Origin of the sequence: Ensifer adhaerens, assembly GCF_013283195.1 — a bacterium.
Classification (GTDB): domain Bacteria; phylum Pseudomonadota; class Alphaproteobacteria; order Rhizobiales; family Rhizobiaceae; genus Ensifer; species Ensifer adhaerens_G.
In genome coordinates, this window is record NZ_JABEKT010000001.1 from 3028087 (window position 1) to 3084902 (window position 56816).

The 56816-nt window shown below is 62.8% G+C and carries 50 protein-coding genes and 1 other RNA gene (2 of these 51 only partly in view); 19 read left to right on the plus strand and 32 right to left on the minus strand.

Annotated features, from left to right (window positions below):
• The 7 genes from LPJGGPFB_RS14510 to LPJGGPFB_RS14540 form a co-directional block, all read right to left on the minus strand.
• Positions 1-224, minus strand: partial view of an NADP-dependent oxidoreductase gene (locus LPJGGPFB_RS14510; RefSeq protein WP_234902817.1) — the beginning only. 811 nt of this gene lie to the left of the window's left edge; only the first 224 of its 1035 coding nucleotides appear in the window; its start codon is at positions 222-224; its stop codon lies beyond the left edge, outside the window.
• Between the two features lie 419 nt (positions 225-643).
• Positions 644-1216, minus strand: coding sequence for an acetolactate synthase small subunit (gene ilvN / locus LPJGGPFB_RS14515; RefSeq protein WP_065786853.1), 573 nt, complete (start codon positions 1214-1216; stop codon positions 644-646).
• 22 nt (positions 1217-1238) lie between these two features.
• On the minus strand, positions 1239-3017 hold the full coding sequence (locus LPJGGPFB_RS14520; RefSeq protein ID WP_173420543.1) for an acetolactate synthase 3 large subunit: 1779 nt from the start codon (positions 3015-3017) through the stop codon (positions 1239-1241).
• A 721-nt stretch (positions 3018-3738) separates the two neighbouring features.
• The gene (locus LPJGGPFB_RS14525; RefSeq protein ID WP_173420544.1) at positions 3739-4956 is read right to left on the minus strand and encodes an MFS transporter; all 1218 of its coding nucleotides are present in this window, start codon (positions 4954-4956) and stop codon (positions 3739-3741) included.
• Positions 4957-5171: 215 nt separating this feature from the next.
• Positions 5172-5705, minus strand: a complete 534-nt coding sequence (locus tag LPJGGPFB_RS14530) for an SRPBCC family protein (protein ID WP_173421052.1) — start codon at positions 5703-5705, stop codon at positions 5172-5174.
• A 492-nt stretch (positions 5706-6197) separates the two neighbouring features.
• Complete coding sequence (locus LPJGGPFB_RS14535) at positions 6198-6545, minus strand: hypothetical protein (RefSeq protein ID WP_173420545.1); 348 nt, start codon at positions 6543-6545, stop codon at positions 6198-6200.
• Between the two features lie 76 nt (positions 6546-6621).
• Positions 6622-9045, minus strand: coding sequence for an arylsulfatase (locus LPJGGPFB_RS14540; protein WP_173420546.1), 2424 nt, complete (start codon positions 9043-9045; stop codon positions 6622-6624).
• Between the two features lie 170 nt (positions 9046-9215).
• On the opposite strand from LPJGGPFB_RS14540, the gene LPJGGPFB_RS14545 reads away from it, so the two are divergent.
• Positions 9216-11264, plus strand: coding sequence for an ATP-binding protein (locus LPJGGPFB_RS14545; protein WP_173420547.1), 2049 nt, complete (start codon positions 9216-9218; stop codon positions 11262-11264).
• Between the two features lie 297 nt (positions 11265-11561).
• Positions 11562-12368, plus strand: coding sequence for a transporter (locus LPJGGPFB_RS14550; RefSeq protein WP_173420548.1), 807 nt, complete (start codon positions 11562-11564; stop codon positions 12366-12368).
• Positions 12369-12432: 64 nt separating this feature from the next.
• On the opposite strand, the gene cax is transcribed toward LPJGGPFB_RS14550, so the two are convergent.
• Together cax and LPJGGPFB_RS14560 are read right to left on the minus strand one after the other, a co-directional pair.
• Positions 12433-13530, minus strand: a complete 1098-nt coding sequence (cax, locus tag LPJGGPFB_RS14555; RefSeq protein ID WP_173420549.1) for a calcium/proton exchanger — start codon at positions 13528-13530, stop codon at positions 12433-12435.
• Between the two features lie 79 nt (positions 13531-13609).
• The gene (locus LPJGGPFB_RS14560; RefSeq protein WP_173420550.1) at positions 13610-13936 is read right to left on the minus strand and encodes a potassium channel family protein; all 327 of its coding nucleotides are present in this window, start codon (positions 13934-13936) and stop codon (positions 13610-13612) included.
• A gap of 608 nt (positions 13937-14544) precedes the next feature.
• On the opposite strand from LPJGGPFB_RS14560, the gene LPJGGPFB_RS14565 reads away from it, so the two are divergent.
• The gene (locus tag LPJGGPFB_RS14565; protein ID WP_234902905.1) at positions 14545-16098 is read left to right on the plus strand and encodes an arylsulfatase; all 1554 of its coding nucleotides are present in this window, start codon (positions 14545-14547) and stop codon (positions 16096-16098) included.
• Between the two features lie 180 nt (positions 16099-16278).
• Here LPJGGPFB_RS14565 and miaA read toward each other — a convergent pair whose 3' ends face one another.
• Positions 16279-17190, minus strand: a complete 912-nt coding sequence (gene miaA / locus LPJGGPFB_RS14570) for a tRNA (adenosine(37)-N6)-dimethylallyltransferase MiaA (RefSeq protein WP_173420552.1) — start codon at positions 17188-17190, stop codon at positions 16279-16281.
• Between miaA and serB the strand changes: the two genes are divergently transcribed.
• Both serB and LPJGGPFB_RS14580 read left to right on the plus strand, forming a co-directional pair.
• Positions 17189-18076: a phosphoserine phosphatase SerB gene (serB, locus tag LPJGGPFB_RS14575; RefSeq protein WP_173420553.1), complete on the plus strand. Its 888-nt coding sequence runs from the start codon at positions 17189-17191 to the stop codon at positions 18074-18076. The genes miaA and serB overlap by 2 nt on opposite strands.
• Complete coding sequence (locus tag LPJGGPFB_RS14580) at positions 18073-18648, plus strand: GNAT family N-acetyltransferase (protein ID WP_173420554.1); 576 nt, start codon at positions 18073-18075, stop codon at positions 18646-18648. Before serB ends, LPJGGPFB_RS14580 begins: the two co-directional genes overlap by 4 nt.
• A gap of 367 nt (positions 18649-19015) precedes the next feature.
• Here the strand turns inward: LPJGGPFB_RS14580 and LPJGGPFB_RS14585 are convergent, their stop codons facing one another.
• The 10 genes from LPJGGPFB_RS14585 to LPJGGPFB_RS14630 form a co-directional block, all read right to left on the minus strand.
• Positions 19016-19918, minus strand: a complete 903-nt coding sequence (locus LPJGGPFB_RS14585) for a LysR substrate-binding domain-containing protein (RefSeq protein ID WP_173420555.1) — start codon at positions 19916-19918, stop codon at positions 19016-19018.
• Between the two features lie 619 nt (positions 19919-20537).
• Complete coding sequence (locus LPJGGPFB_RS14590) at positions 20538-21977, minus strand: DegQ family serine endoprotease (protein ID WP_173421053.1); 1440 nt, start codon at positions 21975-21977, stop codon at positions 20538-20540.
• Between the two features lie 362 nt (positions 21978-22339).
• Positions 22340-22726 carry an ACT domain-containing protein gene (locus LPJGGPFB_RS14595; protein ID WP_025427669.1) on the minus strand — a complete coding sequence of 129 codons (387 nt, stop codon included), beginning with the start codon at positions 22724-22726 and terminating at the stop codon, positions 22340-22342.
• Positions 22727-22732: 6 nt separating this feature from the next.
• The gene (locus LPJGGPFB_RS14600; RefSeq protein ID WP_025427670.1) at positions 22733-22918 is read right to left on the minus strand and encodes a DUF2065 domain-containing protein; all 186 of its coding nucleotides are present in this window, start codon (positions 22916-22918) and stop codon (positions 22733-22735) included.
• A gap of 7 nt (positions 22919-22925) precedes the next feature.
• Complete coding sequence (gene hflC / locus LPJGGPFB_RS14605) at positions 22926-23849, minus strand: protease modulator HflC (protein ID WP_173420556.1); 924 nt, start codon at positions 23847-23849, stop codon at positions 22926-22928.
• Positions 23846-24949, minus strand: a complete 1104-nt coding sequence (hflK, locus tag LPJGGPFB_RS14610) for an FtsH protease activity modulator HflK (RefSeq protein ID WP_173420557.1) — start codon at positions 24947-24949, stop codon at positions 23846-23848. Before hflK ends, hflC begins: the two co-directional genes overlap by 4 nt.
• Positions 24950-25205: 256 nt before the next feature.
• Entirely contained in the window at positions 25206-25742 is a 537-nt protein-coding gene (locus tag LPJGGPFB_RS14615) for a dihydrofolate reductase (protein WP_173420558.1), read from the minus strand.
• Entirely contained in the window at positions 25735-26340 is a 606-nt protein-coding gene (locus LPJGGPFB_RS14620; RefSeq protein ID WP_173420559.1) for a glutathione S-transferase, read from the minus strand. Before LPJGGPFB_RS14620 ends, LPJGGPFB_RS14615 begins: the two co-directional genes overlap by 8 nt.
• Positions 26341-26492: 152 nt before the next feature.
• On the minus strand, positions 26493-27287 hold the full coding sequence (locus LPJGGPFB_RS14625; RefSeq protein WP_173420560.1) for a thymidylate synthase: 795 nt from the start codon (positions 27285-27287) through the stop codon (positions 26493-26495).
• 203 nt (positions 27288-27490) lie between these two features.
• Positions 27491-27799 (minus strand): DUF2853 family protein, encoded by a 309-nt coding sequence (locus tag LPJGGPFB_RS14630; protein ID WP_077500214.1) that lies wholly within the window; start codon positions 27797-27799, stop codon positions 27491-27493.
• Between the two features lie 139 nt (positions 27800-27938).
• Here LPJGGPFB_RS14630 and ssrA point away from each other — a divergent pair.
• The 4 genes from ssrA to LPJGGPFB_RS14650 all read left to right on the plus strand — a co-directional run bounded on the left by ssrA (position 27939) and on the right by LPJGGPFB_RS14650 (position 29594).
• Positions 27939-28302: a transfer-messenger RNA gene (gene ssrA / locus LPJGGPFB_RS14635) on the plus strand.
• Between the two features lie 111 nt (positions 28303-28413).
• Positions 28414-28929, plus strand: a complete 516-nt coding sequence (locus LPJGGPFB_RS14640) for an SspB family protein (protein ID WP_173420561.1) — start codon at positions 28414-28416, stop codon at positions 28927-28929.
• 20 nt (positions 28930-28949) lie between these two features.
• Positions 28950-29159, plus strand: coding sequence for a DUF4169 family protein (locus tag LPJGGPFB_RS14645; RefSeq protein WP_173420562.1), 210 nt, complete (start codon positions 28950-28952; stop codon positions 29157-29159).
• Positions 29160-29357: 198 nt separating this feature from the next.
• The gene (locus LPJGGPFB_RS14650) at positions 29358-29594 is read left to right on the plus strand and encodes a ribbon-helix-helix domain-containing protein (RefSeq protein WP_173420563.1); all 237 of its coding nucleotides are present in this window, start codon (positions 29358-29360) and stop codon (positions 29592-29594) included.
• Here LPJGGPFB_RS14650 and LPJGGPFB_RS14655 read toward each other — a convergent pair.
• Positions 29574-30446, minus strand: coding sequence for a GGDEF domain-containing protein (locus LPJGGPFB_RS14655; protein ID WP_173420564.1), 873 nt, complete (start codon positions 30444-30446; stop codon positions 29574-29576). The genes LPJGGPFB_RS14650 and LPJGGPFB_RS14655 overlap by 21 nt on opposite strands.
• Before the next feature lie 383 nt (positions 30447-30829).
• On the opposite strand from LPJGGPFB_RS14655, the gene LPJGGPFB_RS14660 reads away from it, so the two are divergent.
• On the plus strand, positions 30830-31621 hold the full coding sequence (locus tag LPJGGPFB_RS14660; protein ID WP_173420565.1) for a hypothetical protein: 792 nt from the start codon (positions 30830-30832) through the stop codon (positions 31619-31621).
• A 402-nt stretch (positions 31622-32023) separates the two neighbouring features.
• Here LPJGGPFB_RS14660 and LPJGGPFB_RS14665 read toward each other — a convergent pair whose 3' ends face one another.
• Together LPJGGPFB_RS14665 and LPJGGPFB_RS14670 are read right to left on the minus strand one after the other, a co-directional pair.
• Positions 32024-35779, minus strand: a complete 3756-nt coding sequence (locus LPJGGPFB_RS14665; protein WP_173420566.1) for an AsmA family protein — start codon at positions 35777-35779, stop codon at positions 32024-32026.
• Positions 35780-35962: 183 nt separating this feature from the next.
• On the minus strand, positions 35963-37369 hold the full coding sequence (locus LPJGGPFB_RS14670; protein ID WP_173420567.1) for an FAD-linked oxidase C-terminal domain-containing protein: 1407 nt from the start codon (positions 37367-37369) through the stop codon (positions 35963-35965).
• Positions 37370-37723: 354 nt separating this feature from the next.
• Between LPJGGPFB_RS14670 and LPJGGPFB_RS14675 the strand changes: the two genes are divergently transcribed.
• A complete protein-coding gene (locus LPJGGPFB_RS14675) occupies positions 37724-38164 on the plus strand; it encodes an anthrone oxygenase family protein (RefSeq protein ID WP_173420568.1) in 441 nt (146 codons plus the stop codon).
• Between the two features lie 99 nt (positions 38165-38263).
• On the opposite strand, the gene LPJGGPFB_RS14680 is transcribed toward LPJGGPFB_RS14675, so the two are convergent.
• Positions 38264-41401: an efflux RND transporter permease subunit gene (locus LPJGGPFB_RS14680; RefSeq protein WP_173420569.1), complete on the minus strand. Its 3138-nt coding sequence runs from the start codon at positions 41399-41401 to the stop codon at positions 38264-38266.
• Positions 41398-42582: an efflux RND transporter periplasmic adaptor subunit gene (locus LPJGGPFB_RS14685; protein ID WP_173420570.1), complete on the minus strand. Its 1185-nt coding sequence runs from the start codon at positions 42580-42582 to the stop codon at positions 41398-41400. Before LPJGGPFB_RS14685 ends, LPJGGPFB_RS14680 begins: the two co-directional genes overlap by 4 nt.
• 316 nt (positions 42583-42898) lie before the next feature.
• Between LPJGGPFB_RS14685 and LPJGGPFB_RS14690 the strand changes: the two genes are divergently transcribed.
• The 3 genes from LPJGGPFB_RS14690 to LPJGGPFB_RS14700 all read left to right on the plus strand — a co-directional run bounded on the left by LPJGGPFB_RS14690 (position 42899) and on the right by LPJGGPFB_RS14700 (position 46777).
• The gene (locus LPJGGPFB_RS14690; RefSeq protein WP_173420571.1) at positions 42899-43720 is read left to right on the plus strand and encodes a cyclase family protein; all 822 of its coding nucleotides are present in this window, start codon (positions 42899-42901) and stop codon (positions 43718-43720) included.
• A 57-nt stretch (positions 43721-43777) separates the two neighbouring features.
• Positions 43778-44182, plus strand: coding sequence for a carboxymuconolactone decarboxylase family protein (locus tag LPJGGPFB_RS14695; protein ID WP_173420572.1), 405 nt, complete (start codon positions 43778-43780; stop codon positions 44180-44182).
• 147 nt (positions 44183-44329) lie between these two features.
• Positions 44330-46777, plus strand: coding sequence for an ATP-dependent helicase (locus tag LPJGGPFB_RS14700; RefSeq protein ID WP_173421054.1), 2448 nt, complete (start codon positions 44330-44332; stop codon positions 46775-46777).
• 28 nt (positions 46778-46805) lie between these two features.
• On the opposite strand, the gene LPJGGPFB_RS14705 is transcribed toward LPJGGPFB_RS14700, so the two are convergent.
• The 4 genes from LPJGGPFB_RS14705 to LPJGGPFB_RS14720 form a co-directional block, all read right to left on the minus strand.
• Positions 46806-47252 (minus strand): DUF488 domain-containing protein, encoded by a 447-nt coding sequence (locus tag LPJGGPFB_RS14705; protein ID WP_173420573.1) that lies wholly within the window; start codon positions 47250-47252, stop codon positions 46806-46808.
• Positions 47253-47290: 38 nt separating this feature from the next.
• Entirely contained in the window at positions 47291-47752 is a 462-nt protein-coding gene (locus LPJGGPFB_RS14710) for a GNAT family N-acetyltransferase (protein ID WP_173420574.1), read from the minus strand.
• Between the two features lie 292 nt (positions 47753-48044).
• On the minus strand, positions 48045-48704 hold the full coding sequence (locus tag LPJGGPFB_RS14715) for a cysteine hydrolase family protein (protein WP_173420575.1): 660 nt from the start codon (positions 48702-48704) through the stop codon (positions 48045-48047).
• Positions 48705-48834: 130 nt separating this feature from the next.
• The gene (locus tag LPJGGPFB_RS14720; protein ID WP_173420576.1) at positions 48835-49509 is read right to left on the minus strand and encodes a phosphoribosyltransferase; all 675 of its coding nucleotides are present in this window, start codon (positions 49507-49509) and stop codon (positions 48835-48837) included.
• A gap of 247 nt (positions 49510-49756) precedes the next feature.
• On the opposite strand from LPJGGPFB_RS14720, the gene LPJGGPFB_RS14725 reads away from it, so the two are divergent.
• Together LPJGGPFB_RS14725 and LPJGGPFB_RS14730 are read left to right on the plus strand one after the other, a co-directional pair.
• Positions 49757-51001, plus strand: coding sequence for a GGDEF domain-containing protein (locus LPJGGPFB_RS14725; protein WP_173420577.1), 1245 nt, complete (start codon positions 49757-49759; stop codon positions 50999-51001).
• A 107-nt stretch (positions 51002-51108) separates the two neighbouring features.
• Positions 51109-51603, plus strand: a complete 495-nt coding sequence (locus tag LPJGGPFB_RS14730; protein WP_173420578.1) for a CreA family protein — start codon at positions 51109-51111, stop codon at positions 51601-51603.
• 118 nt (positions 51604-51721) lie between these two features.
• On the opposite strand, the gene LPJGGPFB_RS14735 is transcribed toward LPJGGPFB_RS14730, so the two are convergent.
• From LPJGGPFB_RS14735 to LPJGGPFB_RS14745, 3 genes are all read right to left on the minus strand, one after another.
• Positions 51722-52024: a hypothetical protein gene (locus LPJGGPFB_RS14735; protein ID WP_173420579.1), complete on the minus strand. Its 303-nt coding sequence runs from the start codon at positions 52022-52024 to the stop codon at positions 51722-51724.
• Positions 52025-52418: 394 nt separating this feature from the next.
• Positions 52419-52883 carry a chemotaxis protein CheW gene (locus LPJGGPFB_RS14740; RefSeq protein WP_034792537.1) on the minus strand — a complete coding sequence of 155 codons (465 nt, stop codon included), beginning with the start codon at positions 52881-52883 and terminating at the stop codon, positions 52419-52421.
• 2 nt (positions 52884-52885) lie between these two features.
• A complete protein-coding gene (locus LPJGGPFB_RS14745) occupies positions 52886-55003 on the minus strand; it encodes a methyl-accepting chemotaxis protein (protein WP_234902818.1) in 2118 nt (705 codons plus the stop codon).
• Positions 55004-55246: 243 nt separating this feature from the next.
• Between LPJGGPFB_RS14745 and LPJGGPFB_RS14750 the strand changes: the two genes are divergently transcribed.
• The 3 genes from LPJGGPFB_RS14750 to LPJGGPFB_RS14760 all read left to right on the plus strand — a co-directional run.
• Complete coding sequence (locus tag LPJGGPFB_RS14750) at positions 55247-55405, plus strand: hypothetical protein (RefSeq protein ID WP_173420581.1); 159 nt, start codon at positions 55247-55249, stop codon at positions 55403-55405.
• A 175-nt stretch (positions 55406-55580) separates the two neighbouring features.
• On the plus strand, positions 55581-56180 hold the full coding sequence (locus LPJGGPFB_RS14755) for an SCO family protein (protein ID WP_173420582.1): 600 nt from the start codon (positions 55581-55583) through the stop codon (positions 56178-56180).
• A 155-nt stretch (positions 56181-56335) separates the two neighbouring features.
• Positions 56336-56816, plus strand: partial view of a 50S ribosomal protein L11 methyltransferase gene (locus LPJGGPFB_RS14760; protein WP_173420583.1) — the 5' portion only. 395 nt of this gene lie beyond the right edge of the window; 481 of the gene's 876 nt are visible here — the first part of the coding sequence; it begins with the start codon at positions 56336-56338; its stop codon lies beyond the right edge, outside the window.

Here is a 56816-nt window from a genome sequence, read left to right on the forward strand (position 1 = left end):
ACGCCCGCAATCTCGTTGCCCATGACAACAGGCAACGGATAGCGCTGGACGACCTTGAGCATGCCTTCACGGGTCTTGTAGTCGACGGGATTGAGACCGGCAGCATGCACACGGACGAGCACTTCGCCTCGTGCAGGTCGCGGACGCGGCACCGCGCGCAACTGCGCAGCCTCGGGACCACCGTATCGCGTCAGAACAAACGCCTGCATCGTCGTCGAGCTCATCCGGCACCTGATATCTCCGGGGTTTCTGTCCACGATTAGTCGGCGAGAAATGCCGGCGAAGTCAACAGCGGGTCGGTGCGTGGGCTTCGCCTGCCCCTCATCCGGCCTGCCGGCCACCTTCTCCCCGCCTGCGGGGAGAAGGACACGCGTGGCTAGCCCGCGATGCAAACGCACCGTTTGCGACTGAGTTCGCGTGGGCCGTGACGGTGGATCGCAACGCACCATGCGTCACAGATTTTGAAGATTTTTTCGCGAGAGGGGAGAAGATGAGGCTGGCTCAGAGCCATCGCCCCCTCTCCCCGCCTGCGGGGAGAGGGCTGGGGTGAGGGGCAGCTCGGGCGCTAAAGCGTAAGCCGACGATCCCGCTAGCGGCACCTCGCGCACGCAGCGCGAGGCTAGCCACCCTCACCGCGCGAAAATCACATGCCCTGCGGGCCGCGGTTCATCGCGGCGATGCCGGTGCGGCAGACTTCGATGAGGCCGAGCGGCTTCATGATGGCGATGAACTGTTCGATCTTCGATGGCTTGCCGGTGATCTCGAACACGAAGTGATCGATGTTGGCGTCGATGACCGAGGCGCGGAAGGCGTCAGCCAGCCGCAGGGCCTCGACGCGATGGTCGCCCGAGCCATGCACCTTGACCAGCGCCAGTTCGCGCTCGACCGGGCGGTCGTGGCCGAGCGTGCCGGCGCGCACCGTCAGATCGACGACGCGGTGGACTGGAACCAGCCTTTCCAGCTGGTTCTTGATCTGGTCGAGCACGTGCGGCGTTCCGCGGGTGACGATGGTGATGCGCGACAGATGCGCTTCGTGTTCCGTTTCCGAAACGGTCAGGCTCTCGATGTTGTAGCCGCGGCCGGAGAACAGGCCGATGACCCGGGCAAGAACGCCCGGCTCGTTGTCGACGAGAACCGAAAGCGTGTGCGTTTCGGCGACTTCGGTTTCCTTGGCGATGAAATAGGCGGAACCGGTCGGTTGAAGGTGTGCGCTCATTTTGTTGTTTCCTGTCCCTATCTCAAACCAGCTGGCGGCCCTTGGCGTCGATCGCGTTGGCGACCGCTTCGTCCGTGGCCTCATCCGGCAGCAGCATCTCGTTGTGCGCCTTGCCCGATGGGATCATCGGGAAGCAGTTGGCGAGGTTGGCGACGCGGCAATCGAAGATGACGGGTGCCGGCGTATCGATCATCTTGCGGATCGCAGCGTCGAGCTCGCCCGGCTTGTCGCAGCGGATGCCGACGCCGCCGTAGGCTTCCGCCAGCTTGACGAAATCAGGCATCGCCTCGGTGTAGGAGTGCGACAGGCGGTTGCCGTGCAGCAGCTGCTGCCACTGGCGCACCATGCCCATGTACTGGTTGTTGAGGATGAAGATCTTGACCGGCAGGCCGTACTGGACGGCGCAGGACATTTCCTGGATGCACATCTGGATCGAGGCATCGCCGGCGATATCGATGACGAGGCTGTTTGGATGCGCGACCTGGACGCCGATGGCGGCCGGGAAGCCGTAGCCCATGGTGCCGAGACCGCCCGAGGTCATCCAGCGGTTCGGCTGTTCGAAGCCGAAGAACTGGGCGGCCCACATCTGGTGCTGGCCGACCTCGGTGGTGATGTAGGTGTCGCGGCCCTTGCTCAGCTCATAGAGGCGCTGGATGGCGTATTGCGGCATGATGACATCGTCGTTGGCGGCATAGGCCAGCGAGTTGCGCGCCCGCCACTTGACGATACCTTCCCACCATTCGGCGAGCCGCGTCTTGTCGTCGGCCTTCTTGGCCGCGCGCCACAGGCGAACCATGTCTTCCAGAACCGAGCCTACATCGCCGAGGATCGGCACGTCGACGCGCACGTTCTTGTTGATCGACGACGGGTCGATGTCGATATGGATCTTCTTGGAGTTGGGCGAAAACGCGTTGAGGCGGCCGGTGATACGGTCGTCGAAGCGCGCGCCGATGCAGACCATGACGTCGCAGTCATGCATCGCCATATTGGCTTCGTAGGTGCCGTGCATGCCCAGCATGCCGAGCCAGTTCTTGCCCGAAGCCGGATAGGCGCCGAGGCCCATCAGCGTCGAGGTGATCGGGAAGTTTGTCAGCTCGACCAGTTCGCGCAGGAGCGTCGAGGCCTGCGGGCCGGAATTGACGACGCCACCGCCGGAATAGATGATCGGACGGCGGGCCGTCCGCATCAGTTCGACGGCTTCCTCGATCTTCTTCAGGTCGCCCTGCGTCTTCGGCTGGTAGCTCTTCTGGGCCGGGACGGCCGACGGCGACGTGTAGGTGCCGGTCGCAAACTGCACGTCCTTCGGGATGTCGACGACGACTGGACCCGGACGGCCGGATTGCGCGATGCGGAAGGCCTCATGGATGATGCGGGCGAGATCGTTGACGTCGCGAACCAGCCAGTTGTGCTTCGTACACGGCCGAGTGATGCCGATCGTGTCGCATTCCTGGAAGGCGTCGGAACCGATCAGCGAGGTCGGGACCTGGCCGGAAATGCAGACCAGCGGGATGGAATCCATCAGCGCGTCCTGCAGCGGCGTGACCGCATTGGTAGCACCCGGACCCGAGGTGACCAGCATGACGCCGACCTTGCCGGTGGAGCGGGCATAGCCTTCGGCCATGTGGCCGGCGCCCTGCTCGTGGCGAACGAGGATGTGCTGGATATCCTCCTGCTGGTGGATTTCGTCGTAGATCGGAAGCACGGCGCCACCGGGATAGCCGAAGATATGCTCGACGCCATTGTCCTTCAGTGCCTGGAGAACGATCTCCGCGCCTGTCATCTGGTTTTCTGTACCGCTCATTGACTTGCTTCCGTCCCTTTTCCCAGTTGGGTGCTTAGCTTGTTTGAAGGCATAAAAAAAGGCCCCGTCAGGAGCCTCGTTCAGCGCATGGGTGGCTACCGCCGGATGGTTACACCATCCTGCCCATGCGCCGTCCCACCACAAGAATAATCGCAAAATTTATCATGGGACGATTTGATAAACACAAAGCGCTAAAGCGTCAACGCTTTTTCCGGAGGATATCCGATCGTCCTGAAGCGGGCCGGCACTGCCGCGGCCAGCACTGGTGACGCCGCTGCGCGCCGCCGCCATCAATCAATTCCGTTTACCATATTGTTCCACTTAAATTTAAGGGGGCTGAGGAAAGATGGCTCCACTGCATGATGCAGTTCTAAAAAACAAGGCAATGATATGCTTGATCTTTCCGTACTCTCGCCGCTGGTCATCAGCGCGGCCGCAATCTACCTGTTCTTCCGCTGGGTCGTCTTCGACATGAACTCGCACGAATAGGGCGAATGTACCCAGGCCGGCCCACCGTTCGTCTCTCTTGATCGTCGCCTCCATCTCCCATCGCGTCACCCGCGGGCGGTACGGCCGCGCAGCCCGCAAGATGGCTGCCCGCTGACCACGGGCCTGACGGCATCCGGGTCGGAGAAGGCGGCAGCACAAGATTGGCGACGTTCGCACCCTCGCCCCGTTCGGCCATGGTTCGCTGCCGCTCGCTCCGGCTGTCGCGCCACTGTCACTGCGCCGGCGCAGGTACCAGCACGGCTTTGGGGAATGGGCTGAAGGTCAAGGCGATCATGAAGGCGCCGATGCCGATGCCCCAGGCACCGATATAGAGCCAGGCGTAGCTGGCGAAAGCGTCATAGATCAGACCACCGGCCAAGGGTCCGGTCGCCATCCCAAGGCTCCCTGCCATGGCCGTACCGCCAATCACCGTCCCCATCATCCGCTGCGGAAAATTCTCGCGCGCCAGCACCGCATAAAGCGGCATGATACCCGCATAGATGAATCCGAACAGAGCCGCCACCGCGTAGAACGCTCCCAGCGCGCTGACAAAGACATAGGCAAGCGCTCCGAATGCCTGGATCAGCAGTCCCGATACCAGGATGCGCTTGGCTCCGAACCGATCCCCGAGCAGGCCGAAGACGACGCGTCCGCCCATGCCCGCGAGCCCTTCTACGCTGTAGATCGAAACGGCGGCTATCATCGGGATGCCGCAGGTGACTGCATAGTTCACCGTGTGGAAGATCGGACCCGAATGGGTGGCGCAGCAAAAGAAGTTCGTCAACAGAAGCACAATGAACTGCGGAGACCGCACCGCCTGACCGACCGATAATGCCGATTGCGGTCCGCTATCCATTGTCGCATCGGTGTCCTGATCGTCCTGAGCCGGCGGGCGGCGCACCAGCAGCGTCGTCGGTATCATCACGACGGCAACGATGCCGGCTATGATCTGCAGCGCCGTTCTCCAGTCGTAGATGGAGACGAGCCATGCCGCCAGCGGCGACATCGTCATCGGCGCCATGCCCATCCCGGCAGAAACCAGGGATACCGCCAGGCTGCGATGGGTATCGAACCAGCCTGTGACGCAAGCCATCATCGGCGCGAAGATCGCAGCCGTCGCCGCGCCGACGAGGAGGCCGAAGACGATCTGAAACTCGATAAGCGATGTCGCCCGGCTCGCCAGAAACAGACTTCCGGCAAGAATGACCGATCCGATCAGCACGATCGACCGCGCTCCCAGCCGGTCCGACAGGCTGCCCCAGGCGATGCTTGCCACCGCCATGGAAACGAATCCAAGCGTCATTGCGCTGGAGACGCCGGTGACCGACCAGCCGGTGTCCTGAGAGATCGGCCGAAGAAACACGGGTAGAGAGAACATTGCGCCGATGGCGACACAGCCCAAAAGGCCGCCCGCAGCGACGATCACCCAGCGATATCGGGATTCACGCATGTGCATCTCCTCGTACCTCACCTTGGCGCCTGTGCTTCGAGTGGCCCGACATGCGCCGCCGGGCGGCATCTCCGCGCAACACGCGCCACCCCTCGGCACAAGGACGTTGCCGGGTCCGGAGATCCGACACATTGCCACATTTTTTGTCTGAAGGGATTTCGGTAGGACAGCCGGCACGCGGCGCCCTCACAGCGCCACAGGCCGGCTGCGCCCGGTCAGGCCGGGAGGCGCTGATCATAGTCCTTCATCAGCCGGCTCCAGCCGTCCCAGAAGGGCATCGGCTCGGTCCCTGTCGCACGGGCCGCCAGGATGTCGAGATGCATATGCCAGCCGGCACCGAACATCAGCATGGTGGCGCGGTCGGCAATGCTGCGATGGGTTACGGTCAAGAGCACCTTGTTGCCCACCGGCTCCAGCTCGAAGGAAACGTCGCCACTGCCGGTCCAGCTTATCGAGAGTTTTCGCGGCGGATCGAGCTCAGTGATCTGGCTTGCCATCCGGTGCTCGTCGGGAAAGCCGGCCGGGCGCTCGCCGGGCGGGTTTGTGAGTTCGTCGTTGCGCCAGACAAGTTCGACCGGCGCACCGACCTTCATCTCCATCTCACCCGACGCCAGCCACTGCCTGCGCAGGTCGCTGTCGGTCAGATAGGCCCAGACCCGCTCGATCGGGCCCGGCAAGAGCCGCGTCAACTTCAAAGTGTCCGGTTGGCTCAGCACGCCATAGGCGTCGAGGGTCGCAAGATCATTCATCTGCCGTCTCCTTCTTGGGTTTGTCGTGCTTCGGTTTTTCTGGCTTGGGTCCACCGGGTCTGGATTGATCAGGCCGGCGTCAGTCGGGTGAGGTTTGGTTGAACGGGCGTTGACCTGTCCAAGGCCGATAAGGCCATCGCCTTCTGCGGATGCAGGCACGCGCTGGCGCAGCACCGTCTCGAGCCTGTCGAGACGGGCGATCCAGAAGCGTTCCTGGGCATTCGGCTCGTGGTCGGGGTGAAAGACGAACAGCATCTCGGGCACCTTTAATTCAACCATTTGGTTGAACGTACGCCCACTCCAACAAATAGTCAACCAATTGGTTGAATTACATTGGCAACTGCGCGCATGGTTCCCGAACGGCTTAGCTGCCGGGCCGGCGATCGCCGCCTCTTCAGCTGCCGTTTTCTCAACACTGCCAACAGGTTAGATACAGACGCCATCAATTAGGCTGTTGCCCCGAGGGCTCGCGTCATGAACCGGGATCTGTGTTCAACGCTCTGGAGCAGCGAGCCAGGCGCGCAACAGAAGGATGGAAAAGATGGCATGCAGCGCGACGGCCGGCCACAGGAGGACACCGGTCAGCCCACCTGCGACAGCGAGATAAGCAAGATACAGCGTCACGGCCACATTGTAGGCGAGCATGCCGACCAGAGGCGAACGCTGCCAGCAGGCGAGCCCCAATGCGATCAGGGCGATCCCGGCGACGCGAGCCGCCGCCGCCCCTGCGCCGACGACGGGCTCACCGAACAATAGCTCCGCCACAACAGACGGAACGATGAGCAGCGCAATCCCCGTGGCCGCCTCGCCGACGGCCGAAAACATCAGAACCGATTTCATCGCGCTCTCCGGCATCTGCCTTTCATTGCGATCATGGGCGTTGGAGCGGCACGAAGACCCAAGGCTTCATCGTCGGTCATTCGTTCAATCTGAACGTCAGCCTGTCGATCTTGCCAGTGAACCTGAAAGGTGGATCGTAGCGATACTCGATCATGGCGACGCCGGAGCGCGTATCCAGGCCGACGTCGAACGATTCGTCCTCAGGAAACGTAATTGGCGTGGTGTGATCCATCGAATTCCTGGCCACTTCCTTGCCATCCACCGTCAAGATACCCGTGCCACCCTGCCCCAATGCCGGCCCGTCCGCCTTGAAGTCGAAGACAATGGTGTGCTTGCCGACACCCAGTGCCGGCCCTTCCCATGTGGTCCGTTTGAGGTCGAGCAGGTTGTAGAGGAAGACGACCTTTCCGCTGCCGAACCCCAGTTCTCCCTTGCTGAGGAACAGCCCGTAACCGCCGAACCGCCCACCCTCGGTAACGATCATGCCTTCCGCACCGCCTTCGGGTATCTCGACTTCGGCCGTGATCGTGTAGGACTTATCCAGTATTCTCGGAGCGGCACTGGGTGGCACGCCGCTGAGTTCGCCCGAATAGGTGAATTCCGCTCTTCCCGCCGTCAGGCTCGGACGAGGCGCGTTCCAGCGGGCGAGCGTGGAGTTATCCAGCGGCAGCACATCGTGCTTTGCTGCCTCCGAATAGAACAGCGCCTGCATTTCCTTGAGCTTGTCCGGCATCTTGGCAGAAAGATCGTCGAACTGGGTGGGGTCGTCCTCGACGTTGTAGAGCTCCCATTTGTATCCTGAGATCACATCGGGAGGCGTCTTGGAGCTCAGTTCCCACGGCAGGGTCGCTGGCGTCGTCGCCGCCACCCAGCCATCGTGATAAATGGCGCGATTGCCGAGCATCTCGAAATACTGGGTCGTGCGAGCGGATGGCGCCTCGGCATTGGCCTTGTCCCATGTGTACATCATGCTCACGCCATCGAAGGGGCGTTGCTGGACACCGTTGATCGTGTCCGGCGCCTGGATACCGGTCGCCTGAAGGATCGTCGGGACGATGTCGATGAAATGGTGGAACTGCCGGCGGATGCCCCCGGCGTCGGCAATGTGGCCCGGCCACGACATCGCCATGCCTTGAGCCGTCCCGCCGAAGTGCGACGGGACCTGCTTCACCCACTTGAACGGCGTGCCCATCGCCCACGCCCAACCAGCGGAAAAATGCGGGAATGTGCGGTCCGAGCCCCAGAATTCGTACCAGAGATACTGATCCTTCACCGGCACCGGAACGCCGTTGAATGTGGTGAACTCGTTCGGCGTGCCGTTGAGCGTGCCTTCGGCACTCGCGCCATTGTCGCCGCTGATGTAGATGATCAGCGTGTCATCGCGTTCGCCCAGATCCTCGACAGCCTGGATAACCCTGCCGATCTCGTTGTCGGTATAGGCGAGGTACGCTCCATAGACGTCCGCTTGCTTGGTGAAGAGCTTCTTCTGCTCGAGACTGAGGGTATCCCATTCCGGCAGTTGCTTTGGCCAAGGTGTCAGTTTGGCATTGTCGGGCATGATGCCCAGCCGCTTCTGGTTGGCAAAGATGGTCTCGCGAAGCTTGTTCCACCCCTCGTCGAAGAGATGCATATCGCCGATCTTCTTGATCCATTCCGGCGTGGGATGGTGCGGCGCGTGGGTGCCGCCGGGCACGTAGTAGACGAAGAATGGCTTGTCTGGCGCAATCTCCTTCAGCTGCTTCATGTACTGTATGGCATCGTCGGCCATGGCCGTGGTCAGGTTCCAATCGGGCTTGCCTTCAAACGGGTAGATGGCCGTGGTGTTGCGGAACAGGTTCGGTTGCCACTGGCTCGCGTCGCCGCCGACGAAGCCGTAGAAATAATCGAAACCCATCCCGCTTGGCCATTGGTCGAACGGGCCCGCCTGGCTTGACTGATAGAAGGGCGTGTTGTGGTTCTTGCCGAACCACGAGGTGGCATAGCCATGGTCCCTGAGAATGGTGCCTATGGTGCCGTTCTCCTTGCGGATGATCGAGTCATAGCCTGGGTATCCTGTCGCCATCTCGCCAACGACACCAAAGCCGGCGACGTGATGGTTGCGGCCGGTAATCAGCGCCGCGCGTGACGGTGAGCACAGCGACGTGGAGTGAAAGTTCGTGAAACGCAGGCCTTCTTGGGCGATGCGATCAAGAGCAGGCGTCGGGACGACACCACCAAAGGTGCCGGGCGCACCAAATCCCACATCATCGGTCATGATGAGCAGCACGTTGGGAGCACCCTGCGGCGGGACGATGCGCGGGGCCCACCAGGGCTGCGATTCCGTGGCCTTTTGATTGATCACGCCGCCGAAGCTGGGATCAGGTTGGGGAAGCTGTTTGCCGTCAATCGTGATTGTGGCTTGCGGAGAGCCCGGGACGCCTTTGACTTCCTGCGCCAATCCCGAGATGCAACTGATGGCGAGAAAACCTGCGCCCCAAAGCACGCTGTCACGAATTTTCATGATGTAAATCTCCCGTGGCAGGCAGATTTTTGAATTCGCTATATTAGTTTACTCGCATATAACAATCCGAACAATGCACCAGATCAGGCCCGCGTCGCTCGCAGCCTGTGTCGAAACGAGTTGTTAAATCCCCAGCGCTAACATGAAGGACCGTTGTGCGGGGTTTTGCGTTGCTGAACAATGATCTTCATTCCTCGATACGTGCCGGAGAGCAGGATCGCCGCGACGGCTTGAAGCCCGGCAATCGCTTCCTCGGCCGCGTCGTTGCGTGCAGCGGTTCGCGCGCAACCATCGCCGCCGTCGCCGAACAGGGCGAAACGTCGCTGACCGAACTCTGGTCGGTGGGCCGGCTGATTTCGATCACCGTGGGCAGGAACCGCGTCGTCGCGCTCGTCTATTCCATGCAGACTGTCGGCTCCGAATGGGGCGAAGACACCAACAACACGTTCCGCATCGAAGTCGAGTTGATGGGCGAAGTCCATCCGGGCCCAAGCGGCCGCGAGGAGTTTTCCGCCGGCATCAGCGTTTACCCCTATCTCGGTGCGGTTGCCCACCGCATCCGCGCCGCAGATCTCGCCCGCATCTACGATTCCGGCCAGGACGATTGCTGCATCATCGGCAAGCTGACGCAGGACGAAAGCCTCGATGCGACGATCCATGTGCCGTCGATGCTCGCCAAGCATTTCGCCATCGTCGGCACCACGGGCGTCGGCAAGTCGACCGCCGTGACGCTGCTGCTCAACAAGGCGATTGCCGCCGATCCGAAGCTGCGCGTGCTGATCCTCGATCCGCACAACGAGTTCGCCGCCGCCTTCCCCGAGCTTTCGGTCGTCATCGACCCCGAAACGCTCGACCTGCCCTTCTGGTTCTTCCGGCTGGAAGAATTCGCCGAAGTCATTTTCCGTGGCCGACCGGCCGTTCCCGAAGAGCTCGACATCCTGCGCGACGTCATCCCGGACGCGAAGAAGGCCTTCAAGGGCAGCGCCGAATCCGGCCTGATGCGGCGCCAGTCGGAAAAAAGCTCGGTGACCGCCGACACGCCAGTGCCCTATCGCATCGCCGATCTGCTGGCGCTGATCGAGGAGCGCATCGGACGGCTCGAAGGGCGAAACGACAAGCCGCACCTGCGCTCGCTCAAAGTCCGGATTATCTCGGCGATCAACGACCCGCGCTACCATTTCATGTTCTCGTCGAACACGATCTCCGACACGATCCAGGATACGATCGCCAAGGTTTTCCGCATTCCCGGCGAAGGCCGGCCGATCTCCACCTTCCAGCTTGCCGGCATTCCTTCCGAAGTCGTCAACTCCGTCGCCTCGGTCCTTTGCCGCATGGCGTTCGAAATCGGCCTTTGGAGCAATGGCGGCATCCACATGCTGGTCGTGTGCGAAGAGGCCCACCGCTACGTGCCCGCCGATCCCTCGCTTGGCTTCCTGCCGACGCGCCAGGCGATCGCCCGCATCGCCAAGGAAGGCCGTAAATACGGCGTCTCGCTCGGCATCATCACCCAGCGCCCGGGCGAACTCGACCCGACGATCCTGTCGCAGTGCTCGACGGTCTTTGCCATGCGGCTTGCCAACGACCGCGACCAGGACATCATCCGCTCGGCCATTCCCAACTCGTCGATCTCGACCACCAGCTTTATCTCGTCGATCGGCAACGGCGAAGCCATCGCGTTCGGCGAGGCGGTGGCGGTGCCCATGCGCATGCGCTTCGACCGCGTCAAGGAGGAGCGGCTGCCGCGCGCCCACGGGATCACCGACCGCGTGGATGAGGACGCGCCACCGACCGTCGACATTCGCTCGATCGTCAACCGCATGCGGGCGATCACCGGCCCGAACATCTCCAGTTTCCAGCAAAGCTATCTGGCGGCCACCGACCCCGGTGAACAGGAAGAGCGGCTCTGGGCCACGGAACTGGGACCGGAGGCCCGCGACGAGCCGGCAGAGACTGACTTCGCAGAGAGCCCTGACGAAATCGAGCCCTACCGCCCCGATATGCTGCCGCGCGCACCGGAGCCCGGCAATCCGCAGCTTGAACGCTTCAATCAGATCCGCCAGCAGCTTCTGACGGAGCCCCCCGAGCCGACGACCGGTTATCGCCCGCTGTCACCCGCCGATCCCAATGCCGCCCGCCCCGCAGCGGAGCCGCGGCGCGAAGGCTCGCTGCGCGACAGCCTTCTCAAGCGCCCGCTCGGCAGCATCATCCGCAAACCCTGAGGCCGAGCGTGCCTTGGCAGGTCCTCGTCCCGGTGTCGCCCTGAAGGTGGTTCCGGGCTTGTCCGCCGGATCGTCGGCGGCTGGGACATGGCACGCGACCAAGGGCGTATTGACATCGCCAGCGGACCAATCCCGCCTGGCCAAACGGGCGCGCGGCACCGTCATGCAACCTAAGATCTGCCTCGCGTTTTCTTGCCGTTGCTAAAATACGATGACGCAGCCACACTGGACGCATCTGAGAATCATGGCCGGGGTGCACAAGAATCGATGCATGTCGGTCGATTGAGGGGGTCGATCATGCGATATGCCAGGTTGAAGTACGCCACAGCCTTGTTCGCCATATTCGCGACGACGGCGCAGGCGCAGGCGCAGGATTCGAATGCGGATCTCGCCAAGAAGCTTTCAAACCCGATTGCCTCGCTGATCAGCGTTCCTTTCCAGTTCAATTACGACCACGGCTACGGCCCTGATGACGGCAACAAGACGACCGTCAACATCCAGCCGGTCATCCCCTTTTCGCTGAACGCGGACTGGAACGTCATTTCGCGAACCATTCTGCCGGTGACGTCTCAGAACGACATCGCCGGCCCGAGCGGCTCGCAGTTCGGCCTTGGCGATACGCTGCAGAGCTTGTTTTTTTCGCCCGCCAAGCCCACCGAAAGCGGTATCATCTGGGGCGTGGGCCCGGCTTTCCTGATCCCGACGGCGACCGACGACCTGCTCGGCGGCGAAAAATGGGGCATCGGCCCGACCGTTGTTATCCTCAAGCAGGAGGGCGAATGGACCTACGGCGCGCTCGCCAACCATATCTGGTCGTTTGCCGGCAGCGACGAGCGCAACGACATCAGCTCCACCTTCCTGCAGCCGTTCCTGTCCTACACCACGCCGGACGCCTGGACTTTCACGCTCAACACCGAATCCACCTACGACTGGAAGGCGGACGAATGGAGCGTCCCGATCAACTTCAACATCTCCAAGCTGATCACCATCGACAAGCAGCCGATCAGCCTCGGCGCCGGCGTGCGCTATTGGGCGGCAGCGCCTGACAATGGCCCGGAGGGCCTCGGCGTCCGCCTGACGATGACATTCCTGTTTCCGAAGTAATGCCCGAGATCGGGCGTACCGCAATGCCGCGGCCGTCGTCGGGGTTGCGTGCCTGCGCGTGAACTCACAGCAGTTTGGGCGGCAGCAGATACAGCGTCATGGCGAAGATCAGATAGACCATCAGCATCAGCACGCCCACAAACCAAGCGGCACGACCGCTGTTCGTGACGATGATGGCCGTCATTGCGGCCACCAGCACCATGATTACTGCACCCGGCCAGAACTGCAGGTCCATCGGCGCCGGGCCGATGACGTAACTCAAAAGCACGAGAACAGGAGCAACGAAGAGGGCGATCTGGGCCGCACTGCCGAGCGCAATGCCGACGCTCAGGTCCAGCCGGTTCTTGCGAGCGCCGGAAAACGCCGAGGTCATTTCTGCGGCTGCCCCGACGAGCGCAACGACGATAAAGCCCACGAATGCGGGCGTCATTCCGAACGTCTCTGCCGCATGCTGCACCGATTCCACGAACACTTCGCTGACCAGGGCGACCGTGACCGTCACGACGGCAAGCGTAGCGAGCGCAACACTCAACGGCCAGGGAGGCTCATCCGAGGTAGCGTGCTCCGCACTGCCGAACAATTCGCGATGGCTCTTCAGGGAGAAGTACAGCCCCAACACGTAGGTGATGATCAGCAGGATCGCCAGACCGAAGCTCAGATCCTGCATGAAGTCCGGCGCCGCCGCGAGACTATCGGCTTCGGCCATTGCCGAGGGTACGATCAGCGCGATCGTTGCCAGGAAAAGCAGGCTCGTCTGCAGGCGAGCGCTGACGCGGTTGTAGTCCTGAACATGGTATTTCAGGCCGCCGAGCAGGAATGACGCCCCCAGCATGAAGAGCGTGTTGCAGACGATCGCGCCGGCCAAGGAGGCTTTTACCAGCGTGTACTGACCAAGCCGCAATGCGGCGAGCGCAATGATGAGTTCGGTCAGATTGCCGAGCGTCGCGTTGAGAAGGCTGCCGACCGTGTCGCCCGTTCTCGCGGCAACGGCTTCGGTGGCGTGGCTGAGCAAGGTTGCCAATGGAATGATCGCCAACACCGACAACAGGAACAGCAGCGTGTGCGCCTCGGGCACTGCGCTATGGGCCACCAACACCAGCGGCGCCAGAACCAGCAGCCAAAGGAGCGGAGTGTGCCGAATTTCATGCCAAAGCTGGCTCATGATACCCCCCAAAAAGCACCGAGGCGTCTCGACCGGACTGCAGACAGATGAAGAAAACAGGGCTCTGTTGTAGCGGCCCTCATTCGTTGTTTTTATCGGCTGTGGCCCTCAGCGCCTGGACGCTGACGGCGGCAACGAGACCCGTCAGAACAATCCCTGCAAGGCCAATCACGAGAGCCAAAGCGCGCGAAGACGTGTGGCTCGGTGCTAGATCTCCGTATCCGATGGTGAGACCGGTAACGAAGGTGAAATACAGGGCGTCGGTTATCCGCCAGTCTTCTATTCGCCCGATCACCACGCCGCAGCCGACCATCACACAAAGAATACCGGACAAGATCGGCCAGACAACGCCAAGCTGGCGATAGAACTCTTTGAAGAAGAAGAGTCTCGTTTGTCTGGACTTCATCGGACCCCGCCCGAGAAACGAACGCCGGTTATCCCTGCGACGATCGCCTGAAAGACATTTCCACTGATGCTGATGCCGACGACAACGTCGCTGCCCCAGTCCCCTTGCAATTCAGGGTGATCTAATGTGGCGAGATGTCAACTCTGTAACGGTTACGACAGCGTCGGTCATCGGCCGGATTTTGTGGTGCACGTTGTCGGCATGGAAGCTCTCGCGCTACCGCACACGGGACACATCGGAGGGCCAACCGACGAGTGATCTTCTTCGTTACCGTAACGTACTTGCGCAAACTCTAAAAAAGGAGATGGTGCGCCGCGTACCAACGGTGCGCACAATGCCAGAACAGCAATCGGGCTTCCCGCCGCCTGGCTCATCCAGCCGGGCTGCGCGTATTCCCGCCTATCTAATTCACGGTCACATCCATGCAACAGATGAGGACACAGATCATGATAGACCACGCTGATAGACCACACTCATTTCCAAGGTTCGAACTGGGCGCCGGAACGCGAATGGCCCTCCTCGCGACAGCCGCTGCAGTGCTGACGTTCGCCGTCCCTTGTGGATCGGCGACAGCCCAGACTGCGCCATCGGCCAAGCCGAACATTCTCATGATTGTCTCCGATGACACCGGGTTCGGCGACCTTGGACCCTATGGCGGCGGAGAAGGACGCGGCATGCCGACACCTAACATCGACAAGATGGCGGCCAGTGGAATGACGTTCTTTGACTTCTACGCCCAGCCGAGCTGCACGCCCGGCCGTGCAGCGATGATTACGGGGCGAATTCCCAATCGCAGCGGCATGACAACGGTCGCGTTTCAAGGCGAAGGCGGTGGCCTGCCTGCCGCCGAATGGACACTTGCGTCCGTTCTCAAACTTGGCGGTTACGATACCTATTTCACCGGCAAGTGGCACCTTGGGGAGGCCGACTACGCGCTACCGAACGCCCAGGGCTTCGACGTGATGAAATATTGTGGGCTCTATCACCTGAACGCCTATACCTACGCCGATCCAACCTGGTTCCCCGACATGGATCCGAAGCTGCGAGCGATGTTCCAGCGCGTGACCAAAGGCGCACTATCGGGCAGAACCGGTGAAAAGGCCGTGGAAGAGTTCAAGATCAACGGCCAGTACGTCGATACGCCGACGATCAACGGTGCACCGGGCGTTGTCGGCATCCCGTTCTTCGATAGCTATGTCGAGAAGGCCGCAGTCGGCTTCCTTGACGACGCATCCAAATCCGACAAGCCGTTCTTCATCAGCGTCAACTTCATGAAGGTGCATCAGCCGAACATGCCTGCACCCGAGTTCGAGCATAAGTCGATGTCGAAATCGAAGTATGCCGACAGCATCGTCGAACTGGACACCCGTATCGGCCGCATCATGGATAAGCTCCATGAGACCGGCTTGGACAGAAATACCCTCGTGTTCTACACCACCGATAACGGTGCCTGGCAGGATGTGTACCCTGACGCCGGTTACACGCCATTCCGTGGCACCAAGGGTACCGTCCGTGAAGGCGGCAATCGTGTTCCCGCCATCGCTGTCTGGCCGGGCAAGGTCAAGCCCAACAGCAAGAACCACGATATCGTCGGCGGCCTTGATCTGATGGCAACATTCGCCTCCGTCGCCGGCGTCGCCCTGCCGGATAAGGACCGCGAGGGCCAGCCGACCATTTTCGATAGCTATGACATGTCACCGATCCTGCTCGGTACGGGCAAGTCGGAACGCACATCCTGGTTCTACTTCACCGAGAACGAACTTTCGCCCGGCGCTGCCCGTGTCGGCAACTACAAGGCCGTTTTCAACCTGCGCGGCGACGACGGTCAGTCGACAGGGGGGCTGGCGGTCGATTCGAACCTTGGCTGGAAAGGTCCATCCAAATATGTCGCAACGGTCCCGCAGGTTTTCGATCTCTGGCAGGATCCGCAGGAGCGCTACGACATCTTCATGAACAATTATACGGAGCGGACCTGGACGATGGTAACCATCAGCGACGCGATCAAACAGCTGATGCAAACCTATGTGAAGTATCCGCCGCGCAAGCTGCAGAGCCAGAGCTACGCCGGTCCGATCGAAATCTCGAAATATGAGCAATTCCAGTGGATGCGCGATCAGTTGTCTAAAGAAGGGTTCACCTTATCAATGCCGACAGGCAACTAAACGCACTCCCCGGTGAGGTCTGAGGAAGAGCGAGAACGGGCCGTTGTGCTGACGACTAAACGTCCCCGCACCGAACGACAAAGCCGCCGAGACCGGCGGCTTTACGCTGCAAATCTGAATTTCCTCCCAACAAATTCAAACGCTTATCGTCAACTGACTGCGCGATCGCCCGCCCCGAGTTCAAAGTAACTCGGCAGCATTCGCGATGCGCTGCCAGCTGTCGTCGAGCTGGTTGCGAAACCAGGTCATCTGGCGCTTCGCATATTGCCGGGTCGCGGCAGAGCCGGTCTCGATCACCTCGGCCTCATCCATCTCGCCGCGCAAGAGAGCTGCAATCTGGCTGACACCGATCGCCTTCATGACAGGCATATCCGGACCGAGGTTCAACGCCATGAGCGCACCCACCTCGTCGATAGCCCCACCTGACAGCATAAGGCCGAAGCGGCGGTTGATGCGCTCATGCAGCACCTGGCGATCCGGCAGAACCACCAGCTTTCGCGCGCGCTTTGGATCGATGATCTCAGGGCCGTTTTTCTGCTGGTAGACACGGATCGACTGGCCGGTCGCCTCCATCACTTCGAGCGCGCGCACGATGCGCTGGCCGTCGCCGGGCTTCAGCGCCTCTGCCGTTTGAGGATCGCGCGCGGCAAGCTCGCCATGCAGCCCTTCCGGCCCCTCCTGCCTCAGCCGCTCACGCAACTGCTCGCGGATGGCTGGTGGAATTTGCGGCATGTCGGCAAGCCCGCCGGTCAGCGCCTTGAAATAGAGCCCGGTGCCGCCGACGAAGACGGGCAGTCGGCCGGCCTTGCGCAGTTGGTCGACCAGCGCTTCGGCCTCGCGCAGCCAGGCACCGGTCGAATAGGGCTCCCCCGCCGGCACATGGCCGTAAAGACAGTGCTCGACACCACCCATGTCGGCCTCGTCAGGGCGGGCGGTCAGCACCCGCAAGGTATCATAGACCTGCATGCTGTCGGCGTTGATAACCACGCCACCATGCCGGCGCGCCAATTCGACCGCAAGCGCGGACTTGCCGCTGGCGGTCGGCCCGGTTATCAGGATCGCGTCCGTATCGGTTTCAAGGTTGTTGTCCATGGCTCTCGTTGCCACGCTTATCGCCAATCCGTCAAATCCTGTTCTGACGCCAGCGCTCGCGGAAGCCGCCGCTGACGCCGTCAAGGCATCCGGCCTCTATTGGCTCGCCGACGGCATCGCCTGCGACCTCGCGCTCAGGGACGGCACAGACCCCTTCGCCGCCGAGGCGGCGCTACGCGGCGCACTCAACGGCGTGGCAGTCGACGTCGCTGTCCAGGACGCCGACACAAGGCGCAAGAAGCTTCTGATCGCCGACATGGATTCCACCATGATCGGCCAGGAATGCATCGACGAGCTTGCCGCCGAAGTGGGCCTCAAGGACAAGGTCGCCGCCATCACAGCCCGCGCCATGAACGGCGAGATCGCCTTCGAGCCGGCGCTGATCGAGCGCGTCGCGCTTTTGAAGGGCCTGCCCTCGAGCGTCGTCGGCGATGTCATCGCCCGGCGCATCACGCTGACGCCTGGCGGCCCCGAGCTGATCGCCACCATGAAGGCGAAGGGCTATTACACCGCGCTCGTCTCCGGCGGCTTCACCGTCTTTACCGGCCCCGTCGCTGACATGCTCGGCTTCCAGGAAAACCGCGCCAATACCCTGATCGAGAAGGACGGCACCTTGACCGGCGAAGTCGCCGAGCCGATCCTCGGCAAGCAGGCCAAGGTCGACGCGCTCATCGACATCGCAGGCCGCCTCGGCATCTCCACCGACGAGGCGCTTGCCGTCGGCGACGGCGCCAACGACCTCGGCATGCTGCAGCTCGCCGGCACCGGCGTTGCGCTCCATGCCAAGCCCGTGGTTGCCGAGCAGGCGAAGGTGCGCATCGACCATGGCGACCTCACGGCCCTCCTCTATCTGCAGGGCTATCGCAAGACCGATTTCGTGCGATGATCGTCTCGGAAACCGAGCGGCTGCGCATCCGCGCCTGGAGGGAGACCGACCGCGATCTCTTCTTCGAGATCAACAACGATCCCAGAGTGATGGAATTCTTCCCCCATCGCCGCAGCCGCGAGGAATCCGATGCACTGTTCGACCGCGTCGGCCGCGGCATTACAGAAACCGGACTTGGCTTCTTCGCAGTTGCCCTCAAGGCGGACGATCGGCCGATCGGTTTCTGCGGTCTCGCTTACACCGACCTCGACCCTTTCCTGCCGAAAGGCACGGTGGAGATCGGTTGGCGGCTTGCCGTCCCCTTCTGGGGCAAAGGGTATATCACCGAGGCGGCGTTCGACCTTCTCCGCTTCGGCTTCGAGGAAAAGGGCCTGCGTGAGATCGTCTCGTTCGCCATTCCCGAGAACAACCGCTCGACGGCGGTGATGGTCCGCCTCGGCATGCACCGCGACCCCACCCGCGACTTCAACCACCCACGCATCCCCGCCGACAAACCTGAGCTCGTTCGCCACGTTCTTTATGCGATGACACGGGCGGACTGGCAGGCGCAGCCGGCAAAAGCCGGGACGTGATCACGCCGCAACGCCGGTAAGGTTTCTCGCACACGCTCCATCCGCATGCCGCCCTGCGCTCATCGCTTGGGGCTTGCCCCTCACTGTCCTGCCGGACATCTCTCCCCGCAAGCGGGGAGAGAGACGCTGGGCGTGACGTTGCCGGCCTTCATAGGCGTATTCACCCTCAGAGATGGCGCCACTTGCCACCACCGTGCGCCACTGTGTGTGGCGGCGGAGAGTTCCAACTGCCACCCACTCGACGTGAACAATAGCCAGTCCATAGCGCCTGCGAGACGGTCACGACGATCGCCCTTCTGCCGCGCGCGGGGAGAAGGTGCCGGCAGGCGGATGAGGGGCAGCCTCCCCCACCACCCTCGCTGAGGAATCAGCGCTCGCGCCCTACCCCCGGATAATTCTTCTCGACCCAAGCAGCGAACGACTGCGCTGCCTGCGACAGCGCATCAAACCGCCGCGCCACCAGAAAGAAGGCACCGTAGGGCACCGAGATGTCGAACGGCTGCAGCAGGCGTCCAGTCTTGAGCTCGTCACGCACATGGTCGCGGTCGATCAGCCCGACGCCGTTGCCGCGTAGCGCCGCCTGCAGCACCATGGCGCCATCGGCAAAGATCGCGCCCCGCTCGATGCGAACCGGCCCTGCCCCGGCAGCGGCGAACCATTGCTGCCATGCTTCGCGGTTGTCCTCGTGCAGGAGAGCATGCTGCAGGAGATCGGCAGGCGTCGACAACGGCCGGCCGGACCGCGAAAGCTCCGGCGCAATCACCGGGATCATTTCCACCTGAGCAAGTCTCCGCGCCTCGACGCGCGGCCAGGACGAGAGGTTCAAGCTGTGGCGGATGGCGATATCGGCGTCACCGCTGCGAAACCCCACCAGCCGGGGATCGGCGTCGATCACCAAGTCGATCTCGGGATGCTCGCCCTGGAACTCAGCCAGATGCGGCAGCAGCCAGCAGCCGGCAAAGGATGGCTCGGCGCTGACCTTCAATATCTGGCTTGCCTTGCGGCCTGAGAGCGCCTCCAGGCTGTCTCCGACCATGTCGAAGGCCGACGTCAGCACCGACAGCAGCGACCGCCCCTCCGCCGTCAGGCTGACGCTGCGATGCCGACGCTCGAACAGCGGCCGACCGACAAGGTCCTCCAGCTCACGGATCTGCCGGCTGATGGCCGCCTGCGAGACAAAAAGCTCGCCGGCAGCCAGCGTGAAGCTTTCGAGCCGGCCCGCCGCCTCGAAACTCCGCAACGCTGTCAGGGGTAGGCGGCCGCGCTTCATGCATAACCTCAAGTCATCCGAAGCAGACTGTAAACTCGTTTGAGCGCTGGCGGCAAGTGCGTTGAAATGAAGGACAGAAAGGAGGATCCGGCCATGTACGCCATCCTCGAGACCCTGATCGACGCCCTTCGCCTGATGACTTTTCAACCGCCAGGGCGCCAGAAACACGGCAGCGGTTCACACGCGGCATCGGGCGCATGCCGAGGCTGCAGCAGCGACTGATCACTCCGGAGCACCACGCCCGCTGATCCATGCCGACTTCAATTCGAAGCTGCTACCATGAGTTAGAAAGCACCTCTCATGCATGAAGCCTCAGATCCGCACCGATCCGAGGGCAACATCAGCAGCGACGCAATCGCCACCGCGACCGACGCGCGCCCCGATGGGCAGGTGGCATGATCTGGCGTCAAGCGCGTCTGGTTGAAACGACGGACGGACAAGAGAGGGTGGCGCGGCAACGGTACCCCACGACAATGCTCGCGGCTTCATCGATCCAGCCGACGGCGCTCGGCAGAAGAAGTGATCCTGAATCGGAATCTGAAGAGCCGGAATCAGCCTTGGAGAAAGCGGCGCGATGAACCTGAAAGGATTCAGGAAAATGCCATCGCGCCGTGCCGCGCTATTCCATACGAACGGTGACGAAGCGCAGCTCGCCCGTCTTGTTGGAAAGCATCAGCAGCGCATTGCGCCGACCGTCAGACTTCAGCTCCTCGACACGCTCGGAGACGTCGTCAGGCGTATCCATCGCCTCCTGCCCCACCTCGACGATGACGTCACCCGGCTCGACCCGGCGCTCGGCTGCGGCCGAGCCTGCCTGCACCTCGGCGATCACGACGCCGTCGACATCGTCGGCAATGCCGAACTTCTTGCGGCTTTCGGCATTGAGCGTGGTCAGCTTCATGCCAAGCACCGTGTCGGAGGCCGGCATCTCGGCGGCTGGTGGCTGGTCGGTTTTCTTGTCGTCACTGCCCTCGTCGCTTGTGGTTGCCGAGGCATTGGCGACGTCTTCGCCATCCTCCAGCCGGCCGAGCGTGACCTTGACGGTCTGCTCATTGCCGTCGCGGATAATCGCGACGTCCACGGCCTTGCCGACGCCGCTCTCGGCGACTGCCCGCTGCAGGTCGCGCATCTCCGAGACATCCTTGCCGTCGAACTTGATGATTACGTCTCCAGCCTTGATCTCACCCTTGGTGATCGGCCCGCCCTCGATGATACCCGAGACCAGCGCACCGCGCGGCGAGGCCAGCTTCAGGCTTTCGGCGATATCGTCCGTCACCGGCTGGATGCGCACCCCGAGCCAGCCGCGCCGTGTCTCACCGAAGTCCTTGAGCTGCAGAACCACATTGGCGGCAAGCTCGGTCGGAACGGAGAAACCGATGCCGATCGAGCCGCCTGAAGGCGAAATGATCGCGGTGTTGATGCCGATCACCTCGCCCTGCATGTTGAACAGCGGGCCACCGGAATTGCCGCGGTTGATGGCGGCGTCCGTCTGGATGAAATTGTCGTAGGGGCCAGCATTGATGTTGCGACCGCGCGCCGAGATGATGCCGACGGACACCGAGCCGCCGAAGCCGAACGGGTTGCCGATCGCCATGACCCAGTCGCCGATGCGCATCTTGCGGGAATCGCCGAAAGGTACCGCCTTCAGGGGCGCTTTCGGCTCGACCTTCAGCACCGCGAGATCGGTCTTGGTATCCTTGCCGACGAGCTTGGCCTTCAGCTTGCTGCCGTTGGCAAAGATCACCTCGATATCGTCGGCACCTTCGATCACGTGATTGTTGGTGACGATGACGCCGGCGGGATCGATGACGAAGCCGGAGCCCAGCGAATTGACGGTGCGCTGGCGGTTGCCGCCCTTGTCTGCCTGCCCCTTGAAGAATTCATCGAAGAAGTCCTGGTAGGGCGAGCCCTCGGGCACCTGCGGCGTCGGCGCATCGTCGTCGTTCTTGACGCGCTGGGACGTCGAAATGTTCACGACCGCATCAAGCAGGCCGGCGGCAAGGTCGGCGACGGATGCGGGGCCATTGCTCGGCGGGCGAACGGCGGCCGTCTGCGCCATCGCGACATTGGACAGAAGCAGCGAGGCGGCCAGCGCCAGGGCGCCGAGGGATTTCGATCGAGTGGACAATTCGCGGAGCTCCTCACATTGTCTCGGCGGTGCGATACCTCAAAGGATAGCGCGTCATGCGATGCTCTGCAGCCCCACGCGCCCAACAGACGCAAGGATCGCTGCAGCGACCTTGATTTTCAGCATACCCTAATCCTTCGACCGATGCCGGTCGTAGGCGTCATGCAGCTGGTAACAGCGACGCGATCCGGGGATCCCGTTCCGCCCGATCCTCCTTTGAAGATACGGCGGAATTCAGAAGCGTCCAGACACGATTTTCTGATCCACCCAAAAGAGCGGATAGGGACCGACGATCAGATCGTGATCTCGTGCCCATGTTCTTTCAGCGCCTGCACCGCCTTGTCGAGATCGGAACCGGGCACGAAGATGTAGTCGGTGCTGAAGGTCGAATTGGCAAAGACGCCGATGCCTGCGGCCGAAAGCGGCCTGAGCACGGAAGAAAGCACGCCCGGCACGTCAACGCTGAAGTGCTGTTCGATGCGGAAGCAGCGCCAGCCGAGCGAGCTCTGGGTGCTGGAAGGCACGCGCGCGGCGCGGCAGACGAGGGTCATTTCCTCTCGCGAGCTGGACACGGTCCAGAAACCCGGCCCCGGCAGCCATTCCGGCATCTGGGAACCGACATTGAGACGGGTGATCGCATATTCGGCATCGACCAGCCGGATCAGCAGTTTATGTGGCATTTCGCATTATCCTCGAAGCAACCAGACAAGTCCGACACCGGCGGCAACGGAAAATACCCCGGCCAGTCGAAGCTGATGCTCCGGGACATACGGCAAACGCTTCGCCAATTCCACTAAAACCAAAGGGGCCAGTGCGTACACCAGCCCCTCGATGATCAGGAAGAAAGCGATCCCGGTCAGAAAGTCGGACATAGTCCGCTTAGTTCCCGGTCGCCGGTTGCGTCGTTGTCGCAGCCGGCGGGTTGCCTTCCGAGTCATTGAAATAACGGAAGAACTCCGAATGCGGCGACAGCACGAGCGTCGTGTCCGAGCTGCCGATCGACTCCGTATAGGCGGTCATCGAACGGTAGAATTCGAAGAACTTCGGATCGCGTGCGAATGCGTCGGCAAAGGTCTTCGTCCGTGCGGCTTCGCCTTCACCGCGCAGGATTTCCGATTCGCGCTGGGCGTCGGCGACGATCTCGACGACCTGACGGTCGGCGATGGCGCGGCGACGCTGGCCGGCTTCATTACCACGGGCGCGGATCAGCTCGGCTTCCGCCAGACGCTCGGCCTTCATGCGGTCGAAGGTCTGCTGCGAGACTTCCTGCGTCAGGTCCGTGCGACGGATGCGAACGTCCTCGATCCTGAGGCCGAGCGTTTCGGCATCGGCCTGGAGGTCGGCACGAACTTCGCGCATCATCGATGCACGCTCGTCGGAGAGTGCTGCCTCGAAACCGCGCAGACCGTAGACGCGACGCAGCGATGCGTCGAGACGAGTGCGCAACCGAGCCTCGGCCGAGTCGCGGTCGCCCGAAACGGTTTCGCGGAAGCGGCGGGGGTCGGCGATCTTGTAGACGACGAAGGCGTCGACTTCATAGAACTTGCCGCCCGAGACCTGGACGCGGATGTTGTCGAGATCGAAGCGCAGGGCCTGGTCCTCGACGTACTGTACGCGATCGGCATCCATGAAGGCGAAGGGCAGTTTGAAGTAGAGGCCCGGCTCGGTCTTGACGTCCTGGATCTGACCGAAGCGGACGACGACCGCCTGCTGGCGCTCGTTGACCACGAAGACCGACGAGTAGAGACCGACGAAGACGACCGCGAGCAGGATCAGGATGATTGAAGTACGATTGTTGATCACTGTGCGGCTCCCGTCTGTGCCGGCCGACCGATTTCGTTCAGCGGCAGATAGGGCACGACGCCCTGCCCGTTCTTCTCGTCGATGATGACCTTCTTCGACTTGCCGAGCACGCCCTGCATCGTTTCGAGATAGAGACGCTTGCGGGTCACGTCGGGCGCCTTGGAATACTCGTCGTAGACCGAGATGAAGCGCTGGGCTTCACCGTCCGCTTCCTTGACGATGCGATCCTTGTAGGCGGCTGCCTCTTCGCGGATCTGCGCGCCCTGACCGCGGGCCTTGCCGAGGATCTGGTTGGCATACTGGTTGGCTTCTTCGACGAAGCGATCTTCGTCCTGCTCGGCGCGCTGCACTTCGTCGAACGCGTCGGCAACTTCGCGCGGCGGAGCCGCATCCTCGATCGCCACGGTGTTGACCGAGATGCCGGCACCGTAGCTGTCCATCGTCGCCTGGATCGTGCTCTTCACGTCGGCGGCGATCGCCTGACGGTTATCACGGAAAATGTCCTGGGCCGGACGACGGCCGACCACTTCGCGCATGGCGCTTTCGGCAACCTGCTGCAGCGTGTCGGACGGATTTTCGACGTTGAACAGGTAGTGCTTCGGGTCCGTGACGGAATACAGCACCGAGAACTGGACGTTGACGATGTTCTGGTCGCCGGTGAGCATCAGGCCGGCATTCGACTGACCGCTGTTGCGACCGCCGATGTTCTGCTGCTGCTCGGTAATCTTGACGAACTCGACGGTTTCGAGCGGCCAGAAATGGTAGTGCAGGCCCGGCATCGAGATCTCGTCCTTCGGCTTGCCGAAGCGCATTTCGACGCCCCGTTCATCCGGCTGGACGGTATAGATCGAGTTGATCAGGATGAAGCCGACGATCAGCAGGCCGACGATGGCGAAGACGCCGCCGTTAAAGCCGCCGGGAACGACGTTCTTCAGCTGATCCTGGCCACGGCGAATGATCTCTTCGAGATCCGGCGGGCCGCCTTTGCCACCACCACCGCGCGGGCGGTTCGGCCCCTGGCCCCATGGACCCTGATTGCCTCCGCCGCCGCCGCCGCCACCCCAAGGGCCGCCGCCGCCATTCTGATTGCTCCAGGGCATCAAAACCTCTCTTTTGAATACTGCTCACGATGAACTGCCGCGCGAATGCACGGACGTCCACGATGTGAACCCGTTATAGGTATGACATGCATCGCTTTCAACGCGATAGGCCAGAGTTCACCGTAAATGGTTCAAAATAGTTGACGAATAGGCCGTTACAGCGCCGCGCGTCGCATCTGCCGCACCAAAGCGCTGTGACACCTCGAACGTGCAGCGGCACCTTCGCCGTCGGCCGGCGCCGATCAATGATCCCAGATCAACCTGCGCTACGCCGGCGCCAGGTCACGAAATGCATGGCATGGCTGTCCTTCTCGCTCTGCGGCAGATCCTCTTCGAACACCTTGTCGAAGACGGCGGGATCGATTTCGGGAAAGCGCGCATCGCCTTCGACTTCGGCCGGAACCTCGGTGATATGAAGGATATCCGCCGCACCGATCGCCTGGCGATAGATCTCGCCGCCGCCGACGACGCAGACCTCGTCCGCACCGGTTGCCTCAGCTTCTCGCCGCGCCGCGGCGAGCGCTTCTTCCAGCGAATGCACGACGATCGCGCCCTCGGCGGAGTAATCAGCGCTGCGGCTGATGACGATGTTCGCCCGGCCCGGCAGCGGACGCCCGATCGAGGCCCAGGTCTTGCGCCCCATGATCACGGGCTTGCCGATCGTCAGCGCCTTGAAGCGCTTGAGGTCGGTCGGAAGCCGCCAGGGCAGATCACCCTCGCGGCCGATCACGCCGTTGGCGGCAACCGCTGCAATGAGGGAGACTTTCGGTTCGTTGGTGCTGGTATCAGTCATGGAACCCATTCGGTTTGCTGTCGATTTCACTTGCCCTGACAAGGGCCGGACGGTCCGTCACCACCCTTATGTAGCGGTCGACGACCTCGCTCTCGGGCAGGATCTTGCGCATCCATTGCAGCGCACTGGCCAAAAGCAGATCGGCGGCACTCATCGTCGCGCCGAGCAGATAGGCCTGCCGGCTGAGCACGTCGATCACATGCCCGCACATTTCGCTGTAGAGCCGCGCCTGCGCCGGATTGCTGATCGTCGCCCCGGTGATGTGCGCCAGCGCCGTCGGCTCGATCACGCCGGCATAATAGGCGAGCCAGGAGAGATAGGCGCCGCGCTCGGGATGGCCGGGCGACCGCCCGAGGCTGCATTCGGGATGAAGGTCGGTGAGGTATTGCACCACGGCCGCCGATTCCCAGATCAGAGCGTCCTTGTGCAGCAGCGCCGGCACCTGCTTGTGCGGATGCGGATTGTTTTCGTCGGGCGCACCGGTTCCATCCCAGCGGCGGATCGAGACATAGCGGATCTCGTATTCCGCGCCGATCTCCTCGAGCAGCCAGACGATCCGCGAGGAGCGCGACTGCGGTGCGTGGATGAGCGTCAGCATCGAAACCTCCCGACAGCGCGGCGTAAAACAGAACACGCCAAGGTCGCTGCAACGCCTGAATTACGTCATAGGCGGAAGACCTCCCGGTCTGCCGCCATCACGCGAATGCCCGTATCGATCACGCCGCCCGCACTGCCCGAAGCGGCGAGCAGTCAGACGGCGATCGGCGCCTTGATCGTTGAATCGGCTTCGTAACCGACAAGGGTAAAGTCTTCAAAACGGAACGCAAACAGATCCTTGACATCAGGATTGATCTGCATGGTCGGCAATGTCTTCGGCGTGCGGGCAAGCTGCAGCCGCGCCTGGTCGAAATGGTTGTGGTAGATGTGCGCGTCGCCGAAGGTGTGGACGAAATCGCCCGGCTTCAGCCCGGTCACTTGCGCAACCATCATCGTCAGCAACGCGTAGGAGGCGATGTTGAAGGGCACACCGAGGAAGATGTCGGCCGAGCGCTGGTAGAGTTGGCAGGAAAGCTTGCCGTCGGCGACATAGAACTGGAAAAGGCAATGGCACGGCGGCAGCGCCATCTCGTCGACCAGCGCCGGGTTCCAGGCCGAAACGATATGCCGGCGCGAATTCGGATTGGTCTTCAGGCTTTCGACGAGACCGGCGATCTGATCGATATGCCGTCCGTCCGGCGCCGGCCAGGAGCGCCACTGGTAGCCGTAAACAGGGCCGAGATCGCCGTTTTCGTCCGCCCACTCGTCCCAGATGCTGACGCCATTGTCCTTGAGATAGGCGATGTTGGTCTCGCCCTTCAGGAACCAGAGCAGTTCGTGAATGATCGAGCGCAGGTGCAGCTTCTTGGTGGTCAGCACCGGGAAGCCTTCCGCCAGATCGAAGCGCATTTGGTAGCCGAAGACCGAGCGCGTGCCCGTTCCCGTCCGGTCGCCCCGGTCGGTTCCGCTGGTCATCACATGATCGAGGAAGTCGAGATATTGCTGCATGGTCTGGCGCCGCCGATTCGTGTTGTCCCAAATTTAGGGTGAAGCCGGCGGCAAACCAATGTCTTGGGGATGTTTATCCCGCAAATTTAGCCGCGCTCGAGCCGGGACCTTGAGGAAACCTGCGCGTTTTCCACCGGCATCCCGCCTCAAGGCATCGGTTCGGTTGATGACCCCGGGGCGATCCGACCCGACCTCACCGCGACCTACAGCGTCTGCAGCTTGCCGAGGTTCTTGGCCACCAGATAGTAAAAGGTCACGCGCGACTTGGAGCGGTCCGCAGACATCGCCTTCGCCGTGGCCGAGATGGCTGCGTCCGCGTCCGCACCCGCGACGCCGAGCTTCTTCTCGCACCATTTTTCCCTGACGCGATCGAGCTCCTTGGGGTCGGTGGCCGATACGAGCGAGGAATCCTTGTTGCGAAGCGCAATGCCGAGATGGCGCACGATCTTGTTCACAACGGCTTCATCGGCGCCGCTGTCATACTTCTGCACATCTGCGAGATAGTCGGTCATGATGCCTCCACGTTGGGATTGCTCGAAAAACCGCAGCCGTACCCCGCATGCCCCAGCGGCCCGCCTGCAGCAGCCGGAGTTTTTCATGGCTGCCAATCATGTCAAGCGTTTTGGAAAAGCAGCGATTTATCCGCTTGCTCCCCTTTTCTTGGGCGCTGGAAAGACCTATATGACAGATGCCGTCTTCGGGCGGCTATGGCAATAAACGGGCGGTGAAATAAACCCATTGGACCCGGGGGCGGTACCCGGCGCCTCCACCAAAAACCGGTCGACACGTCGATGACCGGCTTTTGATGGGGGCGAAATAGGATCGACAAGGGCGTAAAGATCGACTTTTTGCTCGGCATTGTACCACCGTTATCGGGCTAAACTTATAGTTGCAAACGACAACTATGCTGAAGCACGTCTCGCTGCCTAACGGCGGTGCGACACTTCAAATCAAGTCCTTCCGGGTAGCACCGTAAGGCGGGGTCCGAAGGCACCTGGCAACAGAAGCCTTCACCTTCTCCCCCGCTTCGAAATGGTCTATAGATGCTTGGATAATTGACTCGTCATATTCTGACGGGCAATGGAAAGCCGACAGTAGAATTGAGTTCGAGAAAGACGGGAATCCCATGGGCCAGGACCACATTCGCTACGACATTCTGGCACAGGATGCGCTTCGCGGCGTCATCCGCAAGGTGCTGACCGAGGTTGCCGCCACCGGCCACCTGCCCGGCGAACACCATTTCTTCATCACCTTCCTGACCGGAGCGCCGGGTGTTCGCATCTCGCAGCACCTGAAGTCCAAGTATCCCGAGCAGATGACCATCGTCGTCCAGCACCAGTTCTGGGAACTCAAGGTCTCCGATATCGGCTTCGAGATCGGCCTTTCCTTCTCCGATACACCGGAGCGGCTCGTCATTCCGTTCAATGCCATTCGCGGCTTCTACGACCCCTCGGTCAACTTCGAACTCGAGTTCGACGTGGCCGTGGCCGAAGAGGAAGAACTCGAATCGGCGGAGATCACCGCCTACCCCGTGCCTGAAACCGACGGCGAAGTGCCGCCCAAGGACGCGGAGAAATCCGGCGAAGCCAAGAATGGCGGCGGCTCGGTCGTTTCGCTCGATTCCTTCCGCAAGAAGAACTGAGGCAGCTGAAAGGGCGCGGCATGAGTGGTGACGTCGTCAATCTACGCCAGTTCCGCAAGCGCAATGCCCGCGCCGAAAAAGAGAAGCAGGCCGAACAGAACCGTATCTCGTTCGGCCGCACCAAGGCCGAGAAATCGCTGACCGAAGCCTTGAACGCGAAAGCGGCAAAAGCCCTCGACCAGGGGCGCCGCCAGCCCGCAGCCGATCGACCCGATGAGGCCGAGGACTGAGGCACAGGGCGCGTAAGCGGCTGCGACCTTCTTCAAATCATCATCGAAACAGATTGTGCGGAACGTCTCACGCGTGAATGCGTTGCTAGAGCATCAAAGCCGGCGCACGGCTCGGCAAAAGCGATTCTGCCGCAATGACTTGCAGCAGCGTCCCGAATCAAACCGCCAACGACTTGAATCAATTTGCGAGCTCCGGCGATGATCCGAAAACACTCCGCCACCCTGCACGGGCACCGCACCAGTTTTTCGCTCGAGGACCCGTTCTGGCTGGAGCTGAAGACGATCGCGGCGACCCGCGCCATGCCGATCGCCCAGCTGATCGTCGAGATTGACGACGCGCGCGGCAGTGACAGCAACCTCTCCTCGGCACTTCGGGTCTACGTTCTCGACTGGATCAAGTCGAACGTGCCGCGCTCAGCGGCCGGCGACACGTGACACCTCGTCGCCTTGGCTTGCGAACCCGTCGGTCAGGGCGCCGGCGAGGCCCTCGCGCAGCTGGGTCGCCATCGCCCTGATCCCGCCCGGCAGCCGTGAATACTCGATCAGGCACACCCGGTTGCGCCCCGTGTTCTTGGCGAGGTAGAGCTGGTCGTCCGCGATCTTGAAGATGTCCTCGTACTGTACCGGATAGGTAAACAGCGCCACGCCGATGCTGACCGTCACCGGATCGGCATCCGGAGCAATCGCCTGCCCATGCTCGGCCACCGCCAGACGAATGCGCTCGGCCATCGCCCCGATCGTTGCGGGGTGGGCATGGTGAACGAACACGCCGAACTCCTCACCGCCGAGACGGCCGATCAGGCCGACATCGCCAACCGCCAAGCGCATCTCGGTTGCTATCGCCACCAACGCATCGTCACCGGCGAGATGGCCATGGCGATCATTGATGCGCTTGAAGTGGTCGGCGTCCAACACCATCAGCGCGGAGGTGGCTGGAAATGGCTTGAGATCCTGTTCGGCAACGAACGCCGTGACATCCGACGTGAACGCAGCGCGATTGAGACAGCCGGTCAGGCCGTCGTAGCGGCTCGCCAGTGTCAGCAGATCGTTGGCGCATGCAAGCTGCTGGAGCTTGATGCCGATGACGGCGAAAAGCGGGATCGCCAAGAGCAGCGGGATGAACAGGGCAAGGCGCATCGACGTCGCCATCACCTCAGCTCCGAAGGGGGCGATGTAGTAATAGGTGACGAGAACGGCAACGGTCGTGCAACCGACGGCGCCCGAGAACGTCCAGTTCACGATCCAGATGATCGCGCGGCGATCAAGGCCCTCATCCAGCGACGTCATGCCACCCCCCGTTGCAAGCCACACTGTGAAGGCAGAATGCTAACTCCTGCTCAATCAATCCATTAGGATTTTAGGGGTTTTGCGCTTCACTGCTGCCACAACAGGCGCCGGCAGCCGAATCAGATTGGCATTCGATCGCTGCACCAGAGCCGCACACCGGGCAAAGCAGGCCGCGCCAGCCCGCTGAAACATAGACTTTTGATTGCAACGGGAACCCGCCCCTCGCCTTCTGTGTGCCTTGCGCCACACCTCGCACAATTCCCGCGTGCCGAAACGGAATTTGACGCGAATATGCTTGTTTAGCATCATCTAATTTCGAACAATCGAGGTGCTGCCAGTGGCCGCAACCTCTGGCGCTCATGCAACATGAGAGGGAGGAAGGCATGCAGCTCTATGCTCGGATCGGTCTGGCCACGTGTTTGACCCTGTCATCGGCCGCGGTCGCCAGCGCCGCCGACATCGCGCCGCTCCTTGCGCCCACGGCGCAGCCGCAGGAGACGGAAAGCGGCTGGCAGTTCACCGTCGCACCCTACTTCTGGATGGCGGGCCTGAGGGGCGATACGGCCCAGTTCGGGCTGCCCGAGGTGCATATCGATTCCAGTTTCAGCGACATCTGGGACAATCTCGATTTTGCCTTCATGGCGATGGGCGAGGCGCGCAACGGACCCTACAGCATCTTCGGCGACGTCATGTACACCAAGCTGTCCGCCGACGGCAGCACGCCGAACGGTATCCTCGCCAATAGCGTGGATGTGGACTCGACGTCTTTTGCCGCGCTGCTGGGCGTCGGCTATGCCATTTACGAAGACCAGTCATCCAATCTCGATATCGTCGGTGGCTTGAGAGTCTGGTCCGTCGACACCACACTTTCGTTCTCCGGCGGCCCGCTGGATGGTGTCAGCCGGGATGACGGTGCCACCTGGGTCGATGCGGTCGCCGGCCTGCGCGGCACCTATAACTTCACGCCCGAGTTTTATCTGACCGGTTGGGGGCTGGTCGGCGGTGGCGGCGCGGATCTCGATTGGGATGCGGCACTCGGCCTCGGCTACAAGTTTACCGATACGATCTCGGCCGTCGCCGGCTATCGCGCGCTCGGCGTCAACTACAGCAACGACGGCTTCGAATACGATACGGTGCAGCACGGACCGATCCTGGGGGTCGCCATCCGCTTCTGATCCGACGCGTTGCGGCGGTCGGCGACGAGCGATCTATGGCACGGCAGGTGTTCCGCTTCATTTTCTCCTCAAGTCGCACGCGACCTGGGGAGGCGGCAGAATGCCTGAAGTTCGACAGCAGCCTCGGCGCGCACAGCTGACAAGTGGCACCTGCAAGGCCCCCGGACGCGTCAGCCAAGCGCCGGCGATCAAGCCGCTGCCGCGACATGGAGAGACGCACAGCATCTCTGCCTCTGCGTTCCGCTCCACTGCCGCAGTCCAGGAAAAATGCAAAGCGTCGCCCAGCAGGAAAGACGTGAAAACAAAGCGATCGCGCGTTTCCCCGGCCCGCCTTCTGCATGTTTCCTTAAATCGTACCTGGCTTAACGATGAGCATGCGGCAATTCAAAGCGCTATAGCGCCCTATTGCACCGTGACATCGGGCAGCACGTCGAAATTCAGCCCCTGCCCACCCGGCTTCTGAGGCCCGTCGACAGTTCCCGGCGGCACCTGCGACGGGGCGCCCAGTTGCTGTTGCTGCTGGCGTTCGCGTTCGATACGTGCGGCTTCTTCCGCTGCCTTGCGCGCGGCCTCTTCCGCCGCCTTTCGTTCAGCCTCTGCGCGGGCCGCCAGATCCGCCTTCACCCGTTCCGCCTCAACTGCCGCCGCTGCACGCCGGCGCTCTTCGGCGACCGCCCGCAGGCGCTCGACTTCACGCTGCTGCGCCTTTGCCTTGTAAAGCTGAACCTCGCGACGCAGCCGTTGCTTCTCAAGCACGTTGGCCTGCAGCGTCTCGACGCGCCGGCGCTCGCGCTCAAACGCCCGAAGCGACAGGAAATTCGAGAGATCGGCAACATCGAGGTTCACGCCCGGTGACGAAAGCAGGCCGGCATAACTCAGCCGCACACGCGGCTCGGCCCCGGCCAGCGCCTCGTCGCCCGGCCGGAAGGTCATGTCGATGTTCGCGTCGAGACGCTCCGCCGCCAGATCCACCGATGCTTCGCCGACAAAGGCCGCGTTGCCGTCGGCAGCCGTGACGTTCTGCGCCCTGAGCACGCCACCGGCGATGCTGAAGGGGACCTTGACCACACCGACGACCGACTGGCCGGAAAACACGGCTGCCTCCGCCGCCTGGCGGATTGCGTCAGCCGAAATCTCCGTCTTCATGGCGTCGGCAGTTGCCATCAGCTGCGGCAGCGCCGCGCTGTTGACGCCGTTGAGCGTCACGCCGTTGAAGGTGGCGGTGCCCGAGCCGCTTGCGGAATGGGCCATGGCTTGCGCGTTCGCACCCGAGGCCTCGAGCGCTACCGAAACGTCGAAGGTGCCGGTGGCGACCGGGGCGCCCGCATGCGTCCAACCAGCCTGCGCCAGATCCCCGCCCTTGACGTCGAGCCGCGAGCGCAGGAAGCCGGAGCCATTGGCATTGCCGAGCTGCAACCGGCCTTCGAGCTTGCCGCCGAGCCAGTCGCCGGTCGCATCGGTAAAAGCGATCTCGTCGCCCTTCCACTCAAGCTTGCCGGCAAAGTTGCCGATGGCGCCGTAGAACCCCGGCCAGAAGTTCGCGGCCTGCACATCGAGCGCCACGTTGAAACCGGTCCAGGCGGGTTGCGTCACGGGGGTTTTCGACAGCGCTCCGCTCGACATGTCCTGAACATGGCCAAGGATGCCCTCGGCCAGCCAGGCGAGATCGAGCGTTGCGACACTGATCTGGCCTTCGGCCTTGCCCGGCACCTTGCGGTCGATCGTCAGGGCGCCTTCAAAGCCGTTGTTGTCGGCCTTGCCTTCGACGGTCGTAAAGGCGATCGCCTCCGGTGTCGTCGCCACGTCGGCCGAAACCGAGATCGGCAGGCCGGTGCCCGTCTGCGGCAACGCGATGCCCTGCTGCAGCAGATAGGGTTCGAGGTCTTCGGTCTGGAGTGTCAGTTTGGCCTGGCCCTCGAGGAAATGGTCTCGCGAGAGATCGAAGCTGCCTTTGGCGGCAAGCGACGTCTTCTCGGTGGTAAAGGTCACCGTGCCATTGGCGTTGGAGCCATCGGTGCTCTGCAGCTTGATGGAGAGGATGCCATTGGCATCGGCATCGAAAGGCAGCGGGTCGAACCCGGCCTGGCCGAGAAGCAGCAGCGTCTGCGGGTTTTCGAGCGTCGCTTCGAGCAGCATGCCCTTGCCGGAAAGCGCCTGTGCCATGTCGGGCGCCTGATAGCTGGCAGCGATCTTTGTGCCGTTGGCCGTGCCGAAAATGCCGAAGGTCGCCGGCGCGTTGCCTTCCTTGTTACCGGCAGTCAGCGTCACGTCGAAGGCAGCGTCCGTATAGAATGGTCCGGCCCGGGTCAGGCGGCGAAGGGCCGGATGATCGACGGCGTGCCGACCGATCATTTCCAGAAACGGTGTCAGGTCCTTGGCCGCCAGCTTCATCTTGGCCGAAATCACCGGCTTTTCGAGATCGCCGCTGGCGCGCCCGGAAAAGGCAAGTTGCGCGCCGGCAAGCGAACCGATCGCCACGCGCTCGGCCTGAAGCTGGCCATTCTTGAATGTCACCACCGCCTGAACGTCGCGCGCGTCCTCACCGAAGGCGGAGAACTCGTCGGCGGAAAGGTCGGCGGCAATCGCATGCTGCATCAGCGTCGAGGCCGAAGCATCGCCGGCAACCAGACCCGCCAGCGCCTGCAGGGCTTCGAGGTCGATGCGATTGCCGTTCAGCTGCAGCGACAGGTTCGGCTGCTGTTCGGCGAAGGACTGACGCTCGAGCCGCCCCTTGAGGCTGGCGTCGCCGGCGGCCACTTCCAGGTTTTCGAACTGCTGCAGCGTGTCGGTCAGGTTGACGGTTGCCGAAAAGCCCGCGGTCTTCAGCTTGCGGATCGCCGGATCGACGGAGCCCGCCAGCCAGCTCGCCAGGCCCGAAGGCTGGTTGGACGCGAGAAGCAGGTCGCCGCGGAACGAGCGCTGGCCCTTGAGGTTGAGCCGTCCCTTGGCCTCCAGCTGGGTGCGCCCGGGCAGAAGGGCCACGACATTGTCGATCACCCACCCGGCACCATCCGGCTGCACGTCGATGCGCACGTCGCGCACGGTCGTATCGCCGATGACGATCGCCGGCAGTTTCAGGCTGGCCCGTCCCGGCACCTGCGGAATGGGGATGTCGGCGGCAATCGCCAGCATCGCTTCCAGCCGCTGGCGCATGGAAATCGCCGGGTCGCGCCCGGTCTTGCCGTTGCTGCCGGAATTGCCGATGCGGCTGACGTCGATCTGCTGGCCGTCGGCGATCAGCAGGAACTTCTGATCCTTGCCGGTATCAAGCGTCGCCTCGCCGGTCACCACGTAAGGATCGTCCGCGGGGCCGATCTCGAACCGGTATTCCGGCACGCGGATACTCTCATTGGTCAGCTGGAAATCACCGTTGATGCGCAGCGGCGCATGGCCGTCCGCATCCTTTGCCTCGCCCTGCGGGCGATTTTCGGTCAGCGTGAAGCGACCGCCGTAGACCGGCTTGAAGTCGACGATCTTTAATGCACCGTCGAGCTCGACGCCGAAGGGACGCTTGTCCGGCGTCACCCGCGCCTTGAGGCTCAGCGCACCCGTCTCGTCCACCTCGTTGCTGGAAAAGGCGAAACTGCCGGCCTCGCCATCAAGCGCAGCCCGCCCCTCCACCTTCCAGGGGCCAGCCAGGGTACGGGCGGAAAGATCGGCGGAAAGGTCGGTCACGCGCCGGGTGCGGCCGGTCTGCTCGTCGATGAACTCGATCTCGCCGTTGGTGATCTCGACGTTTTCCAGCACCACCGTCTTGGCGGGGATCGCCGTGCGCGTGCCGCGCGCCCAGTCGAGGGTGCCATCAGGGAGAAGCCTGACCTTGGCCTTCGGCCGGTCGAGGCGCATATCGAAGATCAGGGCTTCGCCGCTCAGGAACGGCGCCAGTTCCGCGCTCATCGAGAACTGCGCGACCTGGATCAGCGGCTCGCCCTTGTCGCTGCCGCCGACGCGCACGTCATTGAGCGTGACCGTCGGGAACGGGATCAGCCGTGCGTCGACGCTGCCGTGGACGACGACAGGCTTGCCCATGATGCGGCTTGCCTCGCGTTCGAATTCCTTGCGGAATCCCGTCCAGTCGATGAACCACGGGGCGATCAGCGCCGCAAAAAGCGCAATGACCACAAGACCGCCGATGGCAACCAGAATTCGCGAAAGCACCGTGCCTACATTCCCATCAAGTTCTCAAGGCGCCCGTCGGCGCCGTCTGCGTCCATATGAACGCCAAAGCGACGTCTTCGTCCATTACATTTGGACGCCTTCGTCCTTATCCATTGCGAGGGCGTTGCCTGCCGCCCCACCGGGCGGCTGCAGCACCGCTCTCCCCTCGTCCGTCCACTCGCGTCAGGCGAAGATCTTGCCGGGGTTGAAGATGCCCTGCGGATCGAGCGAACGCTTGACCTGCCGCATCAGATCCAGCGCGTCGCCAAGCTCGGCTTCGAGAAACGGCATCTTGCCCTGACCGATGCCGTGCTCGCCGGTGCAGGTGCCATCCATCGACAGCGCCCGCGCGTTCAGCCTCTCGACGAAGGCCTCGGCCCGCGCCACGTCGGCGGCGTCCTTGTCGTCAAACAGCAGCCCGACATGGAAGTTGCCGTCGCCGGCATGTCCGACGATCGGGGCCGTCAGGCCGTGTGCCGCGATGTCCTCATGGGTCGCCGCCACGCAATCGGCCAGCCGCGAGATCGGCACGCACACATCGGTGGAAAGAATGGCTGCCCCGGGGATCAGGCTCTTCTGGGCCCAGTAGGCGTTGTGCCGCGCCTTCCACAGCCGCGCCCGCTCTTCGGGGTTGGTGGTCCAGATGAAGCCGCTGGAGCCGAAGTCGGCCGCAATTTCGGCAAAATGCCGCGACTGCATTTCGACGCTCTCGCTGTTGCCGTGGAATTCGACGAACAGCGTCGGCGTCTCCTCGTAGGAAAGGCCGGAATAGTTGTTGCAGGCCCTCATCTGCAGCGCGTCCAACAGCTCGATGCGGGCAACCGGAATGCCGGATTGAATCGTCAGGATCACCGCATTGCAGGCATCCGCAATCGTCGGGAACGGGCAGACGCCGCCGGAGATGACTTCGGGAATGCCCTGGAGCCGGAGCGTGATCGAGGTGATGATGCCAAGCGTGCCCTCGGCACCGACGAACAACCGGGTAAGGTCGTAGCCGGCCGACGACTTGCGGGCCCGATGCGCCGTGCGCACCTCGCGACCGTCTGCCGTCACCACTGTCAGCGCCAGCACATTGTCCTTCATGGTGCCGTAGCGCACCGCATTGGTGCCGGATGCACGCGTCGAGGCCATGCCGCCGATCGAGGCGTTGGCGCCAGGGTCGATCGGGAAGAACAGGCCCGTGTCGCGCAGATAGGTGTTGAGCTCTTCGCGGGTGATGCCGGGCTCGACCCGGCAGTCCAGATCTTCCGCGTTGACTTCGAGCACGCGGTTCATGCGCATCATGTCGACGGAGATGCCGCCGTGCGGCGCGTTGACATGGCCCTCGAGCGACGAGCCGGTGCCGAAGGGAATGAGCGGCACGGTGTTGGCCGCGGCGATTGCGACGATCTCGCGGACTTCGTCTGCACTTTCTGGAAAGACGACGCCGTCGGGAAGCTGCGCCGGGATATAGGTGGTGGTGTGGGCATGCTGGGCGCGGATCGCTTCGCCCGTCTGGAACCGATCGCCGAATCGGGCGGCAAGCTGCGCCTTTACGGTATCGATCCCGGTTTCGTTTCGCGAGCCAGCCCTGATCGCCTTCAATGCCACGGAAAACGTCCCTTCTTCATGCCATCCGCACCGCCCCGTTCCGACCTTGGGGAAGCGCTTTCATTTCAAGGCGCTACTGTGCAAATCGGAATCACTTTGTCCAGACGTTGACGCAGTCTCTAGCAGACTATCGCGTGAAAACGCCGGTGGTGAGACCTGAGTGTCACAAAGCTTTCGTCTTGTGACGGGAAACGCCCCCGAGGGCGGACCTTGGGCAGCAGGCGTTGTGCCGACGACACCGGCCTGTCACAACATCCTGCCAACACAACAATCTGGCCCTTTCCTGCGACAAACGGGATAGAGAAGAAGCCCGGTCGGCTGGCCGCTCCCGGCACTACATGAGGAAAAAGAACTATGTTCGGTCTGCTCGCTTTGCTGACGGCCTCGATATTCTTCGGCGCCGCCATCTACATCAACGTGGCTGAACAGCCGGCAAGGCTTCGGCTCGACAACCGCGCAGCGCTGACGCAATGGGTCCCGGCCTACCGTCGCGGTTTCCAGATGCAGGCCTCGCTCGCGATCATCTCGGGCCTGCTTGGTCTTGCCGCCTGGTGGCAGAGCGGCAATGGGCTCTGGGGCTTCGGCGCAGCAGTCATTCTCCTGAACTGGCCCTTTACGATCCTCTTGATCATGCCGATCAACCGGCGCCTGGAGGCAACGCGGCCAGAGGAAGTCAACGAGGAAACCCGCGGGCTTCTCGTTCACTGGGGCAGGCTGCACGCCGGCAGGAGCGCGTTCGGCGCTATCGCCATGCTGGTCTACCTCCTCGCCGTCTGGCTGGAGCTTCGGGGCTAGCGCATCCCGCTTTCAAGCGGAGCCATGGAAGGCCGGCAAGCTGCCCTATAGCCAAAGTGCTGGCGCATCCTTGGGCCGGTTGCGCCACGCGGGCCGCCGTTACTTCGCTTCGAGCGCGGCGGCGGCCTCCATTTCCTCGTGCAACTTGCGCTCCTCGTCCGCATGCGGCTTGGTAAGCCCGGCAATGACGAGATAGGCAACCGGCGTCAGGTAAAGCGTCACGACCACCGCAAGGCCGAGACCGCCGACCAGCACCCAGCCGAGCGCGATGCGCGCCTCCGCACCGGCACCGCTTGCCATCACCAGCGGCACCGCGCCGACGATGGTGGCGATCATTGTCATCATCACCGGCCTGAGGCGGATGTTGGCAGCATTCTCGATCGCGGTTCGCACATCCTGGCCACGGTCGCGCAGCTGGTTGGCGAATTCGACGATCAGGATGCCGTTCTTCGCCATAATGCCGACGAGCATCACCAGGCCGATCTGGCTGTAGATGTTGAGCGTATTGCCGGTGAGGATCATCGCAAAGACCGCGCAGGCGAGCCCCAGCGGCACCGTCGCCATGATGATCAGGCCGCTGACGAAGCTTTCGAACTGTGCGGCCAGCACCAGGAAGATGATGACGAGGGCAAAGCCGAAGGTGACGATGAGACCGTTGGCGTTCTCGTTGAGGGTCGCAGCTTCCGCAAGCGGCATGATGCGCGAGCCCGGCGGCAACAGCGGTTCCGCCATTTGCTCGACCATGGTCAAGGCTTCGCCGAGCGCGAGGTCAGACTTGAGCCCCGCCGACAGCGACACGGCGCGAAGCTGCGATTCCCGCGACAGCTGCGGCGCCACGGCCGTTTCCTCGACGCTGGCAATCGTCGACATCGGCACGATCTTGCCGTCGCCGGCCTTCAGGAAGATGTTCTGCAGGTCGGTCGGGTCATTGACTGGATTGGTCGAGGACAGAAGCTTGACCGGGTAAGATTCGCCGTCGACGAAGACATCGACGACGCTGTTGCCGTCGAGCATCGCCTGCAACGCCCAGGCCAGGCCACCGATATCGACGCCCATGTCGGATGCGCGCTCGCGGTCGATGGTGATCGAAAGCTGCGCCTGGTTGGCCTCGTAGTTCAGCCGCACGTTCTCGAAGCGACCGCTGTCTTCCATCTGGCGCACGAGCTTTGCGGCGGCATCGCCAAGCTTGGTGTAGTCGTTTCCGACCAGCGCCACCTGCAGGCCGCTGCCGGCGCCGCGAATGCCAAGGCTGTTGGGCTGCATCGCAAACACCCGCACCGAGGGAATGCGCGCGGTCACCTTGTTGATCTCCGCGACGATCTGCTGCTGGCTGCGTTCGCGTTCGCCCCAGGGCGCCAGCGTCAGCACCATGAAGCCGCTATTGGCCGAGCCGCCCTGGCCGGAGATCGAGAAGATGTTGTCGATCTCGCCGGATTTGACCAGCGGCTGCAACCCGTCCTCGATCCGGCGCATCTGCGCCTGCGCGTATTCGAGCGACACGCCCTGCGGCGCGTTGATACGCATCATCACTTGCGAGCGGTCCTCGCTCGGCGTCAGCTCCGATTTCAGCGTCATGAAGCCGATACCGCCCATGGCCGTGAAGAAGGCGGCAACGACGAAGACGATCAGTGGCGCATTGAGGCAGCCGCGCAGGGTGACGCGATAGAATTCGGACGCACGCGCGCCGAAACGGCGCATCGGCCCGGGTTTGGAATGGTTCTCCTGCGTCAGCATGCGCGATGCCAGCATCGGGCAGAGCGTCAGCGACACGAAGGATGACAAGAGGATCGAGAAAGCGAGCACGAAGCCGAACTCGCGGAAAAGACCGCCGGTCTGCCCCGGAAGAAACGACAGCGGAATGAACACAGCGGCAAGCGTCGCCGTCGTCGCCAGCACCGCGAAGAACACTTCGAGCGTGCCGTGCACGGCCGCGGCCCTCGGCCCCAGCCCCTCGGCCCGTCGCCGCACGATGTTTTCCAGGACCACGATCGCGTCGTCGACCACAAGACCTGTCGCAAGCACGATGGCGAGCAGCGTCAGGATGTTGATCGAGAAGCCGGCCATGTAGATCGCCGCTACGGTACCGATCAGCGCAATAGGCATGGTGATCGTCGGGATCAGCGTCGCCCGCCAGTCGAGCAGGAACATGTAGATGACGAGTGTGACGATGAAGATCGCCACGACCAGCGCGATTTCCACCTCGTGGATGGCGCCGTTGATGAACACCGCATCGTCGCTGGTGATCCTGAGCTGCGTGCCCTCGGGAAGGATTTCCGTCTGGATCGTCTCGACAACCTTGCGCACGCCTTCCGAAATATCGACAGTGTTGGACTGTGCCTGGCGGATGATGCCAAGGCCGATGCCCTGGCGACCGTTGGAGCGCAGCGCCGTCGAGCCGGTATCAGGCCCGAGCGTCACCGTGCCGATATCGCGCAGCCGCACATTGTTGACAAGGATCAGGTTTTCGAACTGCTCCGGCGTCTGCAGGTCGGCGGTGGCGCGCACCGAAATGTCCTGGCTGGCGCTCGTCAGCTTGCCGGCCGGCACGTCATAGGAGGCGTTGGCAAGCGCCGTCCTGAGGTTTGCCACCGTCACCCCGCGCCCGGCGAGCTTGGCCTGGTCGAGGTCGATGCGGAAGATCTTTTCCTGGTCGCCGTAAACGGCGACGTCGGCGACACCCTCGACAGCGGCGAGCCGGTCGCTGATCTCGTTTTCGACCAGCAGCGTCATGTCTTCCATCGACATGGTGTCGGAGGTCAGCGCCAGGCGCATGATCGGCTGGCTATCGGCATCCGCCTTGACGATGCTCGGCTCGTCGACATCTTCCGGCAACTGGTTGCGCACGCGGCCGAGCGCGTCGCGAATGTCGTTGGCCGCCTGGCCGATATCGGTGGTGTCGGAAAACTGCAGCGTTACCCGGCTGCGGCCGAAGGACGATGTCGAGGAAATGTCCTTGATGCCCTGAACGCGCGAGACGGCGCCCTCGACCACCGAGGTCACCTCGCGGTCCATCGTTTCGGGCGCAGCACCATCGAGCGTCGTCGTGACCGATATGACCGGCTGGTCGACCTGTGGCAGCTCGCGGATTTCGATGCCGTTCCAGGCCGCAAGGCCGGCAACGACGATCAGCGTATTGACCACCAGCGCGAAGATCGGCCGGCGAATGAAAAGGGCGGTGAAGCCGGTCTTGCCGGCCTCGCGGGCGGTTTGGTGTCCCGGTTCCTTGGCGCCGCTCACTTCACGTCCTCCGCGACCTTCTGCGCGGTATCGCGGCGCTCGCGCCCGGCGATGCGGACTTCGCCGCCATCGCGCAGCCGCTGCACGCCTTCGGTGACGACTTCGTCGCCTTCGCTCAAGGCCGCATCGACCAGCACCTTGTCCGGGTTGCGCTGGATGATCTTGACTGGAACACGCTCGCTCTTGTCGGCGCTCACGCGCCAGACATAGGAGCCGTCGGAGCTCCACTGGATGGCGAGCGGATCGACGGTCGGATAGGTGTCGCCATCGAAGGCCATCGTTACCGAGAAGGACATGCCCGCCCGCAATGTGTCGTCAGGGTTTTCCAGACGTGCCCGGACCCGCAACGTGCGGCTTGCCTGGTCCAGTCGGTTGTCGATGGCATGGATGACGCCGTCGAGCTGGCTGCCCGGCTGGGCGATGGCATGCGCCGTCACAGGCTGGCCGACGACGATCTTGTTGGCAAAACGCTCCGGTACCCAGAAGTCGACGAGGATCTCCGAACGGTCGTCGACGACGGCAATCGGCGTCGTCGTGGTGACGTAGTCGCCGACATTGACGGTGATGATGCCGACGACGCCCTTCGACGGCGCGACGATATCGCGGCGCTTCAAATCGAGCTCGGCTGTCTTGAGTGCCAGTTCGGCGGTCTGCATGGCGATTTCGGCGTCGCGCACTTCGACGGCCGTCACCGCGCGCGCTGTGCTGAGGTTGCGGTAGCGTTCCACCTTTTCCTTTGCGCTGTCGCGCGTCAGACGCGCCTGGTCGGCGGCAATCTTCTGGTCGTCGCTGTCGAGCTTGGCGATCACCTGGCCCTCAGCCACCCTATCGCCGGAACGCACGAGAATTTCGGTGAGATTGCCTGTGGCCGTCGGTGTCACGGTGACGGAGTGGATCGCCTCGCCATTGCCGATAGCGTTCAGCCGGTCGTTGACGACGGCCGTTGCCGACGGACGCACCATGACGAGCACGGCATCGTTGCCGCCTTGCCTGCGCGCGCCGCCACCCTGACCGCCCTCGCCGCCAGCACCGCCGTCCTGCTTGGAGAGAGCATCGATCAAAGGGTGCGAAACACCGATCGCCGCCAACGTTTCGCCTGCCCCGGGCACGAACCGCACCCAGACGCCGGCACCCACCAAAAGCACAACGGCGCTGACCGCCAGCTGTTTCCAAACCCGCATTCATGTCTCCAAATATGCAAAACACGCTCCAGCGCGGCACGCACCGGCGGAACGTTCCGATTTGCCCCAAGTATCGTTGTTCGGGCCTTTGGGGGCAACGACGGAATGCCATCATTACGCAATTGTAATAAAAGCGAATTTGTTGGCGGTATGATGTCATCCGGACCATCATCGCACCAGCAGCGGCGATATCGTGTTATTCCCTAGAAAAACACTAGACAATCACCGTTTACAGTCACGGCGACTGAGGTATCCTGCAACCGCCGGCAGCCATTGCCATCAGGTTTCGACCGGTTCTTGAGAGGGGAGCAAAGTCATGTGCGATGCGTGTGTCATGGAATCCGTAAAGCAGAAAATGTTGTCCCGCCGCAGCTTCTTTAAAGCTGCAGCCGTCGGAACGGCGGGCATCGCAGCGGCAAGTGCGGGCATCGCGCCGCCGGCGCTGGCCCAGGGACACGCCAGCGTTACCGACCTCACCCACGAACTCTACGAGGAGTTCCCGACCTTCTTCGGCCAGCAGCAATTCTTCCGCGAGGAGAAATTCAACTACGCCAAGGACAAGTTCAACATGTTCGAGCTCCGGGTGAACGAGCACACCGGCACCCATGTCGACGCGCCGCTGCATTTCTCCGCCGACGGCCTGTCCGTGGCCGAACTGCCGGTCGAGAAGCTGGTCGTGCCGCTCGCAGTCATCGACATCCGCCAGAAGGCCTCTGCCGACGCCGATGCCCAAGTGACGCCCGACGACATCAAGGCCTGGGTCGCCGCCAATGGCGACATTCCTGAAAACGCCTGCGTCGCCATGCTCTCGGGCTGGGGCGTGCATCTCGGCACCGACAAGTTCCGCAACGCCGATGCCGACGGCAAGCTCCATTTCCCCGGCTTCCACGTCGAGGCGGCAAAGTATCTGCTGGAAGAGACCAAGGCCGCCGGCATCGCCGTCGACACGCTGTCGCTCGATCACGGCCCTTCGCCCGATTTCGCCACCCACTATGCCTGGCTGCCGGAAGGCCGCTGGGGGCTGGAGGCCGCCGCCAACCTCGACAAGGTGCCGGCCAAGGGCGCGACCCTGGTGCTCGGCGCGCCGAAGCATCGTGGCGGCACCGGCGGCCCTGCGCGCGTGTTTGCGCTCATCTGAACCCGTTTTCCTACCGATCCGGCGGCACGCGCCGCCGGACAATGACCCGGAGACATCATGAGCACCATTACCCCACCCGCCGATCCGGAATCCGACCCGCGCGTCAAGGCCGTGTTCGACGACATCCGCACCACCCGCAAATCGGACTTCATCAACAACATGTGGCTGTGGCTCGCCTTCGATCCGGATCTGCTGGAGCAGACCTGGCGCGACGTCAAGGCAGTGATGGCAACGCCCTCGGCCCTCGATCCGCTGGTCAAGGAAATGCTCTACATCGCCGTTTCCGTCAGCAATGGCTGCGGCTACTGCGCCCATTCCCATACGGCGGCAGCGAAGGCCAAGGGCATGACCGACGCCGAACATGCCGATCTCCTCCGGGTGATCTCGCTTGCCGCCAGAACCAACCAGTTGGCGACCGCCTTGCAGGTGCCGGTGGACTCCGCCTTCGACAGGACGGCCTGACGACGGCTCGCAGTCGAACTTGAGGGAGAATAAGCGGCTTCGAAATCGCCTGTCTTTCCACAGGCTTGGTGCGGCTGGCGCAGAAAACGGAATAAAAGAAGAACATCCTTTCTGGCCTTTCGCCTCCGAATCACTACATTGAGCCGCATGATGAGTGGTTTCGACGACATACCCTTCTTCGACGAAGAGCCGGCCCCGCGTAAGCCGCAGCCGCCGGCAACGGGCGGCATCGCCGCGCGCGCCATGGCAGCGCGCGACCGGCAGCAGCGCCCGGACTATCTCTCCGGCCTCAACCCGGAGCAGGCCGAAGCGGTGGAATCGCTCGACGGCCCGGTGCTTGTTCTCGCTGGCGCCGGCACGGGCAAGACCCGTGTGCTCACCACCCGCATCGCGCATATTCTCTCCACCGGCCGCGCCTTCCCCTCGCAGATCCTGTCGGTGACCTTCACCAACAAGGCTGCGCGCGAGATGAAGGAACGCATCGGCGTGCTCGTCGGCCATGCGGTCGAGGGCATGCCCTGGCTCGGCACCTTCCACTCGATCGGCGTCAAGCTTCTGCGCCGCCACGCCGAGCTCGTGGGCCTGCGCTCCGATTTCACCATTCTAGACACCGACGACGTCATCCGGTTGATCAAGCAGATCATCCAGGCCGAGGGTCTCGACGACAAGCGCTGGCCGGCCAAGCAGTTCGCCGGCATGATCGACGGCTGGAAGAACAAGGGGCTCGACCCCGCGCAGATCCCCGAGGGCGATGCTCGCGCCTTTGCCAACGGCAAGGGCCGCGAGCTTTACGCCGCTTACCAGAACCGCCTGCGCACCCTGAACGCCTGCGACTTCGGAGACCTGCTGCTGCACCCGATCCGCATGTTCCGCAGCAATCCGGATGTGCTGAAGGAGTATCACGACAAGTTCCGCTACATCCTCGTCGACGAGTATCAGGACACCAACACCGCACAGTACATGTGGCTGCGGCTCCTGGCGCAGCGCCCCAAGGGCGTGCCGCAGAACGTCTGCTGTGTCGGCGACGACGACCAGTCGATCTATGGCTGGCGCGGCGCGGAAGTGGACAATATCCTGCGCTTCGAGAAGGATTTCCCGGGCGCCAAAGTGATCAAGCTCGAGCGCAACTACCGCTCGACCGAGCATATTCTCGGTGCTGCCGCCCATCTGATCGCCCATAACGAGGGGCGGCTCGGCAAGACGCTGTTCACCGAACGCACCGACCCGGATGACGAGAAGGTGCAGGTGCACGCGGCCTGGGATTCCGAGGAGGAAGCCCGCGCCGTCGGCGAGGAAATCGAGCAGCTGCAGCGCAAGAGCCACAAGCTCAACGACATGGCGATCCTGGTGCGCGCCTCGTTCCAGATGCGCGAGTTTGAAGACCGCTTCGTCACGCTCGGCCTCAACTACCGCGTCATCGGCGGCCCGCGCTTTTATGAGCGGCTCGAGATCCGCGACGCCATGGCCTATTTCCGGCTCGTCTGCCAGCCGGCCGACGATCTCGCCTTCGAACGCATCGTCAACACGCCGAAACGCGGCCTTGGCGACACCACCATCCGCACCCTGCACGACTATGCCCGCGCCCGCGACATTCCCATGCTGGCGGCGGCAACCGATATCATCGAGACCGACGAGCTGAAGCCGAAGGCCCGAAAAGGCCTGTTCGACGTCGTTGCCGATTTCCGCCGCTGGCAGGGCCTGCTCGAAACCACCCCTCATACCGAACTTGCCGAGCAGATCCTCGACGAGAGCGGCTATACCGCGATGTGGCAGAACGACAAATCGGCCGAAGCGCCGGGGCGGCTGGAAAACCTGAAGGAACTCATCCGCTCGATGGAAGCCTTCGAGAGCCTGCGTGGCTTCCTCGAACACGTCTCGCTGGTGATGGACGCCGAGCAGAACGAAAACCTCGATGCCGTCTCGATCATGACGCTGCATTCGGCCAAGGGGCTGGAATTCGACACCGTATTCCTGCCCGGCTGGGAGGAAGGCCTGTTTCCGCACCAGCGCGCGCTGGACGAAGGCGGCCGCTCCGGCCTCGAGGAAGAACGGCGCCTTGCCTATGTCGGCATCACCCGGGCAAAGCACCGCTGCCACATCTGGTTCGTCTCCAACCGCCGCATCCATGGCCTGTGGCAATCCACCCTGCCCTCACGCTTCCTCGACGAACTGCCGATCACCCATGTCGACGTCGCCGAGAGCGAGCAATCCTATGGCGGGTACGGCCGCGGCGGCTACGGCCAGTCGCGCTTCGACAAGGCCGACCCGTTCCAGAACAACTACTCGACCCCCGGCTGGAAGCGCGCCCAGCAGAACCGTTCGGATGCGACGCGCGACAACTGGGGCTCACGCTCCGGCCACGCCGTCGAACGCATCGGCTACGGCGAAAGCGGCCCGCGCAGCCGCACCATCGACGGCGAACTGGTGGCAAAATCGACCAGCACCGAGCCCTCGCGCTTCACCGTCGGCGACCGCGTCTTCCACATGAAGTTCGGCAACGGCAACATTTCGGCGATCGAAGGCAACAAGCTGACGATCGACTTCGACAAGGCCGGGCAGAAGCGCGTGCTGGATGGGTTCGTCGAGAAGGTGTGAGCAATTGGTCTAGGCGGCGGCCAGCCGCCTAAAGGTGCTCGACGCTGAGCCGTCCGCCCCAGCGGTCGTTGAGGTATTCGCAGACGAGCGTGCGGTGGCAGCGGTGCGGCTTGTCCTCGGCGCAGAGCAGGCAGGCGCCCTGAAGCGCCTCCGGCTTTACCTGCTGCTCGATCTTGCGCTCGGCCATCAAATCCAGAAAGTCCCGAGAAAAGGTCTTCCAGTCGCCCTTGTCGGTCTTGTAGGCCTTCATGATTGCTTCGGTCGGCGCGAAAAGCGGCTGGTGCACATAGTCGATGCCGCCGATCCGCTTCAGGAAGAAGGCAAGATCAGCGGCCTTGGCAAAGCCGGCGAGCTGCGAGGTGTTGTGCAGCCTGACATCGACAATCGTCCTGACGCCGGCCTTCTGCAGGCGATCGAAGAAATCTTCGGCCGACGATTTCGTGAAGCCGATCGTCGAAACCTGCACGTTGCCCATGGCGCTCCCCCTGTCCGTGGCCCCAGCCCGGCTGAAGCCTAGACCATCTTTCGGTAGACGAGAAAGCCGGACTTCTCCGCCACCTTGTCATAGAGCTTCATCGCCGTCTCGTTGGTCTCGTGCGTCTGCCAGTAAACCCGCGTCGATCCGGCCTGGCGAGCAGCCTCGTAGACGCCTTCGATCAGCGCTGCGCCGACACCCTTGCCGCGCGCAGCCTCGCTGGTGAACAGATCCTGGAGATAGCAGTTCGGGCCGATCGCCGTCGTGTTGCGGTGAAAGAGATAATGGGTGAGCCCAACGAGCCGCCCATGACTTTCAGCCACCAGCGCATGCACCGGCTCATAGCCGTCAAAGAAGCGCGACCAGGTCATCGCGGTAATCGCCGGGTCCAGCGCCGTTGCGCCGGAGCGGCCATAGAAGGCGTTATAGCCATCCCAGAGCGGCAGCCATTGCTCGTAATCATCGCGGGCAATCGGGCGGATGCTAAGTGCGTCGGTCATGTCGGTTCCTGTTTTTGGTTGAGCACGGGCCTTTGCCCGACAGCATCTGCGAATTGTGCGCGCAACGCATCTTTGAGACTGACTTTTCCCCTGCAATTTGAAAACATTAGGCGCGACTGATGTTGTCGCGAACTGCCTGTCTCAACGATCAGGTGGCGACATGCCTTGCGCAAGCACGATAGGTGGATTGGCGGAACCGAGCCTGAGTGAACCGTGCGCGGCAGACCGACCGGAACCGGTCCGCTAACAGCGCATCTTCATGCCGGACACTGGGCTTTGCGGGCAGAGGCCGTCAGGCGACACGCCGGCCCGTTGACGACCCCCTTGCCATCTGCCCGATGATCTCGTCGACGCCGGTCAGGATCGCGTCGCCCATGAAGGCGATGTTGTCCATCGACCGTTCGCCAGCCTCGTGATGCCCGGCGCCGCAGGCGTCGCGGATGACGATGGGCACGAGCCCGAGATCGGCGCCATGACGCACGGTCGGGTCGATGCCGATTTCCGTAGCAATGCCGCAGATGGCAAACGACGTCAGCCCGAGATCGCGCAGGATGATGGCAAGCGGCGTGCCCTCGAAGGCGGAAAACGTGATCTTGTCGAGGATCGCCTCATCCTCGCGTGGCGCCAGTTCCGGCACCAGCTCGAAGCCGGGCGTGTTGCGCAGGAACCAGGGCCTGACCGCATCCGGATCGTCCGTGCGCTGCCAGGCCATCGCCTGGCGCATCTGGAACGCGCCCATCAGCGGCTTCGGCATCGACAGGTGCCTGAGGAAGATGACGGGATAGCCGCCGGCGCGCGCCGCCTCCAGCACCTTCAGCACCTCGGCCAGGATCGCCGGACCATTCTTGACCTGGTTGGTGATCCCCACCTGCATGTCATAGACGACAAGCGCCATCCGCTCCGGCCGGCAAAAATCGGCAAGCGTTTTCCCAATGTCCCGTGAAACTACCATCATTCCCCTCTTTCGGCCCACCTCCTCAGGCGGCCGTCCCCCACGCTTCAATCAAGCACTGGGAATGTGGCGCGGCGGTTGCAAGGTTTCAATACGGTCCGGATCTGAGGACGGCGGCGGCACCACCGTCTCAAGCGCCCTCACCTTCGCCGTGCCTCGCCTTGCGGAGCAAGGCCATGACTTCCGCATCCGAGGTCTGCTCGAAGTCGCGATAGTGCAGACCGACGGCGCGGAAGAAGGCTGGCGTCGAAAGACAGACGATGGCCTCGACCGACGGGCGCAGGCTTGCGATTGCGCTCGCCGGCGCGACCGGAACCGCCAGCAGCAGACTACCCACATCGGCGCGGCGCAGCGCCTGGATCGCGGCGCGGATCGTGCCGCCGGTCGCGATGCCGTCATCGACGAGCACCACGTTGCGCCCCTTTGGCGACAGTGGCTCACGGTCGCCGAGATAGAGCACCCGCCGCCGTGCGATTTCGGCACGTTGTCGTTCGGCTTCGGCGGCGATGTAGCCGCGTGCCGGCCGGACGAGGCGCACCGCCTCGCGGTTCAGAACCAGCTCCGCCTCCTCGCCGTCGACCAGGGCGCCAAGGCCGAACTCCTGGTGTCCGGGCGCGCCGATCTTGCGCACGATCAGCACTTCAAGCGGTGCGTCGAGGTGCAGGGCGATCTCGAAGGCAACCGGCACGCCGCCACGCGGCAACGCCATCACCAGGGGAGCCGGCGGGACGGAGGCTGCCACCGCCAGCGCCAGCCGACGGCCGGCATCGGCCCTGTCTTCGAAGAACACCGGTCCCGTGAACATATCGCCTCTCCCGGCCGGAAAAAGGCCGCTTGAACCGTCCCGTGCAAGGTCGTAACCGGCAAAACAACGCACCGTCCGTCAGTTGTCACTCGGCGTCGGTGGACAACCGTTCCAATCACGGCAATCGCTAAAATTGCAGCGATTTTCGCCGGATTTCATTAAGGCGCCAAAGCTACCAATTGACCCTGCATATCTGACTTTGCCGCAAGCCGCCTTCCTCGATTTTAGCACGACAGGCCGTTTCGAAATGAGCTTTCTTCCTGCCTTATCGATCATCTCCCTTTTGGTGATGCTACCGGTTCTGCTGTCGCTGCGGAAAGGCGCGACGCCAGGGGCTGCGGAGTTCGCTTCAGGCTGTGTAACCACGGCTGTGGCCATGGCGTTGGTGATGGTATCCGGGCTTCCGTCGCTCCAGCCGCTGGCGTTGGTCGGCTATGCATTCCTTGCCATCGCCTGTCTTTTCGTGCTCGCCGGCTTCCGGGCGTTCTTCGCGCTGCCCAGCTGGTGGCCGGCAATCCTGTCGCTCGGTACGACCTTGGCTGCCACCCTTTCGGTCTTGGCCGCATCAGGCTCGCACAGTTTCGCGGCTCGGGCGCTGATCGCGCTCGGCATAGCGGCTGCCGTGTTCGTGATCGCCTCCATTTCCGTCCTGAGATTGCGCACCGCCAGCGACCCGACGGCACGCCGAGCGATCGTCATCGGAAGTGCGGTTGCCGGTGTAACGCTTCTGCATATCGCTGCACATTTGCCGGCTGCCACCGTCGACCAGACAGGCCCGGTCGCCGAGGTCGCCTGGAATTTCGCGCTGGCGTCCATGTGGCTGCTCTACATGCCGATCCTTTATCTCGGCGTCGTCCTCATGGCGCATGATCGCGTCATCGCCGAACTCAAGTCCACGATCGCCCGCGACGAGCTGACGGGAGCGCTGTCGCGACGCGCCTTTACCGACCTCGGCGAGCGCCTGCTCGCATCGTGCCTCGCCCGAACGCGCCCGGCCGCATTCCTGTTGCTGGACCTCGATTATTTCAAGCAGATCAACGACCGTTACGGCCATGCTGCCGGCGATGCGGCACTTGGTCACTTCGCCGGTATCGTCACCGCTTGCCTTGCCGGGCGCGGCACTTTCGGGCGCATCGGCGGCGAGGAGTTCGGCATCGTCCTGTCCGATCATACCGAAGGGGAAGCGTTTCTCCTGGCCGAGGAGATCGGGCGCACGGTCCGCGACACGCCGGTCGGCCGCTTTGGCCAACCGATCCGATTGACGGTCAGCATCGGCATTGCCAGTGCGAGCACCGGCGATACCATGACCGACGTGATGGTTCGGGCCGACATGGCGCTCTACGCTTCCAAGGCAGACGGTCGCGACCGCTGCACCATCGCAGGCCGGCTGCAGCCGGATGCGAGCGCCCGCGTGCTGGCCGCTGCCGCAGCCCAGCTTCGTGCTGCCGAAGACTATTCTCTCACGCCGCAGTTGCTGCGCGATACCGGCTGAACCAGCCTGTCCTGTCAAAGCCTGAACCGCCGGGCCGCCATGCAGTTTCATCTTGCATTGACCGCGGCAGAACCTATGTGAACGGTGCAATCCACCGGAGGAAATCCATGTCCCGTTCGTTCCGCGTCTCGATGCTTGCCGGCCTTGCCGCCCTCGTGACGACCCTCGCCCACGCCGAAACCGTCGGCGAAGTCGGGGTCGACTGGCTCGGCAACGACATCATCGTCGACGCGGTCAGCGACCCCAAGGTCAAGGGCGTCACCTGCCACGTCACCTATTTCGATCGCGGCGTCATCGATCGGCTGAAGAACGGCAACTGGTTTGAGGACCCTTCCAACAACTCGATCGCCTGCCGCCAGACGGGCCCGATCGAGATCGGCGACATCGAGCTGTCAAAGGAAGGCGAGGAAGTCTTCCGCTCCGGCCTGTCGCTGATCTGGAAAGACCTGCTCGTCACCCGGATCTACGACCGCAAGAACGACACGCTGATCTACCTTGCCCATTCGCGCGAACTGACCGACGGCTCGGCCAAGATGTCGATCACGACGATCCCGCTCTACGGACAGACCGTCAACTGGCAGGAAGGCAAGCCTGCGCCTTGATCGCGCGTCCCGCCGCCAACCCTTCAGACGATTTTGGTTGAAAAACAGCCCCCCGAACGACGTTCCGGGGGGCTTTGTCACTGGCCAGTCCCCACAACTGGCCGAAAGTCTTCAATGCTCAGTACGAGTTAGGAGGGACGATACCCTGGTAGTATTCGCCGTCGCCACCTTGATAGCTTTCAAAACTGGGCTGCTGGTAGATGACACGCGGCGGAGCGGTTCTGTAAATGCTGCCGGTCGACATGCGATCAACGGATCCGTTGTCATACATCATCCTCGGCTGCGCCGTTGTCGTGCGCGGCTTCATGGCATGGGCGTCGATACCCTGGTAGTAGCTGTCGGCAAATGCCGGAGCTGCAATACCGGCGACCGCCGTCGTTAGAACCAATACAGCAAGTGAGTTTCTCAGAGACGTTTTCATGACATAACTCCTATGTCGTTGTCCTTGCACCACCCGGCCTCCGTTCGGGTACGAGCAAGAACGTACCATACACCCACTTGTTCCTCTGATGTAGTTGACGTTTCGCTCACATAATCTCGTGCAACCGTGATGGACATTACGTGACTGTAACTTGACCGGTTTGCACGCCAAACGCGTCCGGCGCGGGGTCGGGTCAGCAAGCATCTGAAAGAGTGGAATTTTTCGCAGCCGAAACGGCGCGCGCAAGCGCAGTGCCGCGAGCGATGTCGCCGGAATGATCGGCTATTTCGAGGGAAACCGCTCGCCGTCGCCGAAGGTTCCGCAGAAAAAATAAACGAAAACGGCCCGGAACAATGCTCCGGGCCGTGGCGCAGAAAGACGCGACTGACTGCGATCAGGCCGCCTGGGCCAGCTCGTCGGCAATCACCGTATCCAGGTTGAGGAAGCAGACCATGGTCTTCTCAAGCGCCACGATGCCGCGGCAGAAGGCGCGCTGCGCTTCCGGGATGATCTCCGGCGCCGGCTGCAGCGCCTCGCTCTTGATCGTCATCATGTCCGAGACCTGCTCGACCAGGAGGCCAACGAGCTTGCCGGCGATGTCGGTGACGATGATCGCCGACCGTTCCGACGGTTCGGTCATCTTCATGCCGAGGCGGGCCGCCATGTCGATGACCGGGATCACCGCGCCGCGCAGGTTGATGAGGCCGAGCACGTAGGGCGGCGTATGCGGCATCGGCGTTACCGGCGCCCAGCCGCGGATTTCGCGGATCGCCATGATGTCGATGCAGAACTCCTGGTCGCCCAGATGGAACGAAACGATTTCGAGGTAGGCGCCGGACTGCTTGATTGCGTTGGACATGATCAGAATTCTTCCCAATTCTCACCGGAGGCCGAAGTCGATGGCACGGAGCCCGGTTGGTTGCCGAATGCGCCCGCAAGCTTGCCCATGAGGGCCTTGGCGGGGGATGGAGCTGGACGCGCGGTCGATTTTGCCGAGGCAAGGTTGCGCAGAGGCACGGCCCTGTCGGTGCCCCTGGGCACCAGCCTTGCAGATACCGGCGTCGATGCCGGCGACGCTGTCGTCTTCGTCTGAACAGGAGGAGGTGTTGCCGGCTTCACGCCGGAGGTCGCCTGCGAAGGCGCGCTGGAGCGCATCGAAGCGTGAGCGGCGCGGCCTTCGTGGAACTGGCCGACGAGCTGCGTCAGCTTTTCCGCGTCCTGCGCCAGCGTGTGGCTGGAGGCGTTCGTCTGCTCGACCATCGCGGCGTTCTGCTGGGTCATCTGGTCGAGCTGGCCGACGGCCGTGCTGATTTCGTTGAGCCCGGTCGACTGCTCGCGTGCCGCCATGACGATGGAGCTCATATGTTCGTTGATGCGGGCGACATCGACGCCGATGCGGCCGAGCGCTTCACCCGTCGCCTGCACCAGCCGGACACCGGTGCCGACCTCGTTGCCGGAGCGGCTGACGAGCGTCTTGATGTCCTTCGCGGCACCGGCGGCGCGCTGCGCCAGTTCGCGCACTTCCTGTGCCACCACGGCAAAGCCCTTGCCGGCTTCCCCTGCCCGCGCCGCTTCGACGCCGGCGTTCAGCGCCAGCAGATTGGTCTGGAAGGCGATCTCGTCGATGACATTGATGATCTTGCCGATCTCTTTCGACGCATCCTCGATGCGGGCCATGGCGTCGATCGCCTCGCCGACGATCCGGCCGGATTCCTGCGCATTGGTGCGGGTGTCGTCGACCATGCGGCTCGCCTCTTCGGCGCGCTGTGTCGCCGTGCGCACGGTCACCGTGATCTCGTCGAGGGCTGCGGAGGTCTGCTCCAGCGAGGCTGCCTGTTTTTCGGTGCGGCGCGCCAGGTCGTCGGCGGCGCTGCGCATCTGGCGACCGTTCGATTCGATCGAAAGCGCGTTTTCCTTGACGTTGAAGAGCACGTCGCGCAGGCGCTCGACCGTCTGGTTGAAGTTGCGGCGCAGCGTGTCGAGATTGCCGTCGAACGGCCGATCGATGGTCACGGCCAGATCGCCATCGGCAAGCTGCGTCAGCGCCAGGCCGAGGCTGTCGACGGCCGCCTGGATGCGGCGCACCGCTTCGTCGCGCTCGCCCTGCTGCTGCTCGCGCTCCTTCTCGATCTCGCGGCGGCTGGCTGCCGCATTCTGCTCGAGCGATTGTTTTTCGATGGCCGACACGCGGAAAAGATCGACCGAGCGGGCCATGACCCCGATCTCGTCACCGCGATCGAGCGCTTCGACCTTGGAGCCGAACTCGCCCTTCTGGATGCGCTGCATGCTGTCGCGAAGCCCGAGGATACCGCGGCGAAGCGTTGAGCCGTGGAACCAGAGCAGGCCAAGCAAGGTCGCCATGGCGAGCAGGCCGGCGGCTGTCTGGAGCAGAAGCGCATCGGCCGAAACGGCGCGCGCTTCGTCGACCCGCGTCTGAACCAGCTGGGTCGCAGTCTCAGAGAGCTGTGCCAGTGCAGCGCCCAGCCGTTCGCCGGCCCCGTCGATCGCGTCGTCGATCTTGCCGAATTCTTCCGTCGAGGCCTTGCCTTCGACCAGCGCCTTCAGGTCGACACCGATCGCCTGTCGAAGTTCTGCCAGATCCGCGTCGAAGGTGGAGAGCGCGTCGGCACGGCCAAGCAAGCTCGCCAGCGTCTTGATATCGGCCTTGCTCGCCTCCAACAGACCGAGCGTGGTCGCAATGCCGGCGGCACGCTCAGGATGGACGACGCCTTCGTCGCGGTCGACGATCGTATCCATGGCGTTGAGGACGAGGTTGGTGGTGGCGAGCCGCATCTCATCGACGGTGGTCAGGCCACGTTGCGCGGTGATCGCGCCGTTCAGCGCCTCGTTCGAGCGCATGTCTTCGTACCAGCCGACGCCGAGCACCGAGCCGAAGCCGACGAAGGCGGCACCGGCAAGCGTTGCGAGCCGCTGGCTGACGGAGAGGTTCTTCTTGAAAGGAGCAGACGTTGCGGTCATAGAGCAGTCCATGGTCACGGACCTGCCCAAAGCCAGGCGAAGTCCTCCGTTAAAATCGATGCGGAAAGCCGGGCTCGATCAAACCGGATGACGTCATGTCATGTAGAGGTGAAGCACTTCACCCGCGTTGTCGAAACACTGGCAAACAGACCTTAAGCATTCGCTAAGACGGGCACGCAAGTCTGGGGACAAGCGCGGTTCACCACCCCTTCCCCGCGCAGGTTCAGATGCTATGATGGGGCCATGAACACGAAACCGCAGAGATCGATCCGGCTCCCGCTGCTTGCAGCTGTCGCGATGACGCTCGCCGTCGTGTCGGTTCTTGCATTCCGCGGCTGGATGGCGAACGGCGCCGACATGTTCCTGGCGCTTGCCCAATCCGGCCTTGCCTGGTGCCTGTGACCTGATGAAGCCGACCGCCTGAGCATTTCCAGGAAAAGTCCGAAGCGGTTTTCGTCTGGAAATGCGTCAACTTGCCTGCGGCAATTCTCCCATTTGCGCGGCCGCGATGGAGACGGTATCAAAAGCCGATCAACCTGATAGGGCCGGCTCAGGCCCCAACAAATCGGTAGCACGCATGAAAACCATTCGCATCGCCCTTTGGGCCGCTGTCGTCGTCATGGCCGGCGTTCTCGGCTGGCTGACCTACGAGATGACCCAGTCGAAGCAGCAGGCCGCCTCCGGCCCCTTCGGCGTGCCCTTCACACTGGTGGCGCAGGACGGCAAGGAGATCACCGAAAAGGCCTTCACCGGCAAACCGACAGCGCTGTTCTTCGGCTTCACCCATTGCCCGGAGGTTTGCCCGACCACGTTGTTCGAGCTGAACGGCTGGCTGGAAAAGGTCGATCCGGAAGGCAACAAGCTGCAGGCCTATTTCATCACCGTCGACCCCGAGCGCGACACGCCTGACATTCTCGGCCAGTACGTGTCCAACGTCTCCAAGCGCATCACCGGCATTTCCGGCCCGGCCGAAAAGGTCCTGGACATGGTCAAGGGCTACCGCGTCTACGCCAAGAAGGTGCCGCTCGACGAGAAGCAGCCTAACGGAGACTACACCATGGACCATACGGCGTCCGTGTTCCTGCTTGACGCCGACGGCAAATTCTCCGGCACCATCGCCTATGAGGAGAACCCCGAGACGGCGATCAAGAAGCTCGAGAACCTCGCCAAGGGCTGAGGACGGCTCCAGCCTCAATCGAATGCTTTTGCAAGCGCCGGCATCGCCCGGCGCTTTGCGTTTGCCCGGCATTCATGCTAGCGGCGGGGGCTTGCAGCGCCGCGCGCCAGAACGGGCGCGCGAAGATTATGCAGTGTCAGCCGAAGGACAGAGCCTTGAGCGAGATCAGACTTTTCGTCACCACCACCGAGAAGCAGGCGGAAGCCGTGCTCGACCGCTTGAGCGAGGTTTTCGGCGAAGAGGATTTTGCCATCGGCACGACGGAAGTCGACGAAAAGCGTGATGTGTGGGAAGCCTCGATCTACATGATGAGGGTTGACGAGGAAGGCGTGAACGAACGCCTGACCGAGGCGCTGGCCGATGGCTTTGCCCATCTGGCGATCACGCGCGAAGTGCTGCCGGATATCGACTGGATCGCCAAGTCGCTCGAGGGGTTGGCACCGGTGCGTGCCGGCCGCTTCGTCGTGCACGGCTCCCATGATCGCGACAAGGTCCGCACCGGCGAAATCGCCATCGAGATCGAGGCAGGCCAGGCCTTCGGCACCGGCCACCACGGTACCACCGCGGGCTGCCTCGAGGTGCTGGCAACGGTCGCGCGCACCCGCACGGTGCGCAATGTGCTCGACCTTGGCACCG

What these genes read in the sequence shown, in the direction of transcription:
- LPJGGPFB_RS14520 (WP_173420543.1), bottom strand. Translation starts at nt 3,017, where the DNA reads ATGAGCGGTACAGAAAACCAGATGACAGGCGCGGAGATCGTTCTCCAG.
- LPJGGPFB_RS14560 (WP_173420550.1), bottom strand. Translation starts at nt 13,936, where the DNA reads ATGAAGTCCAGACAAACGAGACTCTTCTTCTTCAAAGAGTTCTATCGC.
- LPJGGPFB_RS14755 (WP_173420582.1), top strand. Translation starts at nt 55,581, where the DNA reads ATGAAAACCATTCGCATCGCCCTTTGGGCCGCTGTCGTCGTCATGGCC.
- LPJGGPFB_RS14655 (WP_173420564.1), bottom strand. Translation starts at nt 30,446, where the DNA reads ATGACGTCGCTGGATGAGGGCCTTGATCGCCGCGCGATCATCTGGATC.
- LPJGGPFB_RS14650 (WP_173420563.1), top strand. Translation starts at nt 29,358, where the DNA reads ATGATCCGAAAACACTCCGCCACCCTGCACGGGCACCGCACCAGTTTT.
- LPJGGPFB_RS14620 (WP_173420559.1), bottom strand. Translation starts at nt 26,340, where the DNA reads ATGCTGACGCTCATCCACGCACCGCAGTCGCGCTCCTCGCGGATCGTC.
- LPJGGPFB_RS14615 (WP_173420558.1), bottom strand. Translation starts at nt 25,742, where the DNA reads ATGACTGATACCAGCACCAACGAACCGAAAGTCTCCCTCATTGCAGCG.
- LPJGGPFB_RS14540 (WP_173420546.1), bottom strand. Translation starts at nt 9,045, where the DNA reads ATGAAAATTCGTGACAGCGTGCTTTGGGGCGCAGGTTTTCTCGCCATC.
- LPJGGPFB_RS14720 (WP_173420576.1), bottom strand. Translation starts at nt 49,509, where the DNA reads ATGTTCACGGGACCGGTGTTCTTCGAAGACAGGGCCGATGCCGGCCGT.
- LPJGGPFB_RS14645 (WP_173420562.1), top strand. Translation starts at nt 28,950, where the DNA reads ATGAGTGGTGACGTCGTCAATCTACGCCAGTTCCGCAAGCGCAATGCC.
- LPJGGPFB_RS14580 (WP_173420554.1), top strand. Translation starts at nt 18,073, where the DNA reads ATGATCGTCTCGGAAACCGAGCGGCTGCGCATCCGCGCCTGGAGGGAG.
- LPJGGPFB_RS14535 (WP_173420545.1), bottom strand. Translation starts at nt 6,545, where the DNA reads ATGAAATCGGTTCTGATGTTTTCGGCCGTCGGCGAGGCGGCCACGGGG.
- LPJGGPFB_RS14690 (WP_173420571.1), top strand. Translation starts at nt 42,899, where the DNA reads ATGTGCGATGCGTGTGTCATGGAATCCGTAAAGCAGAAAATGTTGTCC.
- LPJGGPFB_RS14745 (WP_234902818.1), bottom strand. Translation starts at nt 55,003, where the DNA reads ATGACCGCAACGTCTGCTCCTTTCAAGAAGAACCTCTCCGTCAGCCAG.
- LPJGGPFB_RS14640 (WP_173420561.1), top strand. Translation starts at nt 28,414, where the DNA reads ATGGGCCAGGACCACATTCGCTACGACATTCTGGCACAGGATGCGCTT.
- LPJGGPFB_RS14710 (WP_173420574.1), bottom strand. Translation starts at nt 47,752, where the DNA reads ATGACCGACGCACTTAGCATCCGCCCGATTGCCCGCGATGATTACGAG.
- LPJGGPFB_RS14525 (WP_173420544.1), bottom strand. Translation starts at nt 4,956, where the DNA reads ATGCGTGAATCCCGATATCGCTGGGTGATCGTCGCTGCGGGCGGCCTT.
- hflK (WP_173420557.1), bottom strand. Translation starts at nt 24,949, where the DNA reads ATGCCCTGGAGCAATCAGAATGGCGGCGGCGGCCCTTGGGGTGGCGGC.
- LPJGGPFB_RS14695 (WP_173420572.1), top strand. Translation starts at nt 43,778, where the DNA reads ATGAGCACCATTACCCCACCCGCCGATCCGGAATCCGACCCGCGCGTC.
- LPJGGPFB_RS14530 (WP_173421052.1), bottom strand. Translation starts at nt 5,705, where the DNA reads ATGAATGATCTTGCGACCCTCGACGCCTATGGCGTGCTGAGCCAACCG.
- LPJGGPFB_RS14715 (WP_173420575.1), bottom strand. Translation starts at nt 48,704, where the DNA reads ATGGTAGTTTCACGGGACATTGGGAAAACGCTTGCCGATTTTTGCCGG.
- ilvN (WP_065786853.1), bottom strand. Translation starts at nt 1,216, where the DNA reads ATGAGCGCACACCTTCAACCGACCGGTTCCGCCTATTTCATCGCCAAG.
- LPJGGPFB_RS14675 (WP_173420568.1), top strand. Translation starts at nt 37,724, where the DNA reads ATGTTCGGTCTGCTCGCTTTGCTGACGGCCTCGATATTCTTCGGCGCC.
- cax (WP_173420549.1), bottom strand. Translation starts at nt 13,530, where the DNA reads ATGAGCCAGCTTTGGCATGAAATTCGGCACACTCCGCTCCTTTGGCTG.
- LPJGGPFB_RS14705 (WP_173420573.1), bottom strand. Translation starts at nt 47,252, where the DNA reads ATGGGCAACGTGCAGGTTTCGACGATCGGCTTCACGAAATCGTCGGCC.
- LPJGGPFB_RS14565 (WP_234902905.1), top strand. Translation starts at nt 14,545, where the DNA reads ATGATTGTCTCCGATGACACCGGGTTCGGCGACCTTGGACCCTATGGC.
- LPJGGPFB_RS14740 (WP_034792537.1), bottom strand. Translation starts at nt 52,883, where the DNA reads ATGTCCAACGCAATCAAGCAGTCCGGCGCCTACCTCGAAATCGTTTCG.
- LPJGGPFB_RS14590 (WP_173421053.1), bottom strand. Translation starts at nt 21,977, where the DNA reads ATGGCGCAGACGGCCGCCGTTCGCCCGCCGAGCAATGGCCCCGCATCC.
- LPJGGPFB_RS14625 (WP_173420560.1), bottom strand. Translation starts at nt 27,287, where the DNA reads ATGCAGCAATATCTCGACTTCCTCGATCATGTGATGACCAGCGGAACC.
- serB (WP_173420553.1), top strand. Translation starts at nt 17,189, where the DNA reads ATGGCTCTCGTTGCCACGCTTATCGCCAATCCGTCAAATCCTGTTCTG.
- LPJGGPFB_RS14630 (WP_077500214.1), bottom strand. Translation starts at nt 27,799, where the DNA reads ATGACCGACTATCTCGCAGATGTGCAGAAGTATGACAGCGGCGCCGAT.
- LPJGGPFB_RS14550 (WP_173420548.1), top strand. Translation starts at nt 11,562, where the DNA reads ATGCGATATGCCAGGTTGAAGTACGCCACAGCCTTGTTCGCCATATTC.
- LPJGGPFB_RS14660 (WP_173420565.1), top strand. Translation starts at nt 30,830, where the DNA reads ATGCAGCTCTATGCTCGGATCGGTCTGGCCACGTGTTTGACCCTGTCA.
- LPJGGPFB_RS14600 (WP_025427670.1), bottom strand. Translation starts at nt 22,918, where the DNA reads ATGTCCGACTTTCTGACCGGGATCGCTTTCTTCCTGATCATCGAGGGG.
- LPJGGPFB_RS14700 (WP_173421054.1), top strand. Translation starts at nt 44,330, where the DNA reads ATGATGAGTGGTTTCGACGACATACCCTTCTTCGACGAAGAGCCGGCC.
- LPJGGPFB_RS14730 (WP_173420578.1), top strand. Translation starts at nt 51,109, where the DNA reads ATGTCCCGTTCGTTCCGCGTCTCGATGCTTGCCGGCCTTGCCGCCCTC.
- LPJGGPFB_RS14685 (WP_173420570.1), bottom strand. Translation starts at nt 42,582, where the DNA reads ATGCGGGTTTGGAAACAGCTGGCGGTCAGCGCCGTTGTGCTTTTGGTG.
- LPJGGPFB_RS14750 (WP_173420581.1), top strand. Translation starts at nt 55,247, where the DNA reads ATGAACACGAAACCGCAGAGATCGATCCGGCTCCCGCTGCTTGCAGCT.
- LPJGGPFB_RS14595 (WP_025427669.1), bottom strand. Translation starts at nt 22,726, where the DNA reads ATGCCACATAAACTGCTGATCCGGCTGGTCGATGCCGAATATGCGATC.
- LPJGGPFB_RS14585 (WP_173420555.1), bottom strand. Translation starts at nt 19,918, where the DNA reads ATGAAGCGCGGCCGCCTACCCCTGACAGCGTTGCGGAGTTTCGAGGCG.
- LPJGGPFB_RS14735 (WP_173420579.1), bottom strand. Translation starts at nt 52,024, where the DNA reads ATGAAAACGTCTCTGAGAAACTCACTTGCTGTATTGGTTCTAACGACG.
- LPJGGPFB_RS14725 (WP_173420577.1), top strand. Translation starts at nt 49,757, where the DNA reads ATGAGCTTTCTTCCTGCCTTATCGATCATCTCCCTTTTGGTGATGCTA.
- miaA (WP_173420552.1), bottom strand. Translation starts at nt 17,190, where the DNA reads ATGGACAACAACCTTGAAACCGATACGGACGCGATCCTGATAACCGGG.